Source organism: Paraburkholderia sp. J67 (assembly GCF_905220265.1).
Lineage (GTDB): Bacteria > Pseudomonadota > Gammaproteobacteria > Burkholderiales > Burkholderiaceae > Paraburkholderia.
This window is the reverse complement of sequence record NZ_CAJMZK010000018.1, coordinates 55,292-111,681: the sequence shown is the minus strand read 5'-3', so window position 1 is coordinate 111,681 and position 56,390 is coordinate 55,292. Positions and strand designations below refer to the sequence as shown.

The window sequence follows — 56,390 nt, the reverse complement described above, 5'->3', positions numbered from 1 at the left end:
ACGGCGCACCATGCAAAAAGCCCCCGATCAATACGAGGGCTTTGCGGGAATTACCAGAGCAACCGAATAAGTATATTCCTGCTCGCTTAATAAGTCCGCTCGCTGTGCGAATAAAGCAACACGCGCACCTGAAAAGGACCTTTGCGTTGGGCAGCACTAGCGCGCTTGAAGGGGCGAGTCGGATAATCACCTTACACAGGAGAAAGATCATGGATGCCAAACCGCCAAGGATTCCGACCCCGGACCAAGTTTTTAGCCCGGATCCGGAACCGGTGGCCGTCGAGTTTCTCGGCGACGAATTGCCCGCTCACGTTCGGGCGTTTCTCGACGAGCAACGCAAGTCACACGAACAGAAGTAATGGGGAAGCGCCTGGGCGCTGACGGGGCAAAGCAATCGGCAATCCGGCTCGCGGATTGCCGCGGGAATTTGCGCGCTGTCGATCGCACCATGAAGTAATGGCGCGCGAGTGTGGCTGGGCGCATGGAATTGCGCCGACCGACACTATCGCGTTCAGCGCCTGAACACACCCTGCGGCGCGCATCTGTTTGTCTCCTCCGAACATCCGCCTTATAACCGGCTATCCTTCGGTTTTCTCCTCGTGGCCAGCCGGCCTTGTTCACGCAATGACTTTTCGCTTTCGCGCGCTCGCGTCCTGTGCGGCCGCCCTGCTCTTCGCCTTGCCTGCCGTTTCCGCGCAGGCCGACGGTGACGACACCGCCCTCACCAATCTCGTCGCACTCGTCTCACAGCGCCTCGCTCTCGCCGAACCCGTCGCGCACTGGAAGTGGCTGAACCACAAGCCGATCACCGACACGCCGCGCGAGAACGCGCTGCTCGCCGACGTGCAGAAGCGCGCCACCGGAGCCGGCGTCGACCCGGCGTTCGCGCGCGCCTTCTTCCGCGATCAGATCGACGCGAGCACGCAGGTTCAACAGGCGTTGTTCGCGAGTTGGCGCAATTCGCAAGCGCCCACCGATCCTGCGCCAGATCTCGCGAACGTCACGCGCCCGCAACTCGATCGACTGACAGGACAACTAATTGGCGCGCTCGCTCGCGTGCAGCCGACGCGCACAGCCGATGATTGCCCGGCGCGCGTGGCGCGGGCAGTCGCGAACTGGAAGGAATTGACGCGCTACGATTCCGCGCGCACCGATGCGATGACGCGCGCACTCGGCCATGTCTGCGAGACGGGCGGCGTGGGCGGTACCGCCTGAGCGGCACCAACCAGAGCGCTCAGACGACGCTCGCGGCGCCTTCGGACAGGGACGACTCGAGCGGCATCACTTGCAGGCCGCGCTCGAATCGAGTTTGCAGAATGCGCCACGTGGACAGTTCGAATGGCGCATCGGCTGCAGCCGCCGATGCGGCCAGAGTCCGCGCCTGCGAGGCACTCGCAGCCGCACCGAGGTAGCACCAACGGTCGATCACATGAAAGACGGCCGAGCCACGCGCGGCGTCCTCTTCTTCGACGAGCACGGCACCGCCGAATGGCCAGGGCGCGGACACCGGATCCTGCTTCGAGACACGCTGCGCACGATTGAAGGACGGACGCAACTGCGCGAGCCAGCGCGCCTCGACCAACAGTGCGCCAAGTTCGCCGCCCGTCGCCTGCCATTCAACGCGACGAATCTGTTGCGCCATGCGTTGCTCACGCGACGAACGGCGCTCACCCGACAAATGCGAGCGCACCCGCTGACGCACGCGCACACTACGCCCTACGTAGAGTGGCGCATCGTTTTCCCCGAAGAAAGCATAGACACCGTGGCCCGACGGCGCAGTTTCGATCAGGTCATCGGTGATGTCGCCCGCGAGACGATGCCGGCGCGTGAGCCGCTCGATCTGCGCGACCAGCATCGGTTCGGGCACGAGGTTGGGCAGGCGTTGCCAGAACTGCCAGAGCAGATCGGCATCCGCGAGCGCACGGTGGCGATCGGCGGCCACGAGCGCATGGCGTTCGACGAGCGCATCGAGCCCATGTCGTTTCTCGGCGGGAAAGAGCGCACGCGAAAGACGCACGGTGCACAGCACATCGGGACTGAACGTCAGCCCCACACGCTCGAACTCCGCGCGCAGAAAGCCCCGGTCGAAACTGGCGTTGTGGGCAATGAACAGCTTGCCAGCCAGACGCTCGAATAGCGCGGGCGCAATGTCGGCGAAGGTCGGCGCGCCACGCACCATCGCGTCGCTGATGCCGGTGAGCTGCTGAATGAAGGGTGGGATCGGCTGCTGCGGGTCGACCAGCGTACTCCAGCGCGTGGCCTGCCCGTCGATCACTTCGACGAGACCGACTTCGGTGATGCGGTGCTCGCCCACCGAGCCGCCCGTCGTTTCCAGATCCACAAACACGAGTGGGGCGTCGCCGGACGACGATTCGGCGCTCAAGAGGGTGTCGGACATGGTGAAACAGCAAGACAATGAGAAGAAATCCTCTCAAGTATGCCCTGTTTGGACAAAGCGCGCAGCGTTTTCACGGCTCGGCGGTTTTCAAGGCTGCGCTTTAATGACGCTATTGACGGATTTTTTTGAATTGGGGTTTTCCCGTCATTTCGCGATTGCCTATTAAAACAAACGATATTCTTTACTCGCCTGCCATTGCCTCAAAAAACAAAAAAGCCCTGGAGGTCCAGGGCTTGCCTTTATACGGGGAGCGAATGTGCCACGCGCTCGACCCGCCCGCTAGAAGCGGCCAGGTGCAACAACAGTCAGTTACAGCGGCTGGATGTTCGCGGCTTGCTTGCCCTTCGGGCCAACCTTGACGTCGAACGAGACGCGCTGGTTTTCCTTCAGCGACTTGAAGCCTTCCGAGCGGATCTCCGAGAAGTGCGCGAACAGGTCATCGCCGCCGGCATCCGACGTGATGAAACCAAAGCCCTTAGCATCATTGAACCATTTGACAATACCGGTTTCCATGTTTCCGTTTCCCTCGAATTTAAATGACGCGGGCAATACCCTCACGCCGAATGCAAACTGAGTTGCCTTTACTGCAATGCCAACGCAATTGAAGCTCAAAGGCCAATTCAGAATTGCCGTTATACGGGGAACGTCAATCGGCAGTCAAGCGAATTTTTTATAACAGCATTCCCGTTTCCGAGATAAACCGGCATGCATCAAAAAACTCGCAAGAATATATGCATATGAAATGACGGCGCTCGCTGATCCGCATTGCTACGTCATCTTTACCCATTAAATAGACAACGCGAATTTAATCGGTAATTATTACCCAAATGTAATAGTTTGTGTCAAACGTAAGTGTTTTTACCGGTTGCCCGCCTAAACCAATCCACCCATGATGAATATAGTTAGCGTGCCATGGGAGGCAATCATGCTGACGTCACTACGACGCTGGTTTCACTGGCTTGTCGAAATAGACAGCCCGGAATCATCAAGCGAGATCGAGGCATACGGATCGTGGCACGGCGACCACTGGCATAACCTGCTGTGTTCCCCGATGGACGCCCGGCATTACGTCATGGAAGACTGGAGCCTGCAATCTGAGCCGCCCGAAAAGCCCGCCCGCTAAGCTACGACGGCACGAAATGGGTGGTGTGACAGACGCCTCAATAGGCGTGCGTGCGTGACAGGCAAAAAAAAAGCGCAGCCAAGGCCGCGCTGACAAAGGTTTGGAGATCTTTTTCGTCAACGAAAAAGTCTGCTTCGGAAAGCAGCCATTGCAGTATAGCCGCAGGGTTCTGACCCATTAACTCTGTGGCACACAATCATCTGTTACGTCGAACGCAATAATCGTGATTGAGGCGGATTACCACCGTTTTCTGCAATCGATTATTGTAGCGATCGCACAACGCCATTCGATTGACACTTCTTCCACCGATCTGCGGAAATCCGCTGAAAGCCCCAACCAGTAAGGCTTGAAGCCGGCCCAAATTTCATTTCTAAATTCGCAATACTTTATTGCGCAAATCGGAATGCCTCGATTGCAGGCGCCCTCTTCTACACTCTGCCTGTCTGGAAACTGTCAGCGACGGATTTAGCGCGCCACGCGAGCTTTGCCTCTCGCAGCGATTCGCGTGGCCGGTTTCCCAAACAGGGTTCGACGAAACCCACCTCTGTTCTCGGAGTTTACAAAGATGAAAAAGACTCTCATGGTCGCTGCCCTCGCGGGCGCTTTTGCAACGGCTGCGCACGCACAAAGCAGCGTTACCCTGTACGGCCTGATCGACGCCGGCATCACCTACTCGAGCGCCCAGAACGGCCACTCGAACTGGCAAGCTACGAGCGGCACCGTCAACGGCAGCCGTTTCGGCCTGCGTGGCGCTGAAGACCTCGGTGGCGGCCTGAAGGCTATCTTCACGTTGGAAAACGGCTTCAACATCGACAACGGCAACCTCGGTCAAAAGAGCCGTCTGTTCGGTCGTCAAGCATTCGTCGGTCTCGCAAGCGACCAGTACGGCGCTGTGACCCTGGGCCGTCAGTACGACTCCGTCGTCGACTACCTGGCACCGCTGTCGAACACGGGCACGCAATACGGCGGCACGATCGCTGCTCACCCGTTCGATAACGACAACCTGAACAACTCGATCCGTTTCAACAACACGGTCAAGTACAGCAGCGTCAACTACGCTGGCTTCAAGTTCGGCGGCACGTACTCGTTCTCGAACAGCACCTCGTTCGCGAACAACCGTGCGTACAGCTTCGGCGCGACGTACAACTACGCTGGCCTGAACGTTGCTGCTGGCTACCTGCAGACGAACAACGACGTCAACAACCTGCAACTGAGCTCGTCGTCGTTCTCGGGCGCGCAAGCTGGCGACTACACGTTCGCAGCAGGCCGTCAACGCACGTTCGGCGGCGGCGTGAACTACACGTTCGGCCCGGCAACGGCTGGCCTCGTGTACACGCAAACGAACCTGACCGACGCAGTCGGCATCTCGGGTACGCAATCGGGCACGTCGAGCGGTCTGGGCTTCCACGCAAACAGCGCACGCTTCCAGAACTTCGAAGGCAACGTCCGCTACGCTCTGACCCCGGCAATCAGCCTGGCAGGCGCGTACACGTACACCCGCTCGAACTTCGGCGGCGGCGTGAACCCGAACTTCCACACCGTGGCTCTGCAATCGGACTACGCACTGTCGAAGCGCACGGACGTCTACCTGCAAGGCGACTGGCAACACGTGTCGTCGAACGACGGCAACGTGACGGCGTTCCTGAACGGTCTGAGCTCGGCTTCGGGTCGTCAGGACCAGGTCGCTGTGACGGTTGGTATGCGTCACCGCTTCTAAGATGCACCCCGCTGGCCCTTGCGGCCAGCCGTGCAGCTAAAAAGCCGCCTTCGGGCGGCTTTTTTTTATGGCGCGCGCAAGGCAACGCCGGTTCAACGTTCACCAGCGCCGCTCAGGCGCCCGGCGCCGGATACCGCACGTCGAGCACGTCGATTGGTTCGGGGCCTGCTGGCGTATGCAGAATCACCTGATCGCCGATCTTCGCCTTGATGAGCGCGCGCGCGATGGGCGAGATCCAGCTCACGTGCCCGAGGTCCAGATCGACCTCGTCCACGCCCACGATCGTGACCGTGTGCGCTTCGCCATCCTCGGTGCCGTACTCGACGGTCGCACCGAAGAACACCTGATCCACGCTCTCCTGACGGCTGCTATCCACCACCTCGGCCAGATCGAGTCGTTTGGTCAGAAAGCGGATACGCCGGTCGATCTCGCGCAGCCTGCGCTTGCCATAGATGTAGTCGCCATTCTCCGAGCGGTCGCCATTGGAGGCGGCCCACGAAACGAGCTTGACCACCTCGGGCCGCGCTTCGTCGAGCAGATGCAGCAGTTCGCTGCGCATGCGCTCGTAGCCGGCCGGCGTGATGTAGTTCTTGGCGCCCGCCGGAATTTGGGGTTGACCAGCTTCGAGATCGTCGTCGTCGTTGTCGGTCGATTCTTTGACAAAGGCCTTGTTCATGATGGTTCGATTGACTGCGTGGCTTGCGGCTTCGGTCCTGCATCAAATCCTGCATGCGGTCCTGCGCCCGGGTTCTGCAAAGGTCACTACGCCCTCCCACGAGGTTACACGAAGCGCGCTTTCAAACAAATCATGAACAAATCGCGATAAGGGGCTTCCTTTTTCCGAAATTCTTGCTATACTCTCCTTTCTGTGTGCGGCTGTAGCTCAGTTGGATAGAGTACTTGGCTACGAACCAAGGGGTCGTGGGTTCGAATCCTGCCAGCCGCGCCACTTTTTAAGAGTTTTGCGTCAGTTTCATCAGCGCAGGTCTCCAGTAACACTGCAGTATGTAGTATCGTTTTTGCGTGCGGCTGTAGCTCAGTTGGATAGAGTACTTGGCTACGAACCAAGGGGTCGTGGGTTCGAATCCTGCCAGCCGCGCCACCTCTCGAAGGGCCTTCCTGATTCAGGAAGGCCCTTTGTCTTTGTAGCGTCCGTTTTTTGCGCCTCCCTCTTCAGCGTTCAGCGCGGCTGCGAACCGATATCGCCGATCTGCGCGTCCGGCCGCGGCAAGTCCTCCACGTCGCCGATATCGCTCGGCTCCGCCACCAAACCCGACTCCACACCCATCAGCGCCTGTGGCTGGCGCAGCATCTCCTCCACGGTATCGCCGAAGCGGCTCTTCACGAACGCACGCAATAGCGCCTCACGCGTCGTTTCCCCCTGCGCCTCGGCCGTGCGCTGACTGCCCTCGAATTCGGCCACACACACTGCCAGTTCACCTGCACGCCGTTCGCGCAGCTCGAAACGCTGTGCGCGGTCCAGCACGACGCCCGCGGCCTCCCATGACGTGGACGGCTCAAAGCGCCCGTCCCAAGGCTTGCCCCGGTCGTTACCGCGAACAGCGACGGTCTCGCCGCTATCGGTGAAATAGATCTCGCGCACGAAATCCGGCAGGCTGCGCGCCACCCAGTAGTCGAGCGCGAATCCGCTCAGGTCAGCTACGTTCATGGCTTATCCTCGCTTCCGGCAGAAAAGGTTCGAGGGGCGCGCCAGCGTTCCGGGCAGCGCCGGTTGGCCGCAGAAGGTCGGGCCAAAGAGAGGCGGCAGAAACAACACGGGCGACCTCGTCAGAGACCGCCCGTTGTGGACTGCAATCAGTAATCGGCGCGTTCGCGATCGATACGCATCCCGCCGTCATGGCGATGATGCCCTTCGTCGCTTGGGCGCTCGCGCGTAATGCGCATGACGTCCGGGTTCGTGCGTACGCGTCGCATGACGTTCGCGAGATGCACGCGATCGCTCACCTGAATCACGAAGCGCAGCATGTTCGACTCCTGCGCGAGATCGTCGTCCATCGCGATGTGCACGATGTTGGCGTCGGCGGAAGTGATGTCCGCCGCCACGCGCGCGAACACGCCCTTGGTGTTCTTCACGAGCACCTTCACGGCGACGTCGAACAGGCGGCCCGGCTGCGGCGCCCACGCCACGTCGATCCAGCGGCCCGGATCGCGGCGGTGGATGCGCTGCGCCACACGACAGTCGGTCGTATGGATCGCCATGCCGAGGCCAATGCCGATATAGCCCATGATGTCGTCGCCCGGGATCGGACGGCAGCACGCGGAGAGCTGCACCGACATGCCCTCCGTGCCCGTGATGACCACAGGCGGCGCATGCGGCACATTCGGGTCGCGCGACGGATGGTGATGCGTCTCGTCGTCAGCGTCGAGGCCGTTCAGGAGCACTTCGATGCGCTTGGCCATGACGGCCGCCACACGCCGACCAAGGCCGATGTCCGCGAAGATTTCCTGACGATCCTTGTTGCCGGTCCACTGCACCAGCTTTTCCCACACTTCCGGCGTGACGTCGGCCAACTGGTAGCCATAGCCCTTGAGCGCCTGATCGACAAGGCGCTCGCCAAGCTGCACGGATTCCGTGAGGCGCATCGTCTTCAGATAGTGACGGATCGCCGAGCGCGCCTTACCGGTGCGCACGAAGCCGAGCCACGCGGGATTCGGCTTCGAATACGGCGCGGTGATCACTTCGACGATGTCGCCGCTCTTGAGCTCCGTGCGCAGCGGCAGGAGTTCATTGTTGATCTTCACGGCGACGCACTGGTTGCCCAGGTCGCTGTGGATCGAATACGCGAAGTCGAGCGCCGTGGCGCCGCGCGGCAGCGCCATGATCTTCGACTTCGGCGTGAATACGTAGACGGCGTCCGGGAACAGGTCGATCTTGACGTGTTCGAGGAATTCGCTGGAGTCGCCCGCTTCGCTCTGAATGTCGAGCAGCGACTTGAGCCACTGATGCGCGCGCTTTTGCACGTCGTTCAGATCGGCGCCGCCATTCTTGTAGAGCCAGTGCGCGGCCACGCCGGCTTCGGCGATCTCGTGCATCTTGCGCGTGCGCACCTGAAACTCGATGGGCGCACCGAACGGGCCCACGAGCGTGGTGTGCAAGGACTGATAGCCGTTCACCTTGGGAATGGCAATGTAGTCCTTGAACTTGCCCGGCACGGGCTTGTAGAGCGCATGGAGCGCGCCGATGCACGTGTAGCATTCGAGCGCCGACTCGACCACCACGCGAAAACCATAAACGTCGAGCACCTGCGAGAACGACAGCTGCTTGTCGCGCATCTTCTTGTAGATGCTGTAGATGGTCTTCTCGCGGCCGGTGACTTCGGCGTCGAGCTTCGCGTCGGCGATCGCGCGCTGCACCGCTTCCAGAATCTTGCCCACCACTTCGCGGCGATTGCCGCGCGCCGCCTTCACCGCTTTTTCGAGCGTGGCGTAGCGATTCGGGTTGAAGTTCTGGAAGCTGAGATCCTGCAGCTCGCGATAGGTATTGTTCAGGCCCAGGCGGTGGGCGATGGGCGCGTAGATGTCGATCGTCTCGCGCGCCACGCGGCGGCGCTTTTCGGGCGGCACCGCACCGAGCGTGCGCATGTTGTGCAGCCGGTCGGCGAGCTTGACGAGAATCACGCGCACATCGCGCGCCATCGCGAGCAGCATCTTGCGGAAGTTTTCCGCCTGCGCTTCCTCGCGATTGCGAAACTCCATCTTGTCGAGTTTCGACAGGCCGTCGACCAGTTCCGCGACTTTCGCGCCGAAGCGCTCGGCGATTTCCGCCTTGGTCACGCCCTGGTCTTCGATCACGTCATGAAGCAGCGCCGCCTGGATGGCCTGGGCGTCGAGCTTCCAGCCGGCGCAGATTTCTGCGACGGCGACGGGATGCGTAATGTAGGGTTCGCCACTCTGGCGATATTGCCCGAGGTGGGCTTCGTCGCTGAAGTGAAACGCCGCCTTGATCTCCTTGATTTCCTCAGGTGTGAGGTAACCGGAGAGCGCAGCGGTCAGATTGGCGATGGAGACGACCCCGTGCTTGCGAGGCTGCTCCGGGGTGGCGGTCGGCCCGAACAGATGACGAAACGACTGTTCGAGGACCGCGTCGATGTAATTGCGCGCAGGGCTCGCAGACTCGGCTTCCTGATCCACCTCGGTGGCCGGCGAGGGCGTAGTGCTCATGTTCCTCTCCGTATCAGGTCTGGCGTTGACGGTTGGCGCGCGGCATGCGACGCCCGGCACGAATTACACGACGAGTAAAACAACTACGGTGCAACAGATACAACGGATGCAGCGGGTACAACGATGAGGCGCCGTTAGACGGGCACCTTTTTCAGCATTTCCAGACCCACTTGACCAGACGCGATCTCGCGCAGCGCGACGACGGTCGGCTTGTCGCGGCTCTCGATCTTCGGCGTGTGACCTTGTGCGAGCTGGCGTGCGCGATACGTTGCGGCGAGTGCCAGTTCGAAGCGGTTCGGAATCTGTTTCAGACAATCTTCGACGGTGATGCGGGCCATGTCGGGTTCCTTCTCATTCTCAGCAGGTTCTTATTCTACCTTATGTGCCCGATACGCCGGGCTGCGGCAGGTGGATACCGAGCTGCACGAAGAGCTCGGTGTGTCGTGCGTATTGCGAAGCGAAGCGCATGCGCGTGGCGCTCACGATATTGCGCAGCTCCTGCAAGGCCGTATCGAAGTTTTCGTTGATGACGACGTACTCCGATTCGCTTGCATGCGCCATCTCGCTACCGGCTGCGAGCAGGCGTCGCGTGATGACGTTGGGTTCGTCTTCACCGCGTTTTCTAAGGCGTTCCGCGAGCGCGTCGAGCGACGGCGGCAGGATGAAAATCTCCACCGCATTGCGGAATTGCTTCTTCACCTGTTGTGCGCCTTGCCAGTCGATTTCGAGCAGCACGTCGTGGCCCTGCTTCATCTGGTCTTCGATCCACACGCGCGAGGTGGCGTAGTAGTTGCCATGCACTTCCGCGCTCTCGAGGAACTCGCCTTCGGCGTGGCGCGCGAGGAAGTCGTCGACGGTCGTGAAGTGATAGTGCTCGCCGTCACGCTCCTTCGAACGCGGGGCACGCGTCGTGTACGAAATCGACAGAAGGATCGCGTTGTCTTCGGCGAGTAGCGCGTTCACGAGCGTGGACTTGCCCGCACCCGAAGGCGCGACCACCATGAAAAGATTGCCCGGATAAACGCCCGCGTACGGATTGCGCGGTTTCGTTTCAGCCTTATGCGCCCCGGGGACGCTGGTCTGGTCGGTCATGTTCGTTGCTTCCTGAATTACTACCTTCTACTGCGTTTGATGTGCGCATGGTGTGTGCATGCGCACACGTGCTTATTCGAGGTTCTGCACCTGCTCGCGCATCTGCTCGATGAGGAGCTTGAGCGTCATCGACGCATCGGCGAGTTCCTTCGCCGCGGCCTTCGAGCCGAGCGTGTTCGCCTCGCGGTTGAGCTCCTGCATCATGAAGTCCAGACGCTTGCCGACGCGACCGCCCTTCTCGATCACGTGACGCGTCTCGGACAGATGCGCGGTCAAACGCGAGAGCTCTTCGGCGATGTCGATACGGATGCCGTACATCGTCACTTCCTGGCGGATACGCTCGGCGATTTCCTCGCGCGAAACGTTGCCGATGTTGCCATTGGCGTTCGCGCTGTCGGGTGCCACGACGCCCAGCGCTTCCTGCAGACGCTCGACGATCTTCTGCTGATGCTTGACGATCAGGTCCGGCACGAGCGGCGTGATCTTCGCCACGATCGCTTCCATCTCCGCGACATTGGCGAGCAGCATGTTGGCGAGTTGCGCGCCCTCGCGCGAGCGGACTTCGATCAGATCGGCGATGGCCTGCTTGCCGCAGCCGAGCACCGCATCGCGCAGCACCTCGGGCGCGACGCCGCTTTCCGCCAGCACGCCCGGCCAGCGCAGGATTTCGCCCGTGCGCAGGCGGCCCGATTCGGGAAACGCTTCGAGCACGGCGCGCTCGAGCACGGCGAGTTGTTCCAGTGCATCGCGGTTCAGCGCGCCCGCGTTGGCGGACTGCTCGCTGCGCTGGATGTTGATGCGGATATCGACCTTGCCGCGCGAGAGCTTCGTCATCAGCATTTCGCGCAGCGTGGGCTCGATGACGCGAACGTCTTCGGGCATGCGGAAATTCAGGTCGAGAAAGCGCGAGTTCACGGTCCGCAATTCGACGGAGACACTGGCGCCGCCCGTGCCCGATGCCGCCACCAGTTCGCGCGTGGCGCTGGCATAGCCGGTCATGCTGTAAATCATGGTTCGTCTCGCGTTAAAGCCGTGACGGCGCGCCTCATGGACACGGGTCACGGCGAGGAAATTCGAGGCGCCCGGCGTGTACGCGTGCCGTCTGTGACGCGGGATGACGCGGGGCGGAGAAACCGTATTATCCCATTTTTGCCGGCGTGCTCACCGCAGCAACGGCCTCGCCGGGTGCGCCAACAGACGTTGAAGGTGGATCGTGCTTCGTCTTGCGCACCGCGCGCGGAAATTGGCGCAGGATCCGCGCCGTCACGTGGCCAGGATCCGCGTCCTTCGCCCGCCGCGCGAAGGCGGTAAAATTATGGTTTCCCCCTCCTTCCCGTGCCCTCGCGCACACCCGACGATGACCCAATCCATCCTGCGCCCCTCCGGCCGCGCCGCCGACCAGCTTCGCGACGTCCGCATCACCCGCCACTACACGAAATACGCTGAGGGCTCGGTGCTCGTCGAATTCGGCGATACGAAAGTGCTGTGCACCGCGAGCGTGTCCGAAAGCGTGCCGCCGTTCCTGCGCGACAAGGGTCAGGGCTGGCTCACCGCCGAATACGGCATGCTGCCGCGCGCCACGCACACACGTAGCGACCGCGAGGCCGCGCGCGGCAAGCAGACCGGCCGCACCCAGGAAATCCAGCGCCTGATCGGCCGCGCGATGCGCGCCGTGTTCGACCTCGAAGCGCTGGGCGCACGCACCATCAACCTCGACTGCGACGTGTTGCAGGCCGACGGCGGCACGCGCACGGCGAGCATCACGGGCGCGTTCGTCGCGGCCCACGATGCGGTGTCGAAACTGCTGGCAGCAGGCAAGATCGAGCGCTCGCCGATCACCGACTACGTCGCGGCGATCTCGGTAGGCGTCTACGAAGGCCTGCCGGTGCTCGACCTCGATTACGCAGAAGATTCGCAATGCGACACCGACATGAACGTCGTGATGACGGGCTCGGGCGGCATGGTCGAAGTCCAGGGCACGGCCGAAGGCGCACCGTTCTCGCGCAGCGAACTCAACGCGCTGCTGGACCTCGCGCAAGGCGGTATCGCCACGCTGATCGGCATGCAGAAAACCGCGCTGGAGATCGCGCATGGCTGATACGCCCGACACGGCAAACAAGCGCACAAACAACCGCACGAGCGAGCGCGCGAGCCCGCTCGGGCGCGTCGTGCTCGCCTCGAACAACGCGGGCAAGCTGCGCGAATTCGCAGCGCTGCTCGACGCCGCGGGGATCGAACTCGTGCCGCAAGGCGCGCTGAACGTGCCCGAAGCGGAAGAGCCGCACGCCACCTTCGTCGAGAACGCGCTGGCCAAGGCGCGCCACGCGGCGACGCTCACCGGCCTGCCCGCGCTCGCCGACGACTCGGGCCTGTGCGTGCGCGCCCTGCGCGGCGCGCCGGGCGTGTATTCGGCGCGCTATGCGCAACTCGCGGGCGGCGAAAAAAGCGATGCGGCCAACAACGCCCTGCTCGTGCAAAACCTCGCGGAACAAGCCGATCGACGCGCGTACTACTACTGCGTGCTCGCGCTCGTGCGTCACGCCGACGACCCGGAACCGCTGATCGCCGAAGGCCGCTGGCACGGCGTCGTGCTCGACGCCCCGCGCGGCGACAACGGTTTCGGCTACGACCCGTACTTCTACGTGCCGGGCCTCGAAGCGACCGCCGCCGAACTCGACCCGGCGCTCAAGAACGCGTCGAGCCATCGCGCCATCGCCCTGCGGCAACTGCTCGCACGGCTTCAGGAGGAAGCGTGAGCCAGCAGCATCAGACCGGTCTCGACGTCGTGCAGTCGTTCACGATGCCTGGCAGCATTCACTTGAGCTCGCTGCCGCCGCTCTCGCTTTACGTGCATTTCCCGTGGTGCGTGCGCAAGTGCCCGTACTGCGATTTCAACTCGCACGAGTGGAAAGGCGAGCGCTTTCCCGAGGACGATTACCTCGACGCGCTGCGCGCCGACCTGGAACAGGCGCTGCCGCTCGTGTGGGGCCGCCAGGTGCATACGATCTTCATCGGCGGGGGCACGCCTAGCCTGCTTTCCGCGAAGGGGCTCGACCGTTTGCTGTCCGACGTGCGCGCGCTATTGCCGCTCGACGCCGACGCGGAGATCACGCTCGAAGCCAATCCCGGCACCTTCGAAGCCGACAAGTTCGCGCAGTTTCGCGCGAGCGGCGTGAACCGGCTGTCGATCGGCATCCAGAGCTTCAACGAAGCGCACCTGAAGGCGCTTGGACGCATTCACGACGCCGCGCAGGCACGTCATGCGGTGGAAGTCGCGGCGAACACCTTCGACAACTTCAATCTCGACCTGATGTTCGCGCTGCCGAAGCAGACGCTCGCCGAATGCCAGGCCGATATCGAAACGGCGCTCGCGTTTGCACCGCCCCATTTGTCGCTCTATCACCTCACGCTCGAGCCGAACACGCTGTTCGCGAAGTTCCCGCCCGTGCTGCCCGACGACGACCAGTCCGCCGACATGCAGGAGTGGATTCACGCGCGCACGGCCGAAGCCGGTTATGGGCGTTATGAGGTCTCGGCATACGCACAGCCGGGCCGCCAGAGCCGTCACAACCTCAACTACTGGCGCTTTGGCGATTACCTGGGGATTGGCGCGGGCGCGCACACGAAGCTGTCGTTCCCGAACCGCATCGTGCGCCAGATGCGCTACAAGCATCCGGGCACCTTCATCGAAGAGGCGCGTGCGGGCAAGCCGATCCAGGAAGAACACGAGGTGAGCGCGAAGGATCTGCCGTTCGAGTTCATGCTCAACGCGCTGCGGCTCGTGGAAGGCTTTCCGGTTTATCGCTTCATGGAGCGTACCGGCCTGCCGATGACGACGATCGAGCCGCAATTGCAGGAAGCGGAAAAGCGCGGGCTGATCGCGCGCGACTACGAGAAAATCGTGCCGACCGAACTCGGTCAGCGCTTTCTCAACGATCTGCAGGAGCTGTTTTTGAAGGACCCGCAGTGAGGATTTGATCTGCGCCATCGGCTGGACTGCCGGTGTGCGCAGATTCCAGGTTACAATGCGCGCCTCCGGAGGTGTGGCAGAGTGGTTGAATGCACCGGTCTTGAAAACCGGCGAAGGGGTAACCCTTCCGTGAGTTCGAATCTCACCGCCTCCGCCAGTCCCAATCACGGCGTTTGTTGTTCCGCATCGTCCTTCCGTTTCTACGGCTCAGGATTGCAAGGTGTGTCGATACCCTGCGAAACAACGCCGTGTCATTCACGCTGATTTCCCTCTAATCTCTGTAGCCGCAACGGCTACAGACGCATTGATGCGCCAGCATCAAGTCTAACGACGCACGGAACGGAAAAAATCTCCCAAACGACGGTTCACCGTCCGCCGACCCTCGCACGTCGCACACAAAAATCCAGACGGCATAATCAGACGCGTTTCGAGCCCTACATCTCTAAAGTCTGACAAATACCCTGTCGTTATCCTGCATGCCGCCCCATTTTCATGACCGATGGGCGGATAAAAATAATCTGCAGGCTTGTCACCAAACGGGGTAAAAAAATGAAGCGAACGAGACTAATCATTGCCGGCATGGCGCCCGTGCTCGCACTCTCCGCATGCGGCGGGGTCAATCAATATCTGGCGGACCGCAGCGAAACAACCGAGCTGTATCACATCTTCGACATCAAGACGGCAGCCGATATCGATACGGTGTCCGGTGCCGCCGCAGACGGGCTCGCCCAGAATACCAACAGGATTCAGCAGAACCGGCCACTCATGATGTCCACGGCCATTCCTGCACAACCTGGACGATTCCAGCTGGTCGACGCGGCATCCGCACTCGCCGGAACGGGTATGGGCGCCTTCCTGCAAGCCGCATCGGCTCAGGCCGGCAATGCCACCATGCGCATCGCCAAATGTGATGGCGCTGTCTGGACCTCCAAGGCAACCCGCGCGATTCCCGGCTATAACAACCTGAACCTCTACAGCTGCCTCTACGCCTACAAGGGCGGGTACCAGCTGGACGTCTACGGCGTATTCCAGAAGAACTCCGGCGGCCTGGCTGGCCTCGAGCAAGGGCTCGCCGGCGGCCTGGTCGGCACGCCGGACCAGTGGGTGAACAAGACGATTATGGACACCGTCCGCAATATCGCGTCGGTGTCGCATGCTCAAGTCGTCCAGATCGAAGGTCAGCCGAAAATCGCTGGCGACCAGTTGCCTTGGGTCGACAAACTTAGCGCGCACTAACGCGCATCACCCACTGCTTGACCTGTACGGAAAATCTGCGGCCGCTGCACGCACGGCTGTGCAGTGGCCAGATTTTCCGCCTCGCCGCGCGAAGAATAAATAAATCGAAAACCTTTAATAATGGCGTCCCTACGATTAACCGCATTGCTCTGCGCACTGGCATTGACTTCGATGGCGACCGGATGTGCAACTGTCACCGGCGGGACGACGCAAACCGTGTCTGTAAAGACGCAGAAAGCGGCTGCGGATATGGCTGGAGCAGACTGCGTACTGACTAACTCCAAAGGCAGCTACGAATTAAAAACGCCTGGCAATATCAAGGTGCATCGTGCGAAAGACGACCTGAACGTCCGATGCGCCAAGGCCGGAGAATCGGACGCGACAACGACCGTTCAATCGTCGACCCGCAAAGGGGCATTCGTCGCGGGCAATCTGGTCATGTTCGGCGTTGTGGGCTCGCTCATCGCCACGCCAATCGACCATGCGACTGGCGCGCAGTACGCCTACCCCGATGACATCACGGTTTCCTTCGGCAATCCGCAAACGCAGCAACCCGTTGCAAAACCGGATGCAGGAACCGAATCAACGGTGTCCACGAACGCAATGCCGAAGCAATCGAATCAGCAGAACTGAATCTGGATCTGGCACAGCGGGTCTCATCGATCAGCCGTCCAATGCTGGAGCGGCCTCCCACAAAGCATCCAGCTATTTAAGGGTCGTAGTGTTTTTCAGCCCCATATCGCTCATATGCTTTGCGGTATTTGTGTAGGTGAAAACCCTAGGATTGCGGTAAAATCTCGCGCATCCAAGGGATCAGCCACCATGCCGCACCGTTACCAACTGCTTGAAAAATTTGCCTTTTCGATCGTCGTCCTGTTTGCCGTGATGTGCTCGAGCTACATCGCGTGGGAAACCTCGCCCGATCTGCGCGAGAACGTCCAGGTCGGCAAGGAGCTGTTCCTCAAGAGCGGCGAATACTCGTACGCCTGCTCGACCGTGACCGCCGATCCGTGCGCGCAATTCCCGGTCGAATAACCGTCAAGGCAGAGCACACACGCCGCGCCGTCTGATTCGACGCGGCATCGGCCAGGCGCATCCGGCGCGCCCAGCCCGACACTTTGGTGAGCGCTTCGCCTCGCACGCGGGTGACTGGGGATTGATTCCCCTCCCGTTTCGACTAAGCTCGAATCTGGTCTCGCCACCGAGCCTGCACGCCATGCTCATCCGCGTCAGTACGCGCAGCGGCTTACAAGCCGTGAGCGCCGCCTTCCGCCGCCTCGGCCCGGCTCTGCTGCTTGCACTCGCAAGCGCTTGCACGATCACGCCGCCGCCTCGACCATTGCTCGTCATTCCACCGCAGGCCATCAACAGCACGACACTCGACGACTATCGCGCGCAGATCGCGAAGCGCATCGTCGAGCGCAATCCGTCGAGCGTGCTGCACGGTACGCCGCAGGCGATGTTGCGCTCGCTCGTGGTGGTCTCGTTCACGGTCAATCGCGACGGACAGGTTGTGAAGTCCACGGTCTATCGCACGAACGGCGACGACGCCGCCGAAGCCACGGCGATCGCCACGCTGCGCCGCGCGCAACCGTTACCGGCGCCGCCGCCACGCTTGCTCAACTCAGCTGGCCAGATCGAGTTGTTCGAGGACTGGCTCTTCAACGACGATGGCAAGTTCCAGCTGCGCACGCTCGCCTCACCCCAGGCGCAAAACTTCAACTGATCGTCACGCGATGCGCGGCTGATCGGCCGTGCGTTCAAAGTGCGTCTTTCAAAAGCCGGCGGCCGGGCTTGCGGCCGCCTTGCTGCGTGCCACACGCGATCGTTATAATTTTTCGCTATCCCCTGTCGGCCTCGCGCCGACCCTGCCTGCACACAGCGCTCACCCGCGCTACGCCGCAGCGCCTGTCGACCGTGTTTCGCGCCTGCTTTGCGCCTATCGGCGCGCGGGCCTGCCGGTCCCCGCTTTCGCGCGCACAGTTGCCGCTGTGCGATGCATACTGACGAATCGTTGCCGGAGCAAGGATGCTGTGAATGCATCCGCGGCCAGCGGGGCGCTGCCTGCGCCTCATGCCGCCCCGCCGCTTCGAGCCTTGAACAAAGACGCCCGCGCCGCGCCCGCCACCGCCGACCGATCGGCTCAGACGGGCACGCCAGCGCGCGTCACAATGACTGGAGACCTTCCGATGTCCACCTCACCGCTTTCGTCGGCCAATGCCGACCAGGCCGATGCCGCCCGCCAGCAGAGCACGGCGCGCGTGATTTTCGCGAGCTTCATCGGCACCGCGATCGAGTTCTACGACTTCTATGTGTACGCAACGGCCGCCGCGCTCGTGATCGGTCCCGTGTTCTTCCCGCACGGTTCGGCCACGGCGCAGGCCTTGTCGGCCTTCGTGACCTTCGGCATCGCCTTCGTGGCACGACCGATCGGCTCGTTCCTGTTCGGCCATTTCGGCGACCGTATCGGGCGTAAATCGACGCTGGTGGCGTCGCTGCTCGTCATGGGCCTCTCGACCACGCTGATCGGCTTCGTGCCCGGCTACGACTCGATCGGCAGCCTCGCGCCGATCCTGCTGTGCGTGCTGCGCTTCGGCCAGGGCATCGGCCTCGGCGGCGAATGGGGCGGCGCGGCGCTGCTCGCAACCGAATACGCGCCGCGGGGCAAGCGCGGCTGGTTCGGCATGTTTCCGCAGCTCGGGCCGTCGGTGGGCTTTCTCGCCTCGAATGGCCTGTTCTTCGGCCTCGCTTCCACGCTCTCCGACCAGCAGTTCCGTGACTGGGGCTGGCGCGTGCCGTTCATCGTCTCGTCGGTGCTTGTGGCGCTGGGTCTCTATGTGCGTCTGAAAATCGCCGAAACACCGGCGTTCAAGGCCGCCGTCGAACGCGAGGAGCGCGTGCGCCTGCCGCTCGCGACGCTGCTGGGCAGCCATTGGCGGCCGACGCTGCTCGGCGCGCTCGCGATGGTGGTCTGCTACACGCTGTTCTACAACGCCACGGTGTTTTCGCTCTCGCATGGCGTGACGGCGCTGCATATCCCGCGTCCGACCTTCCTCGGCATGCTGTGCATCGCGGTGGTGTTCATGGGCATCGCCACGCCGATCTCGGCGGCGCTCTCCGACCGCTTTGGCCGCAAGCCCGTGCTGATCGTCGGCTGCATGCTGGCGATCCTCTCGGGCTTCACGATGCAGCCGCTGCTCGGTAGCGGCTCGCTGCCGCTCGTGCTGCTGTTCCTCGTGATCGAGCTGTTCCTGATGGGCGCCACGTTCGCGCCGATGGGCGCCCTGCTGCCCGAACTGTTCCCGACCAGCGTGCGCTACACGGGCGCGGGCGTCGCCTACAACCTGGGCGGCATTCTGGGTGCGTCGGTGGCGCCCTACATCGCGCAGGTGCTGGCGGCACACGGCGGTCTCTCGTGGGTGGGCGCGTATGTGTCGATCGCGGCCGGCGTGAGCCTCTTCGGCGTGCTCTGCATGCGCGAGACGCGCCATCAATCGCTGACCTGACACCTTCGCGTCAAAAGCAAAAAAGCGGAGTCCGCCAGGCGGACTCCGCTTTTTTTGTTCGCTATGGACGCGCGCGCGGCGTGGCTATACTCGATTGAACAAGGTCCGCGCACCTGCGCATGGGAGTCCGACGATGAGCCTGCATCTGAGCAATGCCGATGTCGTCCTGATGATCGCCCTCGCACTGGGCATCTCCCTTTTCCTCGCGCTACGACTGCGCACGACCACCTGGCGCGCCGTCGTGCTCGAAGCCCTGGTCGCCAACGCCGCGGCGGTCGCGGCGGTCGTCGCCGTCGAGATGCTGCTCGCGTGACGGTGAAGCATCGGCCGCGCCGCGTCCGGGAGAGCGTTCACCGTCAGTAGTAGCCGTGGTGGTAGCCGCCACCGCCGCCGTAGTAACCCGGCGCCGGTACCATGATGCACCCGGCCAGCGACACGGCAAGCAAGGCACCCGCAATCAGGGTAAGCGTCAATCGTTTCACTTCGTTCTCCCATCGAGTCAATGTCTGGTGTCCTGCCCTGCCGTGATTGGCGTAACGGGCTGCGGACGATTGAGATTGAACACGACGGCGACCCACCTATGCGTTGCAATTTGTAAGTAGCGGTGTGGCCCGTGTTACAGGCTGCGCGCGATTGCGCACTGGCGCGTGCGATCGGGGCCGCGAAGCGCACGCAACGGCGACACTTTTAACAACTTCGTAATCGACGATGACGAGTCGATGGCGCAGCGATGACCACGCCGTGACGCACGCGCCAATGAAAACGGCCCGCTCGTCTGCGTGAGACGACGCGGGCCGCACTGACATCGTGGGCGTTTATCAGGCCGCCGTCACGACCGGTCCTTTCGCTTCGTCGCCGCCATTGCGCGCGGGATAAACGCGATCGACAGCGTCGAGCGCCACCGCGACGTCCGGCACGTGATGGCCGTCGCCGATCGAGATCGAGCGATTGGGCGCACGCACACCGAGATGCTCGGCGTTGGTCGCGATAAAGATCATCACCGTAGGTTTGAGCAGCGCGTGGCCCAGATGCACGAAGCCCGTATCGGTGCCAACGACGAGCGCGCTGTCCTCGATGCGCTGCGCCACCTGCGTGACCGTCAGGCGCGGCAGGATGGTCGCGCCGGGCACGAGTGCGGCAATTTCCTTCGCCGTTGCATGCTCGGCGTCCGAGCCCCACGGCAATTCGATGCGCAGGCCGCGCTTGACGAGCTCATTGCACAGCTTGCCCCAGTGGGCGACCGGCCACTTCTTCTCTTCCTTCGACGTGGCGTGAAAGATCAGCGCGGTGGGCGCATCGGGCGCGGGCAACGCATTGCCGTCACGCGGAATGCGCATCTGGAAATCGGGCTGCGTATCGACGGTATAGCCGAGCGCCTCGCCCGTGCTGATGCGCATGCCGAGCCACGCATCGCACTTCGGACGCGGCCCGAAACGGCCGTTGTAGGCGAAGGCCGCACCTTGCTCGCCGAGATCCTGCGCGAGATAGCCGAAGCGCCGCTTGCCGCGCGCAATGAACGCGATGATGGCGCTCTTGTAGACACCGTGGATGTCGATGATGGCGTCGTAGCGTTCGGCGCGCAGTTCGGCGATCGAGTCCCAGATCGCCTTGAAATCGCTCCAGCGGCGCGCCTTCTTGAAGCGGCGCAGCGGCGCGCAGAGCACGCGGTCGATGCCCGCGTTCCAGTGCACGATCTCCGCGAAGGCCTCGTCCACGGCCCAATCGACCTTGACGCCGGGGAATTTGCGCTGGACGTCGGCGACGACGGGAAGGGCCTCGACGACGTCGCCGAGCGAGGTCACCTTGACTATCAAAACTCGTTTCATTGTGCTGCGGACCGTGAAGCCCGATTTCGATGATTGGCCGGCATTTTTCCCGAGATTCTAGCGGACCGGGACGCCGGCAAGCGGCGAAATCTGCGAACGTTTGCGCATTTCATCGGTCCCCGCTTCGTCGGGCGCATCAACCGGTGCGCTCGCGAGGCTTTCTGGCGCGAAAAAAAACCCGGCGGCACCTCAACATGTCGATCGCTCGAACCGTTGACGTGCGCCGGGCCTGGCGCGGCTTGCTGATCTACGCCAGCGAGCCCTGCACCAAAATCAATAAATCACGACGGGCGCGCTACGCACATACATGGGCCGCGCGGGCACAACGACGCAGCCGGCGAGCACGATGGCCAGCGCCGCCACGGCGAGCAGTTTTCTGCTCATGGTGTTTCTCCTTGCCGATGGAACCGATCGGAGGGCTTCAGAGGGTCTCAGAAGGCCTCAGCGAGCCTCAAGCGGCCCAGTGGCCCTGAACCCAACGCCAGTTCGGACCATGCGCGATCCAGTGGCCCGGCACCCAGTGATAGCCGACACGCTCGGCTTGCCAGTGGCCCGCGATCCACACGTACTGGCCGTGATCCCAGCGCCAGTGGCCCTTGTCCCAGACATAGCCGACGCGCGGCGCGGGCACGACTTCGATACGCTCGGTGGGCGGCGGTGCGCTCGGCTCGACGACGACGATTTCAGCGAAAGCCGGCGCCGCAACGGCGCACGTGCCCGCAGCGACGATCGCAGCCTTGGCGATGAGCAGGCGGATGGAGTTATTCATGTTGATCACCCTTCGAGTTGGACGCCATGAGTGGCGTTACCCGATCAATGCGCGAGCTCAGGTCTGCGCTGACAGCGGCCGTGTAACCACCGCGGGTGAAGTGAAACTGAATATTTCGGTAAGGTAAGGAATGGTGCCGCGGCGCCGTGCAAGACGCTCGCAGCAATATCGAGATGAGCGCGGCAAAAGGGTGCGCCGCGCTCGCCGCGTGGATCAGGCCTGCGGAATCTCGATCTTGACCTCGAGGACTTCGAGGTCGTCCTGACGCTCCAGGCTCACGCGAATATCTTCATCGGAGATCTTCACGTACTTCGAGATCACCGCGACGAGTTCGCGTTGCAGGGCCGGCAGGTAATCGGCGGGCGGATGACCGCCTGCGCGCTCGTGAGCGATGATGAGCTGCAGGCGTTCCTTCGCTACCGAGGCGGACTTCTTCTTTTCGCCGAGAAAAAACGAAAGAAACGACATGACGTGCGCCTCCCTTACTTGCTACCGAACAGGCGCTGCAGGAGCCCCGGCTTCTGGTAATCGGTGAAGCGAAGTGCCTTGTCTTCGCCGAGAAAGCGCGCCACGACGTCCTTGTAGGCTTCGGCGACGTCGGTGCCGTCCAGATGGACGGCGGGCAGGCCCTGGTTCGATGCGTGCAGCACCGCTTCCGATTCGGGAACCACGCCGATCAGATCGATGCGCAGGATTTCCGAGATATCCGCGAGCGAAAGCATTTCGCCTTCGTTCACGCGTTTCGGGCTATAGCGCGTGATGAGCAGGTGCTCCTTGATCGGGTCCTTGCCGTCGATGGCGCGCTTGGTCTTCGACGACAGCATGCCGAGGATGCGATCCGAGTCACGCACCGACGAGACTTCCGGATTCGTCACGATAAGCGCTTCGTCGGCGAAGTGCATCGCCAGCATCGCGCCGGATTCGATACCCGCCGGCGAGTCGCAGACGATGTATTCGAAGTCCATCTTGCGCAGATCCTCGATCACCTTCTCGACGCCTTCCTTCGTGAGCGCGTCTTTGTCGCGCGTCTGCGAGGCCGGCAGGATGAAGAGGTTCTCGCACTTCTTGTCCTTGATCAGCGCCTGGTTGAGGTTTGCCTCGCCCTGGATCACGTTGATCAGGTCGTACACGACGCGGCGCTCGCAACCCATGATGAGGTCGAGATTGCGCAGGCCGACGTCGAAGTCGATGACCGCGGTCTTGTGGCCACGCAACGCGAGGCCCGATGCGAAACTCGCGCTCGTGGTCGTTTTGCCGACGCCACCCTTGCCCGAAGTCACCACAATGATTTTTGCCATTCCCTTACCTTGCGTTCGTCAGTTTCCCAGTTTGGTCTCATCGCGTGCCGCTCGCACGAGCGCGTGTCGCCACGCGCAGGCGGCGACTCAGGTGAGCCTCAACGGTTCGATCAGCAGCTTTTCTTCGTCGAGCCGGATCTGCGCCGGCTTGCCGCGCACGTCCTCGGCCAGAGGAACTTCAGTGGTACGGTAGATGCCCGCAATCGAAATCAGTTCCGCTTCGAGACTCGTGCAGAAGATCCGTGCGTCGTGGTTGCCGTGCACGCCCGCGAGCGCGCGGCCGCGCAGCGGCGCGTAAATATGGATGTTGCCTTCGGCGATCACTTCCGCGCCATTCGACACCATGCCGAGCACCACCAGGTCACCCTTCGCGTAGACGCGCTGGCCGGAGCGCAGCGGACGATCGACGACGAGCGTCGCCGCGCGCGGCGCGCTGCGGGCATCGAGTGCGTCAGCGTCGCCGTTGGCGTCCGCGCTGGCATCGACGACCACGTCCTGCGTGGCATCCTGGGGGAAGAGTTCGGGTTGTGCGGCGGTGGACGCGTCGGCTTTAGCGGCGTGTGCGACAGCCTCTTCGGCTTCGGCACGGCCGCCGCTCACGCGCTTGTCGCGCGCTTCGAGGAACGGCAGGCCCGCTTGCGCGGCCCAGCCATGCTGAGCGGCCTGCGCGACCACGCCCACGGGGCGCATGCGCACGCTCTCCAGCAGGCGCGCGATGTCGCCCAGCGCGACTTGCTCACCGTCGGCGAGACGGCGCAGGTCGATGGCCACCGTGTCGTTGGCGAAGAATTCCGGCGTCGCCTCGAAGCGCCGCGTGAGTTCGGCGCGCATCGCATCGAGTTCAGTCGTCTTGACCACGAATAGCAGCGTATCGACTGAACCGCTCTTCAGTTCAAAATATGGCGATTTCTTGGGCGACATGGCGATCGGCGAAAAATTTTGCGTATTTTACAGGCGTCGACGCGCACGGCCATTATTTTTAATGGCTCTAGATGCTGCAGCGAAGGCAATGATGACAGAACGACGCGGGAACCGCTAAGGGAAGCCGCCGCATGACGCGCGGCGCGCGCGTCAGGGCGGAAAAAACCGGCGACCAGCCATGCAAGCGCTGCGCGCTTACTGTGCGGACGCACGCTGCGCCGCGCCGACCACCTCACGCATGAGCAGCGTTTCCCATTGTTCGGGCGTCTGCGTGCTGCGCGCGTGGTCGCCCGTGGCGACGAAACCGAGACGCTCGTAGAAACGCATCGCGGTGGTATTGCTATCGGTCACCCACGCATAGACGTGAGTGGCCCCTTCGCTCGCGAGCCAGTCGATGGCCGCATTGACGAGCAGCTCGCCGCCGCGCAGATGCCGCACCGCCGGCGCCACCCACAACGCGAACACGAACGCCCGACGCGCGGGCGCGCTCTCGAAGTTCGCACCGATCAGGCCGGCCGGATGGCCTTCCGTGTAGAGGATGAACGAAGTGGCGCTATGCGAATCAGCATGACGGGCGGCCGCGGCGTCGAAGACGGCTGCATCGGCAGACAAGGCGTCTTCGAGCGAGTCGCCGAACGCGTAAGGTGCGTCGCGCAGCGAAGCGGTTCGAAGCTCGCGGAGCACGGCACCCTGATCGGCATCGATACGGCGAACGGTCAGTGACGGACTCATGCAGTCGTAAACCCCAATAAAGCACTAACGCGTAGCTTTAACCGAACTGGCCAGAGAGTCAAATCCTTATTTGACAAAAAAGTTCCGTGCACGCCGCGCGCGCAGGACTTGACAGACTGGCCGATGCCCCGCACAAGGCGCTGTGCCGGGGCGCTCAGAGCCCTCACGGAGCTTCGTACGCGCCCGTGCCGTCCGGCCAGGGCGTAAGCAATTCATAACCGTCTTCGGTGACGGCCACCATGTGTTCCCACTGCGCAGAGAGCGAACGGTCCTTCGTGACGACGGTCCAGCCGTCGCGTTGCACCGCCGTGCCCGCACGGCCCGCGTTCACCATCGGCTCGATCGTGAAGACCATGCCCGGCTTCAGACGCACGCCCTGCCCCGGCTGACCGTAGTGCAGCACCTGCGGCTCCTCGTGATAGACCTTGCCGATGCCATGCCCGCAGTACTCGCGCACGATCGAGAAACCCTCGGCCTGGGCGCGCTTCTGGATCGCATGCCCCACGTCGCCGAGCGTCGCGCCCGGCTTCACCTCACGAATGCCCGCGAGCATCGCCTCGTAGGTCGTGTCGATCAACTGGCGACCGACCGGGCTCGGCGTGCCCACGGTGTACATGCGGCTCGTGTCCCCGAAATAGCCGTCCTTGATCACGGCCACGTCGATGTTGATGATGTCGCCGTCCTTGAGCACCTCGTTGCGGCTCGGAATGCCGTGGCAGACCACCGAATTGACCGACGTGCAGATCGTCTTCGGGAAGCCGAGATAGCCGACATTGGCGGGCACCGCTTTCAGCGTATTGACGATGTAGTCGTTGCAGATTGCGTCGAGATCGTCGGTGGAGACGCCGGGCTTGACATGTTCGCCGATCATGGCGAGCACGTCGGCGGCAAGCCGCCCGGAAATGCGCAGACGCGCGATGTCGTCGGCGGATTTGTAGGTGATAGCCATCTGAGAACCAAAGTGGGCGCGACGGCGCACGAAGCGCCTCGCCGCGAATTCATGGGAGCGCCGCTCGAAGGCGCCATTGTACCGGGACGCTCGCGCCGGCCGGACCGCCATTATTCGGATACGTCCGATTGTCCAGGCGCAAGCCTCCAACAAGAATGGGAAATATCTTACAACGACGTGCGCAGAACGCCAGATCATGACCCAATCGCCCCTCTCCCCCAGCGCCTCAGCCGATAACGATGCCCGCGCGAACACGCCGCTGAACGTCCTCATCGCGCTGCCCACCTACGACAACTCGGTGCACTTCGACTTCGCGATGGCGCTGGCCAACCTGATGACGACCTTCAAGGAACGCGGCATCGGCTTCGAGTACATCCATACGGCGTCGTCGCACATCATCCGCGCCCGCAACTTCTTTGCGAACTATTTCCTGAGCCATCCGCAGTTCACCCATCTGCTATTTCTCGATACGGATATGGACTTCTCGCGCGAAGCCATTCCGCGCTTGCTGGCCGGCAACCGGCCGGTCGCGGGCATCGCCTGCCCGTACCGCTTCTTCGACACGGAAAAGAAAATCACGAGCGAGGACGCGGGCCTCACGCTGCGCGAGTGGCAGGAAAAGACGGTGGACTACAACACGGCAATCCGCGCCGATGCGAACGGCAACAGCAGCGTCGCCGATGGCTGGGTCGAGGTGAACCACATCGGCACCGGCATCTTCCTCGTGCGTCGCGACGCCATGGAGGCGATGGCGCCGCTCACGCAGCTGTATCGACCACCCGCTCAGTACGCGTCGTATCTGCCCGATGGGCGCTTCTACGCGTTCTTCGATACGGTCGGCGAAAAAGGCGTGTATCTCTCGGAGGATCTGTCGTTCTGCCAGCGCGCGCGCGCAGCCGGTATGCCGGTGTGGGCGCTGATCGACGAGAAGATCGTTCATCACGGCGCTTCGGCGATTTCGGGGACGTTCATGCGCTCGCTGGAGCGGCGTGGGCATGTGCCGGGCGGTAGCGGACGCTGAGCGGCACATCGCGCGAACCGGAGCGTCTCCGGTTCTGCCTCGCTGGCGCATGAGCAATTGCAGAAACCCACGCCGCAAAGCAAAAACCCCGCAAGCCTTTCGACTTACGGGGTTTTCTAAATTTGGCGGAGAGGGTGGGATTCGAACCCACGGTACGGGGTTACCGTACGCCTGATTTCGAGTCAGGTACATTCGACCACTCTGCCACCTCTCCGGGGTACTGCTTTTTTACTGCTTCTCAGGTCTTGGTCGGCGACCAGAGAAGCGAAGATTATAGAACATATTTTGAGTCTTGCAAGCCCTTTTTCGAAAAATTTTTCGAGGGCCTGCAAAAAACTCGCTTAGCCGCCCACCGACAGTCGCGCGACGCCATTCATATACGGGCGCAGCGCCTCGGGCACCGTCACCGAGCCGTCCGCTTCCTGATAGTTCTCCAGCACGGCAACCAGCGTGCGGCCCACGGCCAGACCCGAGCCGTTGAGCGTGTGCACGAGTTCCGGCTTGCCCTGCGCATTGCGGAAGCGAGCCTGCATGCGGCGCGCCTGGAACGCTTCCGTGTTCGAGCAGCTGGAAATTTCGCGATAGGTGTTCTGCGCCGGCAGCCAGACTTCAAGGTCGTAAGTCTTGGTGGCCGAGAAACCCATATCGCCCGTGCACAGCGACACCACGCGGTACGGCAGGCCGAGCTTCTGCAGGATGGTCTCGGCATGCACGACCATCTCTTCGAGCGCGTTATACGACGTGTCCGGCGCGACGATCTGCACCATCTCGACCTTGTCGAACTGGTGCTGACGGATCATGCCGCGCGTGTCGCGGCCATACGAGCCCGCTTCCGAGCGGAAGCACGGCGAATGCGCCGTGAGCTTGATCGGCAGCGCATTGCCTTCGACGATGCTCTCGCGCACCGTGTTCGTCAGCGAAATTTCCGAAGTCGAAATCAGGTACTGCGTGATCGTGTTCTCGCCGCCGCCCTTCTCCACGCGGAACATGTCCTCGGCGAACTTGGGCAACTGGCCCGTGCCGTAGAGGATTTCCGGGTTCACGATGTACGGCGTGTAGGTTTCCGTGTAGCCGTGATGCAGCGTGTGCGTGTCGATCATGAACTGCGCGAGCGCGCGGTGCAGGCGCGCGATCTGGCCGCGCAGCATCGTGAAGCGCGCGCCCGAGAGCTTCGCGCCCGTTTCGAAGTCCAGACCCAGCGGCGTGCCGACATCGACGTGATCCTTCACCTCGAATTCGAACGCGCGCGGCGCGCCCCAGCGGCGCACTTCCACGTTGCCGCTTTCGTCGCGGCCCTGCGGCACGCTTTCGTGCGGCAGGTTCGGCACGCCGAGCAGCAGATCCGAGAGCTTCGTCTGGATCTCGTCGAGCTTGGCGGCCGACGCCTTCATTTCGTCGCCGATGCCGCCAACTTCGGCCATGACCGCCGAGGTGTCCTCGCCGCGGCCCTTCATCGCGCCGATCTGCTTCGACAGGCTGTTGCGGCGTGCCTGGAGTTCTTCGGTGCGGGTCTGGATGTCACGGCGTTCCGCTTCGAGCGCGGAGAAAGCCGCGACGTCGAGGGTGTAGCCGCGGTCGGCGAGGCGCTTGGCGACGCCGTCGAGGTCTTTGCGCAGCAGCTGGATGTCGAGCATGGGATTGTGAGACGCAGTTTCGTTGTATGAAGTGTCGATTTTAGCGCACCGGCGCGGGCGATCCGCGCGCCGTGAGCGACAGCAAGCCTGGGCGTTCGTCAGCCCTTGCGCTTGCGTTCGCGAATTTCGTCACGATGGTCTTCGCGCCATTGCGCGTCGAGCTCGCCCAGACGCGCGAGCTTCTCGCCGATCTTGCCTTCGAGCCCGCGCGGCGTGGGGCGATACCAGTTCGGCTCGCGCATGCCATCGGGAATATAGGTCTCGCCGGCCGCATAGGCGTCGGGCTCGTCATGCGCATAGCGGTACTCGTGGCCGTAGCCCAGCTCTTTCATGAGCTTGGTGGGCGCGTTGCGCAGATGGATAGGCACCGCGCGCGACTGGTCCTTGCTCACGAAGCGGCGCGCTTCGTTGTAGGCGTTATAGCCGGCGTTCGACTTGGGCGCCACGGCGAGGTAGATCACGGCCTGCGCGAGCGCGAGTTCGCCTTCGGGCGAGCCCAGCCGCTCATAGGTTTCCGAGGCGTCGAGCGTAATGCGCGCCGCGCGCGGATCGGCGAGCCCGATGTCCTCCCACGCCATGCGCACGATGCGCCGCGCGAGATAACGCGGGTCAGCGCCGCCGTCGAGCATGCGGCAGAACCAGTAAAGCGCGCCATCCGGGTTGCTGCCGCGCACCGATTTATGCAGTGCGCTGATCTGGTCGTAGAACGCGTCGCCGCCCTTGTCGAAACGGCGCAGGTTCTCGGCGAGCGCGCTGCCGAGCAGTTCGCCGTCGATCTCGCTCTTCTTCTGCTGGGCCGCAGCGCGCGCGACGATCTCCAGATTGTTGAGCAGCTTGCGGCCGTCGCCGTCGGCGGAACCGATCAGCGCGTGCTTCGCTTCATCCGTGAACGTGAGGCCGCCGAGTTCCGCCGCCGCGCGCGCGAGCAGTTCGCCCTGCTCCTCTTCATCGAGACTGCGCAGCACGTAGACCGCCGCGCGCGAGAGCAACGCGCTGTTCACCTCGAACGACGGATTCTCCGTGGTCGCGCCGATGAACACGAACAGGCCCGACTCCACGTGCGGCAGGAAGGCGTCCTGCTGGCTCTTGTTGAAGCGATGGACCTCGTCGACGAACACGAGCGTCTGCTTGCCGTGCGCGCGATGCACCTGGGCCTGTTCGACGGCCTCGCGGATGTCCTTCACGCCCGAGAGCACCGCCGAGAGCGCGATGAACTCGGCGTGAAACGCATCGGCCATCAGGCGCGCGAGCGTGGTCTTGCCGACGCCTGGCGGCCCCCAGAGGATCATCGAATGCGCTTCGCCTGACTCGAAGGCCACGCGCAGCGGCTTGTTGGGCCCGAGCAGATGCTTCTGGCCGATGACTTCGTCGATGGTGCGCGGTCGCAGCCGTTCCGCGAGCGGAACGTTGGCACGGGTTTCTTCAAACATGTCGTTTTCGCGATAATGTCGGCTTTTCCGGCGGGCGCGGTTCGGTGAGTGCGCGAATACTGTTCGCGCCCCTGAAAACGGCCAGCCGCGCCGAGGGCAGTCGTGCATTATGACAGTCCGCGCACTTGCACGAGGCGCGCTGCCCGCGCGAATCTTGCACGATTCCTGCGCAAACCCTACGCACACCATACAAATTCAATACAGACGCTACAGAGGAACGCTCTTTTCATGACTCAAAACACGCAAGCCGACTCGAACGCCGGCTCGGCCTACGCTCCCAATGTGCCGGTGCCCGACGCGCGCCGCCAGTTCCGCACCGGCGACGCCTTCGCGCTCTGGTTCTCACTCGGCATCGGCCTGCTGGTCGCCCAGGCGGGCGCCCTGCTCGTGCCGGGCCTGTCGCTGCCGCACGCGCTGCTCGCCATCGCCATCGGCAGCGTGATCGGCGTCGTGCTGCTCTCGCTCGCGGGCGTGATCGGCACCGACACCGGCCTCGCCGCGATGTCCTCGCTGCGCCCGACGCTCGGCATCCGCGGCGCGTCGGTGCCGGCCGTCATCAACATGGTGCAACTCGTGGGCTGGGGCTCGTTCGAGATCATCGTGATGCGCGATTCCGCCGATGCGCTCGCCAAGCAGGCCTTCGGATGGTCGATGCCGCTCGTCTGGACCGTGATCTTCGGCTTCCTGGCGACGCTGCTGGCCGTGAGCGGCCCGCTCTCGTTCGTGCGCCGCTTCCTGCGCACGTGGGGCATCTGGCTGCTGCTTGCGGGCGCGGCGTGGCTCACGTGGAGCCTGCTGGCCCAGCACGATATCGGCGCGCTGATGAAGCGCCCCGGCACCGGCGACATGCCCTTCGGCAGCGCCATCGACCTCGTGGTGGCGATGCCGCTCTCGTGGCTGCCGCTGATCGCCGACTACACGCGCTTCGGCCGCAAGGCGGGCGAAACCTTCCGTGGCACGCTGTTCGGCTATGGCATCGCGAACCTGTGGTTCTACGCGCTCGGCGCGATCTACGGTCTGGCGGCGGGTGGCGGCGACGCCCTCCTCACCACGGCGCTCGCCCAGGCGGGCGGCGGCTTCGCGCTGCTGCTGGTGCTGATCGACGAAATCGACAATGCCTTCGCCGATATCCACTCGGCCGCGGTGTCCACCGGCACGGTCTGGACGCGCGCGGGCGTGCCGTTCCTCTCGGCCGCGTTCGGCGCGATCTGCACGCTGATCGGCCTCGTGGTGCCGATGGCGAAGTACGAGAACTTCCTGCTCTTCATCGGCTCGGTGTTCGCGCCGCTGTTTGGCGTGGTGCTTGCGGATCACTTCATCGTGCGCCGCCGCCGTATCGACACCCAGGCGCTCGCCGATCTGAACGGCGCCTATGGATATTCGGGCGGCTGGCACGTGAGCGCGTTCGTCGCGTGGGCGGTCGGCTTCGGCGCGTATCAGGCGCTCAACCAGTGGCTGCCGAATCTCGGCGCGACGCTGCCGTCGCTCGTGATCGGCGCGCTGTGCTATCTCGCGCTCGCGGGACGTCGTCGCGCGGCTTACGCGTAACGCGTAGCTCTTGCGTGCAGTCGTTGCGCACGCAATAAAAAACGCCACGCTTCACAGCGTGGCGTTTTTACTTTCAGCCCTGCAAAAACAGCTTATTCGCAGTGGCCGCAGCCGCCGTGCGAATGATCGTGAGCATGCGCATGGCCGTGATCGTCGGCCGGCAGATGCTGCGCAGCCTGTGCGCTGATGCCCAGACGTTGCAGCAGCTTGCGGTCGGCTTCAGCTTGCGGGTTGCTCGTCGTCAGCAGTTGATCGCCGTAGAAAATCGAGTTCGCACCGGCCATGAAGCACAGCGCCTGGAGCGCGTCGTCCATCTGCTCGCGGCCTGCCGACAGACGCACCATCGCCTTGGGCATCGTGATGCGCGCAACCGCGATCGTGCGCACGAATTCGAACGGATCGATCGGTTCAGTGCCTTCGAGCGGCGTGCCCGTGACCTGCACCAGATTGTTGATGGGCACCGACTCCGGATACGGCTCCATGTTCGCAAGCTGAGCGATCAGGCCCGCGCGTTCGCGGCGCGACTCGCCCATGCCGACGATGCCGCCGCAGCACACGTTGATGCCCGCGTCGCGCACGCGGTCGAGCGTCTCCAGACGGTCCTCGTAAGTGCGCGTCGTGATGATCTTGCCGTAGTACTCCGGCGACGTATCGAGATTGTGGTTGTAGTAGTCGAGACCCGCATCGGCGAGTTCCTTCGCCTGGTGATCCTCGAGCATGCCGAGCGTCACGCAGGTTTCCAGACCCATCGCCTTCACGCCGCGAATCATGTCCTTGATCGGCTCGAGGTGACGATCCTTCGGATTGCGCCACGCGGCGCCCATGCAAAAGCGCGTCGCGCCGTTGGACTTGGCGGCGCGTGCTGCATCAAGCACGGCGTCGACAGCCATCAGCTTGCCGGCTTCGAGTTCGGTTTCGTAGTGCGACGACTGCGGGCAGTACGCGCAATCTTCCTCGCAGCCGCCGGTCTTGATCGACAGCAGCGTGGAAAGCTGCACGGCGTTGGCGTCGAAATGCTCGCGGTGCACCTGCTGGGCGCGGAACATCAGGTCGTTGAACGGCAGCTCGTAGAGCGCGGCGACGTCGGCGACTTTCCAGCGTGCTGCCGCTTCGGCGGCGGCCTGGGCGCTCGGCGCGGTGGCCTTCAGCGAGGTGAGGTCGATGTGGGTTTGCGTCATGGTGTCGAAGTCCTTCGTGACGTTTGACTGTGTAATTGTGCTTTAGCGCGCCGCCACTGCAATCAGGCGTGCGAGCAACGTATCGATATTCAGATGCTGGGCCGCATCGTCGGCGCTCGCGCCGCGCATATGCGGCACGACGCCGAGCAGCGGCGCGTCGAATTGCGCGGCAAGATGCGTGCGCAAGGTGTCGATGTTTTCTTCGGGGAACGTCATGTTCGGGTCGATGCGGTTCGCGACCCAGCCCGCGATCTTGAGACCCCGTGCGGCAATCGCTTCGGCGGTCAGCAGCGCATGGCTGATGCAGCCAAGGCGCATGCCGACCACGAGCACGACCGGCAAGCCGAGCGCAACGGCCAGATCGGCCGTGTCCTCGCTCGGCGTGAGCGGCACGCGAAACCCGCCTACGCCTTCCACGACCACCGCGTCGGCGCGCTCGCAGGCGGCGCGATGGCAATCGACGATGCGCGCCATGTCGAGCGTCACGCCTTCCAGCGCAGCGGCGATGTGCGGCGCGGCCGGCTCCTTGAGCAGAAAGGGCGTGCGCATCTCGGGCGGCAACAGCACGCTCGCGGCGGCGTCGAGCTGATCGGCGTCTTCGTTGTGCCACACGCCGTCGCGCTCATACGCGCCTGCGGCGATGGGTTTAAGCGCCGCCGCGCGCAGACCTGCGTGCGTGAGGCCGCGCAGCAGCGCCGCGCTCACGAAGGTCTTGCCGATCTCCGTGTCGGTGCCGGTGACGAAGAAAGAAACTTGAGCCTGGCTCATCGCGCGCCCTCCTGGGTGGCCTGGCTCGCGCGTTGCAGCGAGGCGTTCAAACGGTCGAGATCGGCGTCCGAGTGCGCCGCCGAGAGCGAAATGCGCAGCCGCGACGTGCCTGCGGGCACGGTCGGCGGCCGGATCGCGGGCACCCACAAGCCGTCGTGTTCGAGCGTGGCCTGCAAGGCGAGCGTCGCATCGTTCGAGCCGATCACGAGCGGCTGCACCGCCGTGGCCGAATCGACCGGCATCCAGCAGGTTTCCTTGAGCATCGAACGCGTGCGGCCGATCAGGTGATTCAGATGTGCGCGCCGCGCGTCGCCCTCTTCGCCCGCGATCAGGCGCAGGCTCGCAGACACCGCATGCGCGACCGCCGGCGACGAAGCCGTCGTGAAGATATACGGGCGCGCGCGCTGCACGAGCCATTCGATCACGGTAGCGTGGCCGCAAACGAACGCGCCCGAGACACCCGCAGCCTTGCCGAGCGTGCCGACCATCACGAGATACGGCGAACGCAGCGCGGCTTCGGCAATCGCGCCCCGCCCTTGCGGGCCGAGCACGCCCAGACCATGTGCATCGTCCACGACGAGCCACGCGCCGTGCTGCTCGGCGAGTTCGACGAGGCGCGCGAGCGGCGCGACATCGCCGTCCATGCTGAACACGGTGTCGCTCACGATCAGCTTCGCGCCGGCCTCGGAAGCGTCGAGCATCGCGCTCAACGCGTCCATATCGGCATGCGGATAGATCTGGATGTCGGCGCGCGAAAGACGCGCGCCATCGATCAGCGAAGCGTGATTGAGCGAATCGGAGAAGATCGTCGTGTCGCGGCCCGCGAGCGCGGTGAGCACGGCGAGATTCGCCATATAGCCGGTGCTGAAATACAGGGCGCGCGGCGCGTCGACGAAACCACCCGCGAATGCGGCAAGATCGTCTTCGAGTTGCGCGTGCGCGCGCGAATGGCCGCCCAGCAGATGCGAACCGCCGCTGCCCGCGCCATAGCGCTGTGCGCCTTCGGCCAGTGCCGCGACGAGTTGCGGATGGGCCGCAAGCCCAAGGTAATCATTGCTCGCGAAGCCAATCGTCTCGCGACCGTCCACAGTCATGTGCGCATCGCATGGCGTATCGATGGTGCGACGGCGGCGGCGCAGGCCGTGGGCGTCGAGTTCGCGCAGGCTCTGTTCGAGCGTGTCCAGCAATTGCATCAGAGGTTCTCCGCGACGGTGGCGTCGAATGTCTCGCGCGTGCGCGTCGCGAGGAGCGCCTGCGTTTCGGTGTCCAGAATATATGGCGGCATCACGTAGACCGTGGTGCCGATCGGGCGCAGCAGCAGTTCGCGCTGCAACGCGTTCTCGAAGAAACGGCGCGAGAACGTGCGGGCGCGTTCGGCATCGTCGAGGGCCACGTCGAACGCGAGGATCGTGCCGCACTGGCGCAGGTTGCGCACGAGCGGATGCGCTTCGAGCGGCGTGAAGGCCTCGCGCAGTTGCGCGGACTTGCGCGCGTTCGACGCCAGCACGCCGTCGCGCGCGAACAGGTCGAGCGTCGCGAGCGCCGCGCGGCACGCGAGCGGGTTGCCCGTGTACGAGTGCGAGTGCAGGAAGCCGCGCGTGGTGTCGTCGTCGTAGAACGCCGCGTAGATCTCGTCGCGCGAGAGCACGATCGAGAGCGGCAGATAGCCGCCACTGATGCCCTTCGAGAGCGTGAGCAGATCGGGCCAGATGCCCGCTTGCTCGCAGGCGAAGAAGGTGCCGGTACGACCGCAACCCACGGCGATTTCATCGGCGATCAGGTGCACCCGGTACTGGTCGCACAGCGCGCGCAGCCCGCGCAGATAGGACGGGTCGTGCATCGCCATGCCGGCGGCGCACTGCACCAGCGGCTCGACGATCAGCGCGGCGATACGACCTTCGCGCTCCGCGAAGACTCGTTCCACGTCGGCAAGCGCGCGGCGCGCCACGTCGGCGGCGCTCTCGCCTTCGCGTGCCGTGCGCGCGTCGGGCGAGCTCACCACGTGCGCGTGCGTGAGCAGCGGGTCGTAAGCATCCCTGAAGAGCTTCACATCTGTCACGCCGAGCGCGCCGATCGTCTCGCCGTGATAGCTGTTGGCCAGACACACGAATTCGCGCTTATCGCTCGCGCCCTGATTGCGCCACGCGTGGAAGCTCATCTTCAGCGCGATCTCGACCGCCGATGCGCCGTCCGAAGCGAAGAACGCATGGCCGAGCACATTGTCCGTGAGCGCGGCGAGGTGTTCGGCCAGCTCGACGGCGGGCTCGTGCGTGCAGCCCGCGAGCATCACGTGCTCGAGCGTGTCGAGCTGCGCCTTGAGCGCCGCGTTGATGGCCGGATTGGCGTGGCCGAACAGATTCACCCACCACGAGCTGATGGCGTCGAGATAGCGCCGGCCTTCGTGGTCGTAGAGCCACGGGCCTTCGCCACGCGAGACGGCGACGAGCGGCAGGCGCTCGTGGTGTTTCATCTGGGTGCAAGGGTGCCAGACGGCGCGCAGGCTGCGCGCGATCCAGGCATCGTTGCCAAGGTTGGTTTGCGAGTTCTTCTTTTGCGAGTCCACTTACGGCTCCCGATACGACAGCGCAGGCGAGATTAGCGCGTTCGATCGCGCAATGCACTACCCCCCAAAGGGCCTTCCGAAGCCCGCCGCTGCGGGGTTCGGCGCGGTTCGGCCCAGCTACGCACACTTCGTTTGCAAAGCCCAGAAATGACCGTAGATGACGACGACAAAGTGACACGCGCTTGTGCAAAAAAATATGCGCGTGCAGAGGCGAATGGCGCGTTCGCAGGACGCGAGGCGCGCGTTATTTGGGGATACATCGCGAAGCAACCGGAGAAGCGGGCAAATCACAGACGAAACAAAAAGGCGCCGAGCGGAGAACCGCATGGCGCCTTCGGGTCTGGCGTAAAAGATTTTGCGGCGCGAAGACGCGCCGGATGTGTGACTTAGCGGCTGGCGAGCGCGTGGGACGTATCGGCGGCGTTGGCTGCGTTGCTGTCCGCCACGGCGTGACCTTCGTCGGCGTGATCGTTCTGCGCGGTCGTGGCGTTCTCGTTCGCCCACACGACGTTGCTGTTCACCGCGTAGAGGCGGCACGGGTCCGAGCTGTGCTGCTGGCAATTCGCGATGGCAACGGCCATCGGATTGTCGCCGCCTTCGGCCCACGACCAGGCGCCCGAATCGGACACCGCGAATGCGCGGCTCGGATACTGCTTGAGGAAGTTGCGATAGCCGTCGCGGCCTGCCTGATCGAGGAACGGCACAGCGCCCACCGAGTCGATCGAGGCATAACCGCTCGAGTGCGGAGCCGGCGGCGTTTCCACGCGATACTGCACCGACGTGGGCATGCCCTGGTTGGCGAGGAAGGCTTCGACCGTCGGCCACCAGATCTGCACGCCGTCGCGGTCGCCCACCAGACGGTGCGCGTCGTTCTTGTAGGCGCCGAAATCGACGAGCTTCGCAAGCGCGCCGCTCTGCGCTTCACCTGCCTGGGCAGTGCGGAAGGCCGCGAACATCTTCGTGACGAGATCGGGCGTCCACACCGAATCGTTGTCGCCGTAGAGCCAGAGCGAGGCCACATGAGCCTTGCCGCCGTAGTCGCCGAACGCCTGGGTCAGGTTGTCCTGCCAGCCCGTGCAGGCGTCCTGACGCAGACCGCCCGAGAAGTTGATGAGCGCGCGCACGCCGTGCGCCGCTTCTGTGCCGTAGGCCATCGTCGCAAGGCCACCGTGCGAGGTGCCGGCGACGGCGATATGGTTCGCATCCACGTAGGACTGCTTCGACATGTAGTCGACCGTCGTGGCCACATCTGCGGCCTGGCCCATGCCGTTGCTCGCCACGTCGCAGCCGTCCTGCTCGTAGGTGCCGCCCGAGCCCGCGAAGCCGCGGCGGTTCGGCGCGACCACCACGTAGCCGCGGCGCACGAATTCGCGCGCGAACGACATCGGGTCGCTGCGCGGTTGCATGCGCGGGTCGCCGGGAATCTTGCCGTGGTTGAACACCACCATCGGGAACGGGCCTGGGCCGTCGGGGCGGTACACCGTGGTTTCGAGCGTGACGTCGGACTCGCCCGGCACGGGAATCTGGATGATCTGGGCATTCATCCCGGCATGCACGACGGGCAGATAGGCGTCGTCGAGCGAAATGCGCGGCACGTGCGCGCTGCCGAGGGGGCCGGATGCATTGGAGACGGTCGATGCGAGCGACGTCGTATTCGCGTGCGCAGCCGTCACCAGATTCGAAACCTGGTTCGTGACTTGAGCGCCCGGCACGGTTGCCGGATCAGAGAGGGAGGCTGCGTGAGCAACCGACAGCACACATGCCGTGCCGGCTACCGTCAATCCCGTAAGAAGCTTCCTGAACGCCATGCGCTACACCCGCCTGCGAAAATCCTGCTGTGAATCTGACTACCGAGCAACAACCCCTACCCGCTACGGGCACAACAGGACACTGGCGCGCCTGGCTCGAGAGCCCGGCGTGGCGTTGACCCGTTGCAGGGAAGTAAAACCGATCGGAACACCTGAGCGGCGCCTTTCTGTCATCGATCAGACTCGCCGCCAGCACCCGCTTCGAAGTCGCCACGAAAATGTTTTTCAACATGTGCTTACGTGGCGAAACGGGCACCGTGATTACATCCTCGCACGACAAATAATTGTTGTGCAATTAAGGGGTAACCCGGCATAACGCGTGCCAACGGCGCGCAGGCCTTGAAGCACGGCGCATTGGCGGATTTCGAGGTAATGGGGAGTAACGAAACAGGAAAATAATTGCGGATGCGCGGTGTCGCGCGACGCCCACGTCCCCATTTTTTGCACGTAAACACGTGTTTGCAAGAGCGCGTTTTTGCGTGTTTTAACGGGGACGCAGGCGTGAATTTGATGTCGACGCGCGCGCCTCAGCCTTCGAGCATGTCGCCGTCGACGTAGCGCCAGCGGCCATCGTCGCCACGCGTAAAGCGGCTCAGTTCGTGCAGCCGATGAGCGCGCCCGCCGCTCTTGTATCGTGCGACGAATTCGACGCGCGCATGCGTCTCGTCGAGCGGTTCGTGACGCTTCACCGCGAGCCCCAGCCAGCGCGGCGCGCCCGGCTCATTGGGGTCGACGTCAAGATCGGCGGGACAGGTCTCAGCCGCCCACGTGGCGCGCAGATACGCGACGTCGCCGAGCACATAAGCCGTGTAGCGCGAGCGCATGAGTTCGAGCGCCGTGGCGGGCAGCGCGGCGCCGTCGATAAAGCGGCCGCAGCAGTCGGCGTAACGCGGGGGCTTCGCCGTCGATTTCAGATTGGGCGCAGCGCCGCCGCAGGGGCATTCGACGGGGCGCGTGGATTCGGCGGTCATGGAAAAAGCGATTCCTTCGACAAAACAAATAAACAGGGCCGCCTGCGCGAGCGTGGCGGCCCTGGGCGATGAATGCGGCGCTTACCAGTCGAGCTCGGTGCCGTCGTACTGGAAGAAACGGCCGTTGAAAACGTCGCGTGCGGCAGCCGCCTCGGCCAGCACTTCGCGCATGCCGGCCACGCTCGCGGCCGCGTCGATGGCCGCGTGCGCGCCGCCCATGTCGGTGCGCACCCAGCCCGGATGCAGCGCGACGCAGGTTGCGCGACGCGTCTGCAACGAGGTGATCTTGAGCACGTCGTTCACGGCTGCCTTGCTCGCGCGATAGAGCCAGCCGGTCGTACCCGTGGTCTGCGTGATGCTGCCCATGCGACTTGACAGTACGCCGAGCACGCCATGCGCGGCATCGACGAGCGGCAGCAGGATCGGGATGAGTTGCATCGGGCCGCGCACATTGGTGTTCATCACGTATTCGAAGTCTTCGGCCGTGATGGCTTCGACGCCCTCGGTGCGCGGGCCATACACGCCCGAGACGATGAGCGCCACGTCGAGCCGCTCGCCGTCGAGCTTCGCGCCGAGCGTGGCGATCTCCTCTGGCCGCGCAATATCGAGCGGATAAGTCTGTGCGCCGAGCGCACGCAGCTCCGCAAGCGAGGCTTCCGAACGGGCCGTGGCCAGCACGCGCCAGCCGGCCTTCACATACTGGCGCGCGAACTCCATACCGAGGCCGCGCGACGCACCCACGATCAACGCTGTCTTCATGTTGCACCTTTCTCGTCTGCCGCGGCCTTCACTTTGCGCCGCGTACGGGGTCTTGCCGGACGCCGCCTCCCTGCGGCGCCCGTCATGCAAGAGCCTACAGGAGTTCGACGCCCATTGCCGTCGCCTCGCCCCCGCCGATACACAGGCTCGCCACGCCACGCTTGCCGCCGCGTGCGCGCAGCGCGCCGATCAGCGTGACGAGAATGCGTGCCCCCGATGCGCCGATCGGATGCCCCAGCGCGCACGCGCCGCCGTTCACGTTGACCTTCTCGTGCGGCAGGTCGTGCGCCTTCATGGCCGCCATCGTCACGACGGCGAAGGCTTCGTTGATCTCGTAGAGATCGACGTCTTCCGCCTTCCAGCCGGTCTTTTCGAACAGCTTGGCGATCGCGCCCACCGGCGCTGTCGTGAACTTCGCGGGCTCCTGCGCGAAGGTCGTATGGCCCGTTACGCGCGCGATCGGCTGGATGCCCAGGCGCTTCGCCGTCGATTCGCGCATCATCACGAGCGCCGCCGCGCCGTCCGAGATCGACGACGAGTTCGCCGCCGTCACCGTGCCAGTTTTGCTGAACGCAGGCTTGAGCGTGGGGATCTTGTCGAGGTTGGCCTTGAAGGGCTGCTCGTCGCGCTCGATGGTGGTTTCGCCGGCACGCGAGGCCACCTTCACGGGGGCGATCTCCCAGGCGAACGAGCCGTCTTCGTTGGCGCGCTTCGCGCGTTTGAGCGACTCGATGGCAAAGGCGTCCTGGCGCTCGCGCGAGAAGTCATATTCGCCCGCGCATTCCTCGGCGAAAGTGCCCATGAGCCGCCCCTTTTCGTAGGCGTCTTCCAGGCCGTCGAGGAACATATGGTCGAGCACCTGGCTGTGCCCCATGCGCAGACCGGCGCGCGCCTTCGGCAGCAGGTAAGGCGCGTTCGACATGCTCTCCATGCCGCCTGCAACGATCACGTCGGCGGAACCCGCCAGCAGCATGTCGTGCGCGAACATCGCCGCGCGCATGCCCGAGCCGCACATCTTGTTCACCGTGGTCGCGCCCGCCGCGAGCGGCAAGCCCGCACCCAGCGCCGCCTGGCGCGCAGGCGCCTGGCCCTGCCCGGCGGGCAACACGCAACCCATCACCACTTCGTCGACCTGCTCGGGCTTGAGGCCCGCGCGCTCCACGGCGGCGGCGATCGCCGTCGCGCCCAGTTGCGGCGCAGTCAGCGTGGCGAACTCGCCCTGGAAACCGGCCATCGGCGTGCGTGCCGCCGCGACGATCACGATCGGGTCTTTCTGTGTCTCACTCATGTCCATCCTCCTTGTTCATAGGTTCGATGATTCGGTACTGCCGCATGGCGTCGCATCTCTCACCCGGGCAAAGCGCTGCGGGTAGCGCGCGCGAAAGCGCTCTGACTCGTCGTACGGCAGGCAATCGGGCACTTCGCCCGCCAGCAGGCGCGTCTTGCTTTCCTGCCAGAGCGAGGGCTCGAAGAAGTCGGCGTGATGCTCCAGGAAGTAACGCCGCACGCGCGGGTCGCCAAGCAAAAACGTGCGATACGTCTCGGGAAAAATATCGCGCGGGCCGACCGAATACCACGGCTCGGCAGATAGTTCGTCTTCCTCATTACGTGGCGCGGGCACGGCGCGCACGTTGCAATCGGTGAGGTATTCGATTTCGTCGTAGTCGTAGAACACCACGCGACCGTGACGCGTGACGCCGAAATTCTTGTACAGCATGTCGCCCGGAAAGATATTCGCGCGTATCAGGTCTTTCACCGCGTTGCCGTATTCGCGGATGCCGTGCTCGACGTCCTCATCGCTGCCGTTTTGCAGCCAGAGGTTGAGCGGCACCATGCGGCGCTCGATGTACAGATGGCGAATCACGAGATTCTCGCCTTCGTATTCGATCATCGAAGGCGCGAGCGTTTCCAGCTCTTTCACCAGCGCTTCATCGAGCCGCGCGACGGGCAGCGCGACGCTCGAGTATTCGAGCGTATCGGCAAGACGCCCCAGACGGTCGTGGCGCTTCACCAGTTGATACTTCGCCTGCACCTGCTCGCGCGTGGTTTCCTTCGGCGCGGGAAAGCTGTCCTTGATGACCTTGAACACATAGGGAAACGACGGCAGCGTGAACACGATCATCACCATGCCGCGAATGCCGGGCGCAGCGACGAACGCATCGCTCGAATGCGAGAGGTGGTGCCGCAGATCGCGATAGAACAGATTCTTGCCCTGCTTCTGCAGCCCGAGCGACGTGTAGATTTCGCCCTTTGCCTTGCGCGGCATGATGGTGCGCAGAAATTCGACGTACGCCGACGGCACGTCCATCTCCACCAGAAAGTACGAGTGCGCAAAGCTGAACATGATGAGCACGGGGTCGCTGCGCAGCAGCACTGTGTCGAGCGCGAGCTTGCCCTCCTCGACATGGCGGATCGGCACCACGAACGGCACGACCAGATCGCCGTTGATGATGCGCCCGACGATATACGCCGACCGGTTGCGAAAGAACAGCGCCGCCAGCGTGTGAATCTGAAAGTTCGGCTTGAGATCGACCGTGCCGAACGTATCGAGCATGCTCTGCATCACGCAGGCGACATCGCGCTCCAGATCCTCGAACGGCGTGTCGAGCTGGAAGTTCGTGACGATACGCGCGAGCGTGGCCGCGAGGCCATCCTTGGCCGGGTAGTACGCACGATACGTGGGCCGCGCCGCGGGCTGGTCGTTCTCGATGTATTCGGTCGAGATCGCGGGCCGCACGAACAGGAAATCGTTGTTGAAGTACGAGCGATGCAGGATCTTGCAGCACACCGAGTTGAAGAAAGTCTCGGCGCATTCGGGCTGCCGGTGAGTCGTCAGGAGACCGATGTAATGCAGCTTGATCTGCTCCCAGACCTCATCGTCGATGTTTTCGGCGTCGTACTCGTCTTCGAGCGCGATCACGCATTCGCGCACGCGCTGGTCGTAGGACGCGATGCGCTCGCGCGCGAGTTGCTGGAGGCCGGGCCAGTCAGCCGACTCGAAGCACGCCCTCGCACGCGCCGCCGCCTCGCAGAAGCTGCGGTAATGGCGATCGAAGCCTTCGAGGAGGGTTTGCGCGACGTCGAAGCCGATCTGCGACGAGAGCAGTTTCGGAAAATGTCTCATGGCGCGAGTGCAGCCCGGCTTAGTGCACGTTACTTCGACTCGGGCGCGACAACCGGCGCGGCCTGCCGCACATCGCCGGCCGCGTTCTTTTCGAGCAGCACGCGCGCCTGCGCCTCGTACTGCGCGAGGTCTTCGAGCGTGGCGTCAAGGTCGTCGCGCTGGCGCTCCAGAATCTCGCGGTGGCGCACGACCGTGTCGAGAAAGGCCTGCAATTGCGGCAGCGTGTCCGTGGGCGAATCGTACAGATCGAGCAGCGTGCGGATCTCGTTGAGCGTGAAGCCGAGGCGCTTGCCGCGCAGCGTGAGCCTCAGGCGGGTGCGGTCGCGGCCCGAGAACACGCGCTTGAGGCCGCTGGCGCCTTCGCGGCTCGGCGCGAGCAGGCCCTGATCTTCGTAGAAACGGATCGCACGGGGCGTCACGTCGAATTCACGGGCGAGTTCGGTAATCGTGTACTGGGTGGTCATGTCTGGAGGCGCGCCTCGCGCAGCCTGGCCATCGGCCAGGCTGCGCGGCTATCGTTGGAATCGACGTTTACGTTATCGTCAAGTCTGGGCTAGCGCAACCGCAAAGCGTGCGAAGGGTCCACCCCGGCGTCCCGCGTTTGTTCCGCAGAACGGAACAGTCTCCCGGTGCGCCAGCAGAAATGCCGCAATGCGGCGACAATGGTGTCAGGCTATGCCCTACGCTCGCTCCGGCCCACCATAACGACATGAGACGACACCCACGATGAATGCCCTCGAACACCAGCTCGACTATCCCTTTGGCGACACCCTGCCCGAGTCCGGCATCGCTTTCGATGTCGCGCCCGGCGTGAAATGGCTGCGCATGCCGCTGCCCTTCGTGCTCGACCACATCAACCTCTGGCTCCTGCGCGACGAAATCGACGGTCAGCAAGGCTGGACCGTGGTGGACTGCGGCATCACCGACGACACGATCAAGGCGCACTGGGAGCGCGTGTTCGACAGCCAGCTGGAAGGCCTGCCGGTGCTGCGCGTGCTGGTCACGCACTGCCATCCGGACCATATCGGCCTTGCGCACTGGATCTGCGCGGGCGGCGACAAAAAGCGCTGGGACGTGCGTCTGTGGACGACGCTCGGCGAATACATGAGTGCGTGCGTGCTGTCGTCGGGCAACGGCTCGAACGCGGGCGGCGAAGGCGCGGCGCGCCATTTCGCGCGCCACGGCGTGACTGACGAAGCCTCGCTCGACCAGTTGCGCAATCGTCGCAACTACTACGCGAACCTCGTGCCCGCGCTGCCCCCGCAATACCGCCGTCTGCGCGAAGCCGACACGGTCAGCATAGGCGGGCGCGACTGGCGCGTCGTCACGGGTTTCGGCCATTCGCCCGAACATTGCGCGCTGTTGTGCGAGGAAACAGGCGTGCTGATCTCCGGCGACATGGTGCTGCCGCGCATCTCGACCAACGTGTCGGTGTTCGACATGGAGCCGGAAGGCAATCCGCTCGGCCTTTACCTCGAGTCGCTGGGCCGCTACGAGACGATGGCCGACAACACCCTCGTGCTGCCCTCGCACGGCAAGCCGTTCCGCGGCCTGCGCACGCGCATCGCGCAATTGCGCGAGCATCACGACGCGCGCCTGGCCGAAGTGATGGAAGCCTGCGCGAGCGCGCCGCAGTGCGCCGCCGACATCGTGCCGCTGATGTTCAAGCGCAAGCTCGACATGCACCAGCTGACCTTCGCGATGGGCGAGGCGCTCGCGCACCTGCATCTGCTCTGGCTCGAAGGCAAGCTCACGCGCAAGCAAGGCGAGGACGGCGTGTTCCGCTTTAGCGCCTGAAATCGCAGCGAAAGCGCGCCCAGAACGCAAAAGGGGCGGCTCACATCGAGCCGCCCCTTTTTTTACTTCCCGTCAGACTGCGCGAATCAGTTCGCGCCGCCCGTGATCAGATCGGCGCCCTTGGGGCGTACGAACTTGAACGTCGAAGCCGGCAGCGACGGGTTCTTCTCGATATTGGAGAAGGTCAGCAGCGTCACGTTGCCGAACACGTCGTGCAATTCCATCGCTTCGAGATTGCCGTCGCGAAAGCCGATACCCACGCTCTTGAACTGCGTGTCCTTCGACTTCGGAATCAGTTCGAGCCAGTCGATGCCATTCTTCACGCCCGCGTCCGAGAGCGTGAAGTTCTTGTCCAGATCGTTGCTGCCGAACAGGATGGCCGCCGGACTCGCGCCAAGCGCGCCGCCGAGCTTGCGCTCGGTCACCTGGTTCAGATCCTTGTCGTAGACGTAGAGGTTGTCGCCGTCCGACTGCAGCAGTTGCTGGTACGGCTTTTCATACGACCAGACGAACTTGCCGGGGCGCGAGAACACGAAGGTGCCGCTCGACGTCTTGGCGTTGAGCGTGGCCGTGGCGATGGCGTCGCTGGCGTTCTTCGCGCTTGATGGCGGCTTGAGTTCGCGCTGCACGAAGCTGCCGCGCGCGGCATGCACCTGGGAGACGAACTGCTTGAGTTGATCGGTGCCGCTCGCCCAGGCGTGCCCCGCCATGACGAGCGAGGCGCCGAGTGCGACGGCGAGCGTGCGGCCCGCGCGGGCGAGCGTCGAGCCGTTCAAACGAGCCGGATGTCCTGCGAAAAACTGCATCTATCGTTCTCCAAAAGCAAAATTGTGCGCGCGGGGCGGGCGCGCGGCCTTAGTCGGCGTCGCGCGTGGGCGCGAGGATTTCGCGGTTGCCGCTCGACGACATCGCCGAAACCAGCCCCGACTGCTCCATCTGTTCGAGCAGCCGCGCAGCACGGTTATACCCGATGCGCAGATGCCGCTGCACAAGCGAGATCGACGCGCGCTTGTTCTTGATGACCACCTCGACGGCCTGATCGTAGAGCGGATCGGACTCGTCGCCGGTACCGGAAGCACTTGCCGTGCCCTCGTCGCCCTCGCCCGTCACGCCGCCTTCGAGAATGCCCTCGATATAGTTCGGCTCGCCCTGCTCCTTGAGCTTGTCCACCACGCGATGCACTTCGTCGTCGCTGACGAACGCGCCGTGCACGCGCACCGGCATGCCGGTGCCCGGCGGCAGATAAAGCATGTCGCCCATGCCGAGCAGCGACTCCGCGCCCATCTGGTCGAGAATCGTGCGCGAGTCGATCTTCGACGACACCTGGAAGGCCATGCGCGTGGGCACATTGGCCTTGATCAGGCCGGTAATCACGTCCACCGACGGCCGCTGGGTCGCGAGAATCAGGTGAATGCCCGAAGCCCGCGCCTTCTGCGCGATCCGCGCGATCAGCTCTTCGACCTTCTTGCCGACTACCATCATCAGGTCGGCAAGTTCGTCGATCACGACGACGATGTTCGGCAGCTTCGCGAGCGGTTCCGGATCGTCGGGCGTGAGGCTGAACGGATTCGGAATCTTCTCCTCGCGCTTGTTCGCTTCCTCGATCTTGTTGTTGTAGCCCGCGAGATTGCGCACGCCCATCTTGCTCATGAGCTTGTAGCGGCGCTCCATCTCGGCGACGGTCCAGTTCAGCGCGTTGCCCGCCTGGCGCATGTCGGTCACGACCGGGCAAAGCAAATGCGGAATGCCCTCGTAGACGCTCATTTCCAGCATCTTCGGGTCGATCAGGATCATGCGCACCTGCTCGGCGCTCGCCTTGTAGAGCAGCGAGAGGATCATCGCGTTGATCCCCACCGACTTGCCCGAGCCGGTCGTGCCCGCCACCAGCAAGTGAGGCATCTTGGCGAGATCGGCGCACACCGGCTTGCCGCCGATGTCCTTGCCAAGGCCCATCGTGAGCGCCGAAGGCGCGTCGGCATAGACCGCCGAGCCGAGAATTTCCGACAGGCGCACGGTCTGGCGGCGCTGGTTCGGCAGCTCGAGCGCCATGCAGTTCTTGCCCGGAATCGTCTCCACCACGCGGATCGAGACGAGCGAGAGCGAGCGCGCCAGATCCTTCGCAAGGTTCACGATCTGGCTGCCCTTCACGCCGGTCGCGGGCTCGATTTCGTAGCGCGTGACGACCGGGCCCGGATAGGCGGCAGCCACGGCCACATCGACGCCGAAGTCCTTGAGCTTCTTCTCGATCAGACGCGAAGTAAATTCGAGCGTGTCGTCCGAGATGGTTTCCTGGGCGGCGGGCGCCGGATCGAGCAGCGAGATCGGCGGCAGCGTGGAGTCGCCCGGCAGGTCGGTGAAGAGCGGCACCTGGCGCTCCTTCTCCACGCGTTCCGAGCGCTGCGGCGTGACCACTGGCGGCACGATCGTGACCGGCTCGTGCTCTTCGATCTTCACGCGGCCGCGCTCGACCTTGCCTTCGCGCTTGACCGCGGCGGCCTCGCCGAGCTTGCGGTCGCTGCGCTCCTCGCGGCGCAGGCGCGCCATCGTCACGCCGTTGATGATCGACTCGCCGACCTTCTCGGACACCGAGAGCCACGAAAAGCGGAAATACAGCGACAAGCCGATGGCGAGCGCGAGCAACAGCGCGAGCGTGCCGCCCGTGAAGCCGAGCGCGTGCGAGACGCCATGCGCGACGGCCTCCCCTACTACGCCTCCCGGCGCGCGCGGCAACTGCACCTTGAGCGACCACATGCGCAGCGCCTCGATGCCGTCGCAGGCGAGCAGCACCAGCACGAAGGCGAAGCCTTCGGCGACCCAGCTATGGTCGCGCGGCTTGTCCTCGTCGTCGTCATCGGCGAGCGACTCGTGGCGGGTGATGCGTTTGTAGTTCTTCGAGATGTGGCGGGCGAGCAGCACCACCCACCAGTAGGCCGAGAGGCCGAACAGCAGCAAAAGGATGTCCGACGTCCAGGCGCCTACGCGCCCGGCCCAGTTCGAAATATGGTCGACCTGGGCGGCGTGGGTCCAGCTCGGGTCGCGGCGGCTGTAGCTGATGAGCGCCATCAGCAGGAACACGCCCAGCGCGACTTGCAGGATCCAGCGGATTTCGGTGAAAAGACGCGACATGCGGTGAGGCAATGCCTGCGCCTGCGCGGAAAAGGGAGCTTTGGCCATTGAATCCCGGTGATTCTTGATGCTTGCGCGGCGCGGGCGCGCTGCCGGACGCCCCGGCAGACGGGCGCGGCGGCCGTCCGATCCGGCCTATTGTAAACGCGTTGTTTCGGCCCCGGCTGCACCAGGACGTAAATGACGGTAACTGACAACGGCGCGCGGACGCGTGTGCGGGGGCGTTTTGACCCCTCGTCAGTGCGAGAGGCTATCGAGCCGATGAGAAACCTGCATGACGCATCGGCCGCCCCCGGCCTTTATAATTGCGGGCTGATACCCAATTATCTGCGTGAGCCCCGCCGCACCGTCGGGCGGCCCATGCGAACCCCGGCAGCCGCGCCGGCCATCCGCCCGCGCAGCGCCTTCTACGGAATTCGACCATGTCCGCAACCAAACACGCCAAAGTCCTGATTCTCGGTTCCGGCCCCGCCGGCTACACGGCAGCCGTCTATGCCGCGCGCGCCAACCTGTCGCCGCTGCTCGTCACGGGTCTCGCCCAGGGCGGTCAGCTGATGACGACGACCGACGTGGAAAACTGGCCCGCCGACCCCAACGGCGTGCAAGGCCCGGAACTGATGCAGCGTTTCCTCGAGCACGCGGAACGCTTCAACACGGAAATCGTGTTCGATCACATCCACACGGCCAAGCTCGATGAGAAGCCGATCCGCCTGATCGGCGATTCGGCCGAGTACACCTGCGATTCGCTGATCATCGCCACGGGCGCATCGGCGCAATACCTCGGCCTGCCCAGCGAAGAGCTGTTCATGGGCCGCGGCGTGTCGGCCTGCGCGACCTGCGACGGTTTCTTCTACCGCAACCAGCACGTCGCCGTGATCGGCGGCGGCAATACGGCGGTAGAAGAAGCGCTGTACCTGGCGGGCATCGCGAAGAAGGTCACGGTGATCCACCGTCGCGACAAGTTCCGCGCCGAGCCGATCCTGATCGACCGCCTGCTGGCGAAGGAAAAGGAAGGCGTGGTCGAGATCAAGTGGGATCACGTCCTCGACGAAGTGAAGGGTAACGAAGGCGGCGTGAACGGCCTGCGCATCAAGAACACCAAGACCGGCGAAACCACCGACCTCGACCTGCAAGGCGTGTTCGTGGCAATCGGCCACAAGCCGAACACCGACATCTTCGAAGGCCAGCTGGAGATGAAGAACGGCTACATCATCACGAACGGCGGCCTGAACGGCAACGCTACTGGCACGAGCGTGGCGGGCGTGTTCGCGGCAGGCGACGTGCAGGATCACGTCTATCGCCAGGCGATCACCAGCGCCGGCACGGGCTGCATGGCCGCGCTCGACGCGCAGCGCTACCTGGAAACCGTGGACGAACTGGGCCAGGCGCATGTCATGAGCGCCGAAGCCGACCGCTGAGCCGGACTACCGGGCAGCCGGTAAAATAGTGCGCTGATCTCTGGTTAAAGCCAGGCGGCGCATGGCAAGAGGGCCGCGGCCAGTCAGCCGGCGGCCCTTTTTGTTTTCCGTTTGCGATGCGCGCGTGCGTGTCACCCTCGACGCATTACCTCGACTCTTCAGCGCCTTTCGTCATGCCCAAGAACGTGCCCCATCCGGGCGAACCCAAGCGCCCCGCCACCGCGCGTCCCGCCGCCGCTCCCGTCACGCCCGCTCCCGCGCCGGAGCCCGGCAAGGCGTCCAGCGGCTTCGCCGGCCTCGACAGCCTGCGCGACGCGCTCAAGATCCAGACGCGTCAGCGCGAGCGCGAACGCGCGGCCGTTCAGGCCAAGCGCGTGGAAGCCGCCGCCGACAGCGATCTGTTCCGCCGCGAGATCGGCTCGGTCGCGCCACTCAATGCGCCGCCGCGCGCCCAGCCGCGCCGCTCGGCGCCCGTGCCCCTGCCGCTGCAGACCCAGCTCGACGAGCAGGCGGTGCTGCACGAAGCGATCTCCGACGAATTCGATCCCGAAGCGCTGCTCGACACCGACGACTCGCTCTACTACCACCGCCCCGGCATCAGCGAGGAAGTCGTCAAGAAGCTGCGGCGCGGCACGTGGATCGTGCAGGCGCAACTCGATCTGCACGGCATGCGCCGCGAGGAAGCACGCGAAGCCTTGCAGACCTTTGTCCGCGAAGCGGGCAAACGCGGGCTGCGCTGTGTGCGCGTGATTCACGGCAAGGGACTGGGCTCCGTGGGCAAGGAGCCCGTGCTCAAGGGCAAGGTGCGCGCGTGGCTCGTGCAGAAGGAAGAAGTGATCGCCTTCTGCCAGGCGCGGCCGCACGACGGCGGCGCGGGCGCGGTGCTGGTGCTGCTTCAGCCGCATCATGGGCATGGGCACGGCCAGCACGGCCATCCCTGACGCCTGATCCGCAGCGCATCGCGCGATCAATAAAAAACCCGTTCCTGCTTGCGCAACGAACGGGTTTTTCTTTTCAGCCACGGCAACCGTGGCCTTGAAACATCGACATCAAGCGATGCTTCAAGCGATGCGCTCTTCCGTCTTCGGGTCGAACAGCACGGCCTTCGACACGTCGAACAACAGTTCCATGTTGTTCAGCGGCTGCGGGTTCGCGCCCGGGTGCACGCGGCTCACCACGCGCTTGCCGTTGACCTGCGCGAACACGAGCGTGTCCGGGCCGGTCGGCTCGATCACGTCGACCTTGACCGTATGGCGTTGCAGTTCGTGGCCGTGACCGTCGTGCGAGCTGCGCGCGTCGGTGATGCGCTCCGGGCGCAGGCCCAGCACCACTTCCTGACCGATATGGCTCTTCAGCTTGTTCGCGTCGAACGGCAGGTTCAGCACGTTGCGCGCGACGCCGGTGTCGAGTTCGAGGCCCACACCCGAGCCTTGCGCCACCAGCTTGCCGTTGATGAAGTTCATCGGCGGCGCGCCGATGAAGCCCGCCACGAACAGGTTCGACGGCGAATCGTAGATGTCCTGCGGCGCGCCGAACTGCTGGACGATGCCGTCCTTCATCACCGCGATGCGGTCGCCGAGCGTCATCGCTTCGATCTGGTCGTGCGTCACGTAGACAATGGTCTTGCCCACGCGCTGATGCAGCAGCTTGATTTCCGAGCGCATCTCGATACGCAGCTTCGCGTCGAGGTTCGAGAGCGGCTCGTCGAACAGGAACATGATCGGATCGCGCGCCAGTGCGCGGCCCATCGCCACACGCTGACGCTGGCCGCCCGAGAGCTGGCCTGGCTTGCGATCGAGCAGATGCTGGATTTGCAGCATGCTCGACACACGATCGACGATCTGCGTCTGCTCGGCCTTGGGCACCTTGCGGATATTCAGGCCGAACGAGATGTTCTCGCGCACCGTCATCGACGGGTAGAGCGCGTACGACTGGAACACCATCGCAATGTCGCGGTCCTTGGGCGAGAGATTGTTGACGACCTTGCCGTCCATGCAGATCTCGCCCTTGGTCACGGTTTCGAGACCCGCGATCATGTTGAGCAGCGTCGACTTACCGCAACCCGAGCCGCCGACCAGAATCAGGAACTGGCCGTCTTCGATGTCGATGTTCACGCCCTTGAGGACGGGCACCCCGTTCGGGTAGGTCTTGTAGACGTCGCGAATGGAAAGGCTTGCCATGCTATGAATCCTTTTAATCGATTGAGCTCAATTAGCCCTTCACCGCGCCCGCCGTGAGACCGCGCACGAAGTAGCGGCCGGCGATGACGTAGACGAGCAGCGTGGGCAGCGCGGCGATGATCGCGCCGGCCATGTCGACGTTGTATTCCTTCACGCCCGTGGACGTGTTCACGAGATTGTTCAGCGCCACCGTGATCGGCATCGAATCGACGCCCGAGAACACGATACCGAACAGGAAGTCATTCCAGATCTGCGTGAATTGCCAGATCAGGCACACCATGAAAATCGGCAGCGAGATCGGCATCATGATGCGCGTGAAGATCATGAAGAAACCGGCGCCGTCGATGCGCGCGGCCTTCACGAGTTCGGCGGGCACGCTCACGTAGAAGTTGCGGAAGAACATCGTGGTGAACGCGATACCGTAGACGACGTGCACGAGCACCAGACCGCCGATCGTGTTCGACAGGCCAAAGAAGCCTTCGAGACGCGCCATCGGCAGAAGAATCGCCTGGAACGGGATGAAGCAGCCCACCAGCAGCATCGTGAAGAGCGCGTCCGCGCCGCGGAAACGCCAGTGCGTGAGCACATAGCCGTTGAACGCGCCGATGATCGACGAGATCAGCACGGCCGGAATCACCATCTTCACCGAGTTCATGAAGAACGGCTGCATGCCGTCGCAACGCACGCCCGTGCAGGCCTCGCTCCACGCCTTCACCCACGGCGCGAAGCTCGGGTGCGAAGGCAGCGTGAGCATGTTGCCCGTGTGCAGTTCGTCGAGCGTCTTGAGCGACGTCGAGACCATCACGTAGAGCGGGAACAGGAAGTACAACGCGAACAGGATCAGCGCCGCGTACACGAACACGCGGCTCACCGTCATCTTAGGCTGCATTGCGCGTGCTCCTCGATTCCAGATACATGAGCGGCACAAGCACGGCCACCACCGTTGCGAGCATCATCATCGACGATGCCGCGCCGACGCCGAGCTGCCCGCGATTGAACGAAAACGTGTACATGAAGATGGCCGGCAGGGACGACGAGGTACCCGGGCCGCCAGCGGTCAGCGCCACCACGAGGTCGAAGGTCTTGATCGTGATGTGGCACAGGATCAGCAGCACCGAGAAAAACACCGGACGCATGCTCGGAATCACGATCTTGCGATAGATCGTCGGCAGCGTCGCGCCGTCCACCTGGGCGGCCTTGAAGATTTCGCTGTCGACGCCGCGCAGGCCCGCGAGGAACAGCGCCATGCAAAAGCCCGTGGATTGCCAGACGGCGGCCACGACGATACAGAAGATGGCCTTGTCCGGGTCATTGAGCCAGCCGAGCTGGAAGCTCGTCCAGCCCCAGTCGTGCAGCACCTGCTGGATGCCGAGATCCGGGTTGAAGATCCACTGCCACGCCGTGCCCGTCACGATGTACGAGAGCGCCATCGGATAGAGGAACACTGCGCGCAGCGCGCCTTCCTGGCGGATCTGCTGGTCGAGCAGGATCGCGAGAAAGAGGCCGAGAAACACGCAGATGGCAATAAAGGGAATGCCGAACCAGCCGAGGTTCTGGGCCGACGTCCACCACACGTCGTTCGAGAACAACTCGCTGTAGCGGTCGAGGCCCGCAAAATCGTAGCGCGGCATCAGCCGCGAATTGGATAGCGAAATATAGCCGGTGACGACGATGAAGCCGTAGACGAACACGAGGCTGATCAGGATGCTGGGCGAAAGCACCAGCTTCGGGATCCAGCGGTCTGCAAGCGCCGCCATGGGCGACGTGCGGCGCGTCGAGGCAGGCGCGGACGCCTTGCCATTGCCGCTAAGAGAAGCAGTCACTGCGCAACTCCTGGTACGGTGCGCAAGGTCGGATTGACTTTGCGCACGATGATGGGGTTCGGGTTGAACCGTCATGCCCGGGGAGCGCCGCGTGCGGCGCTCCCCGTCTTACTTCACAAACCGACAGCCATTACTTGGTCTTCGCAGCCTTCGCGAGCGCTTCAACCGCGCTCTTCGAATCCTGGTTCGAGTTCATGAACTTCGTGACGACGTCGGTGATCGCACCCGCCGTGGCATCGGCCTGAGCCATGCCGTGAGCGAGCGACGGAACATAGCCGCCGGCCTTGATGGCCGTCTGCTCATCCGCGTACGACTGCTTGCCGCAATCGTCGAACTTGCTCATGTCCACGCCCAGACGCACCGGGATCGAACCCTTGTAGAGGCTGAACTGTTCCTGGAAGGCCGGGCTCATGATGGTCTTCGCGAGCGCGAGCTGGCCCGGCGTTGCCGCCTTCTGGCCCTTCTGCTGGAAGAACACGAACGAGTCCACGTTGAACGTGTAGCCCTTCGAGGTGCCCGGCACCGGTGCGCAGATGTAGTCCGCACCCGGCTTCTTGTTCGCGTTGGCGAACTCGCCCTTGGCCCAGTCGCCCATGAACTGCATGCCGGCCTTGCCGTTGATGACCATGGCCGTGGCGAGGTTCCAGTCGCGGCCCGTGCGGCCGTTATCCATGTACGACTCGATCTTGCGGACCGTGTCGAACACGCCGACCATCTGCGCCGACGTCAGCGTCTTCTGGTCGAGGTCGACGATCGCCTTCTTGTAGAAGTCCGCGCCCTGCGAGAGGACCACGTCTTCCCACAGCGTCAGATCCTGCCAGGGCTGGCCACCGGCTGCGACCGGCTGGATGCCGGCTGCCTTGAGCTTGTCGGCCAGGGCGAAGAATTCCGGCCAGGTGGTCGGCGGCTTCGCACCAACCTTGTCGAGGGCTGCCTTGTTGATCCAGACCCAGTTCACGCGGTGCACCGAGAACGGCGCGGCGACGTAATGGCCGTCCGCGTGCATGATCTTGTCGATCTGCGGCGGCAGATTGGCCTTCCAGTCGCCCGTGACGGAGTCGATCGGCGCCAGCACGCCCTGCTCTGCCCATTCCTGAATCAGCGGACCCTTGATCTGGGCGGCCGAAGGCGCGTTACCCGAGATCACCTGGGTCTTCAGTGCGGTCATGGCAGCCGCCCCTGCGCCGCCGGCAACCGCGAAGTCCTTCCAGGTGTAGCCCTGCTTCTGCATGTCGTCCTTGAGCACGCCGACGGCCTTCGATTCGCCGCCCGACGTCCACCAGTGCAGCACTTCGATCGACTCGGCAGCTTGCGCCGTGGCGACGCCGCCCATCAGACCTGCTGCGCACAGGGCGCCCATGATCGCTCGGAATTTCATTGCTTATCTCCTCCAGACACCTGAACAAAAAAAACGGTTGGCCCCTGATTTCGCCAGGGTGCGGTGTAGTTCAAACAGGCAAAACACTGGACGGACGGGCGCCGGAGTACCGCGCGCGCGTGTTGTCTTTGGATGCGCGCGGGCCGCGGGCCGGTGTCCGGCCGCTGGACGCTCAAGAGATGAGTGGTTCGGGATGCAACTGACTGTCTCCTCTTTTGATTTTCTCCGGCCGCGTGCGCCAGGATGAGCGCGGCCAGTCGAGGTCACGTTTCCCGCATGCTGCCGGCCTGGCGTATTCGCCGGGACCGCAGATGGACGAATCCATTGTCCGTTAACATGGGGGACGTTCCGTCCACCTCGCGAAATTCGCCTGAAGACCGCCGCAAACCCTCACCGGGCCGCGCTTCCCCACGCTTTTTTCATCGATTGAACGTTACCTCTTGATTTGGATTGTAGTTAAACTACAATTCAGTGTCAAAAAAAATTTTATCGGACTACGGCCGCCTGACGGACGCCTGCCAGCGCACTACTGGCGCAGCTTCCGCGGCCGGCTTCCGGCCCATCTGGACAGTGACGGAGACTATGCAATTCCCTACCGATTCAGGCTTCACGTTCGTGCTGTTCGGCGCCACCGGCGACCTGGCGATGCGCAAGATTCTTCCGGCACTGTTCGAGGCGCATCGCTCGGGCATGCTCGCCGAGTCCGGCAAGATCGTGGGCGTCGCGCGCCATGAGAACGATCGTGACCACTATCTGCAGTGGGTCGAAGAACACGTCAAACCGCACGTCTCGAAGAACGGCCTCGACGAAGCCGCCTGGGCCAGCTTCATCGAGCGCATCGTCTATGTGAAGCTCGATCTGTCGCGCGCCGAGGACTTCGGCACGCTGCGCGACGGCATCGCAGGGCTGCCCGGCATCCGCGTGTTTTATCTGGCCACGGGCCCGTCTCTCTTCGTGCCGATCTGCCGTGCGCTCGCCGCGGTCGGCCTGAACGAGAATTCGCGCATCGTGCTGGAAAAGCCGCTTGGCTACGACCTGAAGTCGTCGAACGCGATCAACGACGCGGTGGGCGAAATCTTCGCCGAAGAGCAGATCTATCGGATCGACCACTACCTCGGCAAAGAACCGGTGCAGAACCTGCTGGCGCTGCGTTTCGGCAATGCGCTGTTCGAGCCGCTGTGGCGTCGCGAATGGGTCGAAAGCATCCAGATCACCATCGCCGAAGAACTGGGCGTGGAAGCGCGCGGCGACTTCTACGACAACACCGGCGCGCTGCGCGACATGGTGCAGAACCATTTGCTGCAACTGCTCTCGATCGTTGCGATGGAGCCGCCGCACTCGATGGATTCGGATTCGGTGCGCGACGAAAAGCTGCGCGTGCTGCGCGCGCTCAAGCCCATCGATCCCAACGAGATCAGCAAAGTCGCCGTGCGTGGCCAGTATCACGCGGGCGTGATCCGCGGCACCCCGGTGCCGGCCTACGCCACCGAACACGGCGTGAAGCCCGACAGCAGCACGGAAACCTTCGTCGCGCTCAAGGTCGAGATCGAGAACTGGCGCTGGGCGGGCGTGCCCTTCTTCCTGCGCACGGGCAAGCGTCTGGCCGACCGCGTCGCGGAGATCGTCGTGAACTTCCGCCCGGTGCCGCATTCGGCGCTCGGCCCCACGGCGCTGCGTCCGGGCTCGAATCGCCTCGTGATCCGCCTTCAGCCGAACGAAACGATTCGCCTCTACTGCCTCGCCAAGCAACCCGGCGAAGGCATGAATCTCGCGAGCGTGCACCTGGACCTCGCCTTCGACCGCTTCTTCCGCGAAGGCCAGATGGAGGCGTATCAACGTCTGTTGCTCGACGTCATCAACGGGCGCCTCGCGCTGTTCGTGCGCCGCGACGAGCAGGAAGCCGCATGGAAATGGGTCGAGCCCATTCTCAACGAATGGGCCGCCGCACCGCGCCCGCCCAAGCCGTACGCGGCGGGCACGTGGGGGCCGGCCGCGGCGAGCGCGATGCTCGCGCAGCACGGCACCTGCTGGCTCGAAGAAGAGAATTGACTGGATTGAGTGCGCGCGCGGCAGGTTTTCGTAGGCGTTTGCCGCGCCATGAAGCCATGCCATGCAAGGCCACCGCGCACGCCGTAACGGACAGAT

General features: G+C 63.8%; 53 protein-coding genes and 4 tRNA genes. 22 read left to right on the top strand and 35 right to left on the bottom strand.

Annotated features, from left to right (window positions below; genetic code table 11):
- Positions 1-209 precede the first annotated feature (209 nt).
- Positions 210-359 carry a hypothetical protein gene (locus U5782_RS27390; RefSeq protein WP_176929199.1) on the top strand — a complete coding sequence of 50 codons (150 nt, stop codon included), beginning with the start codon at positions 210-212 and terminating at the stop codon, positions 357-359.
- A gap of 265 nt (positions 360-624) precedes the next feature.
- On the top strand, positions 625-1,215 hold the full coding sequence (locus tag U5782_RS27385) for a chorismate mutase (RefSeq protein WP_322047024.1): 591 nt from the start codon (positions 625-627) through the stop codon (positions 1,213-1,215).
- 19 nt (positions 1,216-1,234) lie between these two features.
- Here the strand turns inward: U5782_RS27385 and U5782_RS27380 are convergent, their stop codons facing one another.
- A complete protein-coding gene (locus U5782_RS27380) occupies positions 1,235-2,398 on the bottom strand; it encodes an exonuclease domain-containing protein (protein ID WP_322047023.1) in 1,164 nt (387 codons plus the stop codon).
- 309 nt (positions 2,399-2,707) lie between these two features.
- Positions 2,708-2,911, bottom strand: coding sequence for a cold-shock protein (locus U5782_RS27375; RefSeq protein ID WP_027817418.1), 204 nt, complete (start codon positions 2,909-2,911; stop codon positions 2,708-2,710).
- Positions 2,912-3,323: 412 nt separating this feature from the next.
- Here U5782_RS27375 and U5782_RS27370 point away from each other — a divergent pair, with 412 nt between their 5' ends.
- Together U5782_RS27370 and U5782_RS27365 are read left to right on the top strand one after the other, a co-directional pair.
- A complete protein-coding gene (locus U5782_RS27370; protein WP_322047022.1) occupies positions 3,324-3,521 on the top strand; it encodes a hypothetical protein in 198 nt (65 codons plus the stop codon).
- Between the two features lie 565 nt (positions 3,522-4,086).
- Complete coding sequence (locus U5782_RS27365; RefSeq protein WP_322047021.1) at positions 4,087-5,238, top strand: porin; 1,152 nt, start codon at positions 4,087-4,089, stop codon at positions 5,236-5,238.
- Between the two features lie 112 nt (positions 5,239-5,350).
- Here the strand turns inward: U5782_RS27365 and greB are convergent, their stop codons facing one another.
- Complete coding sequence (gene greB, locus U5782_RS27360; RefSeq protein WP_322047020.1) at positions 5,351-5,914, bottom strand: transcription elongation factor GreB; 564 nt, start codon at positions 5,912-5,914, stop codon at positions 5,351-5,353.
- Between the two features lie 196 nt (positions 5,915-6,110).
- Here greB and U5782_RS27355 point away from each other — a divergent pair.
- Both U5782_RS27355 and U5782_RS27350 read left to right on the top strand, forming a co-directional pair.
- A tRNA-Arg gene (locus U5782_RS27355) sits at positions 6,111-6,187 on the top strand.
- 76 nt (positions 6,188-6,263) lie between these two features.
- Positions 6,264-6,340, top strand: a tRNA-Arg gene (locus U5782_RS27350).
- Positions 6,341-6,418: 78 nt separating this feature from the next.
- Here U5782_RS27350 and U5782_RS27345 read toward each other — a convergent pair.
- The 5 genes from U5782_RS27345 to U5782_RS27325 form a co-directional block, all read right to left on the bottom strand.
- Positions 6,419-6,907 carry a phage protein NinX family protein gene (locus U5782_RS27345; RefSeq protein ID WP_322047019.1) on the bottom strand — a complete coding sequence of 163 codons (489 nt, stop codon included), beginning with the start codon at positions 6,905-6,907 and terminating at the stop codon, positions 6,419-6,421.
- Positions 6,908-7,053: 146 nt separating this feature from the next.
- Complete coding sequence (locus tag U5782_RS27340; RefSeq protein ID WP_322047018.1) at positions 7,054-9,420, bottom strand: bifunctional (p)ppGpp synthetase/guanosine-3',5'-bis(diphosphate) 3'-pyrophosphohydrolase; 2,367 nt, start codon at positions 9,418-9,420, stop codon at positions 7,054-7,056.
- 134 nt (positions 9,421-9,554) lie between these two features.
- Positions 9,555-9,758 (bottom strand): DNA-directed RNA polymerase subunit omega, encoded by a 204-nt coding sequence (rpoZ, locus tag U5782_RS27335; RefSeq protein ID WP_027817423.1) that lies wholly within the window; start codon positions 9,756-9,758, stop codon positions 9,555-9,557.
- Between the two features lie 40 nt (positions 9,759-9,798).
- The gene (gmk, locus tag U5782_RS27330; protein WP_322047017.1) at positions 9,799-10,512 is read right to left on the bottom strand and encodes a guanylate kinase; all 714 of its coding nucleotides are present in this window, start codon (positions 10,510-10,512) and stop codon (positions 9,799-9,801) included.
- Positions 10,513-10,584: 72 nt separating this feature from the next.
- Entirely contained in the window at positions 10,585-11,523 is a 939-nt protein-coding gene (locus tag U5782_RS27325; RefSeq protein ID WP_322047016.1) for a YicC/YloC family endoribonuclease, read from the bottom strand.
- Between the two features lie 346 nt (positions 11,524-11,869).
- Here U5782_RS27325 and rph point away from each other — a divergent pair, with 346 nt between their 5' ends.
- From rph to U5782_RS27275, 10 genes are all read left to right on the top strand, one after another.
- Complete coding sequence (gene rph, locus U5782_RS27320) at positions 11,870-12,610, top strand: ribonuclease PH (RefSeq protein WP_322047015.1); 741 nt, start codon at positions 11,870-11,872, stop codon at positions 12,608-12,610.
- Positions 12,603-13,268, top strand: a complete 666-nt coding sequence (gene rdgB / locus U5782_RS27315; protein WP_322047014.1) for an RdgB/HAM1 family non-canonical purine NTP pyrophosphatase — start codon at positions 12,603-12,605, stop codon at positions 13,266-13,268. Before rph ends, rdgB begins: the two co-directional genes overlap by 8 nt.
- A gap of 44 nt (positions 13,269-13,312) precedes the next feature.
- Positions 13,313-14,482 (top strand): radical SAM family heme chaperone HemW, encoded by a 1,170-nt coding sequence (hemW, locus tag U5782_RS27310; protein ID WP_415914417.1) that lies wholly within the window; start codon positions 13,313-13,315, stop codon positions 14,480-14,482.
- A 67-nt stretch (positions 14,483-14,549) separates the two neighbouring features.
- Positions 14,550-14,639, top strand: a tRNA-Ser gene (locus U5782_RS27305).
- A gap of 392 nt (positions 14,640-15,031) precedes the next feature.
- Positions 15,032-15,718 (top strand): hypothetical protein, encoded by a 687-nt coding sequence (locus U5782_RS27300; protein ID WP_322047012.1) that lies wholly within the window; start codon positions 15,032-15,034, stop codon positions 15,716-15,718.
- Positions 15,719-15,838: 120 nt separating this feature from the next.
- Positions 15,839-16,351, top strand: coding sequence for a hypothetical protein (locus U5782_RS27295; protein WP_322047011.1), 513 nt, complete (start codon positions 15,839-15,841; stop codon positions 16,349-16,351).
- A 189-nt stretch (positions 16,352-16,540) separates the two neighbouring features.
- Positions 16,541-16,753 (top strand): hypothetical protein, encoded by a 213-nt coding sequence (locus tag U5782_RS27290; protein WP_322047010.1) that lies wholly within the window; start codon positions 16,541-16,543, stop codon positions 16,751-16,753.
- 181 nt (positions 16,754-16,934) lie between these two features.
- Positions 16,935-17,444, top strand: a complete 510-nt coding sequence (locus tag U5782_RS27285) for a TonB family protein (RefSeq protein ID WP_322047009.1) — start codon at positions 16,935-16,937, stop codon at positions 17,442-17,444.
- 463 nt (positions 17,445-17,907) lie between these two features.
- Positions 17,908-19,224, top strand: coding sequence for an MFS transporter (locus tag U5782_RS27280; RefSeq protein WP_322047008.1), 1,317 nt, complete (start codon positions 17,908-17,910; stop codon positions 19,222-19,224).
- 133 nt (positions 19,225-19,357) lie between these two features.
- A complete protein-coding gene (locus tag U5782_RS27275) occupies positions 19,358-19,537 on the top strand; it encodes a hypothetical protein (RefSeq protein ID WP_322047007.1) in 180 nt (59 codons plus the stop codon).
- A 43-nt stretch (positions 19,538-19,580) separates the two neighbouring features.
- Here U5782_RS27275 and U5782_RS27270 read toward each other — a convergent pair whose 3' ends face one another.
- The 8 genes from U5782_RS27270 to map all read right to left on the bottom strand — a co-directional run bounded on the left by U5782_RS27270 (position 19,581) and on the right by map (position 25,719).
- On the bottom strand, positions 19,581-19,706 hold the full coding sequence (locus U5782_RS27270; RefSeq protein WP_322047006.1) for a hypothetical protein: 126 nt from the start codon (positions 19,704-19,706) through the stop codon (positions 19,581-19,583).
- 336 nt (positions 19,707-20,042) lie between these two features.
- Positions 20,043-21,050: a lipopolysaccharide heptosyltransferase I gene (gene waaC / locus U5782_RS27265; RefSeq protein ID WP_322047005.1), complete on the bottom strand. Its 1,008-nt coding sequence runs from the start codon at positions 21,048-21,050 to the stop codon at positions 20,043-20,045.
- Positions 21,051-21,501: 451 nt separating this feature from the next.
- Positions 21,502-21,819, bottom strand: a complete 318-nt coding sequence (locus U5782_RS27260) for a YXWGXW repeat-containing protein (RefSeq protein ID WP_322047004.1) — start codon at positions 21,817-21,819, stop codon at positions 21,502-21,504.
- A gap of 213 nt (positions 21,820-22,032) precedes the next feature.
- The gene (minE, locus tag U5782_RS27255) at positions 22,033-22,287 is read right to left on the bottom strand and encodes a cell division topological specificity factor MinE (protein WP_027795398.1); all 255 of its coding nucleotides are present in this window, start codon (positions 22,285-22,287) and stop codon (positions 22,033-22,035) included.
- A gap of 14 nt (positions 22,288-22,301) precedes the next feature.
- Positions 22,302-23,117, bottom strand: coding sequence for a septum site-determining protein MinD (minD, locus tag U5782_RS27250; RefSeq protein ID WP_322047003.1), 816 nt, complete (start codon positions 23,115-23,117; stop codon positions 22,302-22,304).
- An 87-nt stretch (positions 23,118-23,204) separates the two neighbouring features.
- On the bottom strand, positions 23,205-24,038 hold the full coding sequence (gene minC, locus U5782_RS27245) for a septum site-determining protein MinC (protein ID WP_322047002.1): 834 nt from the start codon (positions 24,036-24,038) through the stop codon (positions 23,205-23,207).
- 195 nt (positions 24,039-24,233) lie between these two features.
- Entirely contained in the window at positions 24,234-24,770 is a 537-nt protein-coding gene (locus U5782_RS27240) for a GNAT family N-acetyltransferase (protein WP_322047001.1), read from the bottom strand.
- A 163-nt stretch (positions 24,771-24,933) separates the two neighbouring features.
- A complete protein-coding gene (map, locus tag U5782_RS27235) occupies positions 24,934-25,719 on the bottom strand; it encodes a type I methionyl aminopeptidase (RefSeq protein WP_322047000.1) in 786 nt (261 codons plus the stop codon).
- Positions 25,720-25,915: 196 nt separating this feature from the next.
- On the opposite strand from map, the gene U5782_RS27230 reads away from it, so the two are divergent.
- Positions 25,916-26,740 carry a hypothetical protein gene (locus U5782_RS27230; protein ID WP_322046999.1) on the top strand — a complete coding sequence of 275 codons (825 nt, stop codon included), beginning with the start codon at positions 25,916-25,918 and terminating at the stop codon, positions 26,738-26,740.
- 123 nt (positions 26,741-26,863) lie between these two features.
- Here U5782_RS27230 and U5782_RS27225 read toward each other — a convergent pair.
- The 3 genes from U5782_RS27225 to U5782_RS27215 all read right to left on the bottom strand — a co-directional run bounded on the left by U5782_RS27225 (position 26,864) and on the right by U5782_RS27215 (position 29,804).
- Positions 26,864-26,954: transfer RNA gene (locus U5782_RS27225), tRNA-Ser, on the bottom strand.
- 127 nt (positions 26,955-27,081) lie between these two features.
- Complete coding sequence (serS, locus tag U5782_RS27220) at positions 27,082-28,374, bottom strand: serine--tRNA ligase (protein ID WP_322046998.1); 1,293 nt, start codon at positions 28,372-28,374, stop codon at positions 27,082-27,084.
- A 98-nt stretch (positions 28,375-28,472) separates the two neighbouring features.
- The gene (locus tag U5782_RS27215; protein WP_322046997.1) at positions 28,473-29,804 is read right to left on the bottom strand and encodes a replication-associated recombination protein A; all 1,332 of its coding nucleotides are present in this window, start codon (positions 29,802-29,804) and stop codon (positions 28,473-28,475) included.
- Positions 29,805-30,032: 228 nt separating this feature from the next.
- On the opposite strand from U5782_RS27215, the gene cytX reads away from it, so the two are divergent.
- Positions 30,033-31,352: a putative hydroxymethylpyrimidine transporter CytX gene (cytX, locus tag U5782_RS27210; RefSeq protein WP_322046996.1), complete on the top strand. Its 1,320-nt coding sequence runs from the start codon at positions 30,033-30,035 to the stop codon at positions 31,350-31,352.
- A 92-nt stretch (positions 31,353-31,444) separates the two neighbouring features.
- Here the strand turns inward: cytX and bioB are convergent, their stop codons facing one another.
- From bioB to U5782_RS27160, 10 genes are all read right to left on the bottom strand, one after another.
- On the bottom strand, positions 31,445-32,530 hold the full coding sequence (gene bioB, locus U5782_RS27205) for a biotin synthase BioB (protein WP_322046995.1): 1,086 nt from the start codon (positions 32,528-32,530) through the stop codon (positions 31,445-31,447).
- A 42-nt stretch (positions 32,531-32,572) separates the two neighbouring features.
- Entirely contained in the window at positions 32,573-33,298 is a 726-nt protein-coding gene (bioD, locus tag U5782_RS27200; protein WP_322046994.1) for a dethiobiotin synthase, read from the bottom strand.
- The gene (gene bioF / locus U5782_RS27195) at positions 33,295-34,491 is read right to left on the bottom strand and encodes an 8-amino-7-oxononanoate synthase (RefSeq protein WP_322046993.1); all 1,197 of its coding nucleotides are present in this window, start codon (positions 34,489-34,491) and stop codon (positions 33,295-33,297) included. The genes bioD and bioF overlap by 4 nt, the downstream gene beginning before the upstream one ends.
- Positions 34,491-35,861 (bottom strand): adenosylmethionine--8-amino-7-oxononanoate transaminase, encoded by a 1,371-nt coding sequence (gene bioA / locus U5782_RS27190; protein ID WP_322046992.1) that lies wholly within the window; start codon positions 35,859-35,861, stop codon positions 34,491-34,493. Before bioA ends, bioF begins: the two co-directional genes overlap by 1 nt.
- A gap of 386 nt (positions 35,862-36,247) precedes the next feature.
- Positions 36,248-37,669, bottom strand: coding sequence for a dienelactone hydrolase family protein (locus U5782_RS27185; RefSeq protein ID WP_322046991.1), 1,422 nt, complete (start codon positions 37,667-37,669; stop codon positions 36,248-36,250).
- A 527-nt stretch (positions 37,670-38,196) separates the two neighbouring features.
- Positions 38,197-38,640, bottom strand: a complete 444-nt coding sequence (locus tag U5782_RS27180; RefSeq protein ID WP_322046990.1) for a YchJ family protein — start codon at positions 38,638-38,640, stop codon at positions 38,197-38,199.
- 81 nt (positions 38,641-38,721) lie between these two features.
- Positions 38,722-39,399, bottom strand: coding sequence for an SDR family oxidoreductase (locus tag U5782_RS27175; RefSeq protein ID WP_322046989.1), 678 nt, complete (start codon positions 39,397-39,399; stop codon positions 38,722-38,724).
- 94 nt (positions 39,400-39,493) lie between these two features.
- Positions 39,494-40,687, bottom strand: coding sequence for an acetyl-CoA C-acetyltransferase (locus U5782_RS27170; RefSeq protein WP_322046988.1), 1,194 nt, complete (start codon positions 40,685-40,687; stop codon positions 39,494-39,496).
- Between the two features lie 15 nt (positions 40,688-40,702).
- A complete protein-coding gene (gene aceK / locus U5782_RS27165; protein WP_322046987.1) occupies positions 40,703-42,523 on the bottom strand; it encodes a bifunctional isocitrate dehydrogenase kinase/phosphatase in 1,821 nt (606 codons plus the stop codon).
- 29 nt (positions 42,524-42,552) lie between these two features.
- Complete coding sequence (locus U5782_RS27160; protein WP_322046986.1) at positions 42,553-42,987, bottom strand: MerR family DNA-binding transcriptional regulator; 435 nt, start codon at positions 42,985-42,987, stop codon at positions 42,553-42,555.
- 262 nt (positions 42,988-43,249) lie between these two features.
- Here U5782_RS27160 and U5782_RS27155 point away from each other — a divergent pair, with 262 nt between their 5' ends.
- Positions 43,250-44,320: an MBL fold metallo-hydrolase gene (locus tag U5782_RS27155; RefSeq protein ID WP_322046985.1), complete on the top strand. Its 1,071-nt coding sequence runs from the start codon at positions 43,250-43,252 to the stop codon at positions 44,318-44,320.
- Between the two features lie 86 nt (positions 44,321-44,406).
- Here the strand turns inward: U5782_RS27155 and lolA are convergent, their stop codons facing one another.
- Positions 44,407-45,126 (bottom strand): outer membrane lipoprotein chaperone LolA, encoded by a 720-nt coding sequence (gene lolA, locus U5782_RS27150; protein WP_322046984.1) that lies wholly within the window; start codon positions 45,124-45,126, stop codon positions 44,407-44,409.
- A gap of 49 nt (positions 45,127-45,175) precedes the next feature.
- The gene (locus U5782_RS27145; protein ID WP_322046983.1) at positions 45,176-47,494 is read right to left on the bottom strand and encodes a DNA translocase FtsK; all 2,319 of its coding nucleotides are present in this window, start codon (positions 47,492-47,494) and stop codon (positions 45,176-45,178) included.
- A 374-nt stretch (positions 47,495-47,868) separates the two neighbouring features.
- Here U5782_RS27145 and trxB point away from each other — a divergent pair, with 374 nt between their 5' ends.
- Together trxB and U5782_RS27135 are read left to right on the top strand one after the other, a co-directional pair.
- Positions 47,869-48,864, top strand: coding sequence for a thioredoxin-disulfide reductase (gene trxB, locus U5782_RS27140; RefSeq protein WP_322046982.1), 996 nt, complete (start codon positions 47,869-47,871; stop codon positions 48,862-48,864).
- Positions 48,865-49,037: 173 nt separating this feature from the next.
- Positions 49,038-49,805, top strand: a complete 768-nt coding sequence (locus U5782_RS27135; protein ID WP_322046981.1) for a Smr/MutS family protein — start codon at positions 49,038-49,040, stop codon at positions 49,803-49,805.
- Between the two features lie 120 nt (positions 49,806-49,925).
- Here U5782_RS27135 and U5782_RS27130 read toward each other — a convergent pair whose 3' ends face one another.
- From U5782_RS27130 to U5782_RS27115, 4 genes are all read right to left on the bottom strand, one after another.
- On the bottom strand, positions 49,926-51,044 hold the full coding sequence (locus U5782_RS27130; protein ID WP_322046980.1) for a sn-glycerol-3-phosphate ABC transporter ATP-binding protein UgpC: 1,119 nt from the start codon (positions 51,042-51,044) through the stop codon (positions 49,926-49,928).
- A gap of 31 nt (positions 51,045-51,075) precedes the next feature.
- On the bottom strand, positions 51,076-51,933 hold the full coding sequence (locus U5782_RS27125) for a carbohydrate ABC transporter permease (RefSeq protein WP_322046979.1): 858 nt from the start codon (positions 51,931-51,933) through the stop codon (positions 51,076-51,078).
- A complete protein-coding gene (locus U5782_RS27120) occupies positions 51,923-52,867 on the bottom strand; it encodes a sugar ABC transporter permease (protein WP_322046978.1) in 945 nt (314 codons plus the stop codon). The genes U5782_RS27125 and U5782_RS27120 overlap by 11 nt, the downstream gene beginning before the upstream one ends.
- Positions 52,868-52,997: 130 nt before the next feature.
- Positions 52,998-54,245: an ABC transporter substrate-binding protein gene (locus U5782_RS27115; RefSeq protein ID WP_322046977.1), complete on the bottom strand. Its 1,248-nt coding sequence runs from the start codon at positions 54,243-54,245 to the stop codon at positions 52,998-53,000.
- Between the two features lie 582 nt (positions 54,246-54,827).
- Between U5782_RS27115 and zwf the strand changes: the two genes are divergently transcribed.
- A complete protein-coding gene (gene zwf, locus U5782_RS27110; RefSeq protein ID WP_322046976.1) occupies positions 54,828-56,294 on the top strand; it encodes a glucose-6-phosphate dehydrogenase in 1,467 nt (488 codons plus the stop codon).
- Positions 56,295-56,390: the final 96 nt, after the last annotated feature.

Excerpts from the sequence above, each read along its gene's own strand:
- U5782_RS27175 (WP_322046989.1), bottom strand. The coding sequence starts at position 39,399 with ATGAAGACAGCGTTGATCGTGGGTGCGTCGCGCGGCCTCGGTATGGAG.
- U5782_RS27280 (WP_322047008.1), top strand. The coding sequence starts at position 17,908 with ATGTCCACCTCACCGCTTTCGTCGGCCAATGCCGACCAGGCCGATGCC.
- U5782_RS27145 (WP_322046983.1), bottom strand. The coding sequence starts at position 47,494 with ATGGCCAAAGCTCCCTTTTCCGCGCAGGCGCAGGCATTGCCTCACCGC.
- U5782_RS27275 (WP_322047007.1), top strand. The coding sequence starts at position 19,358 with ATGAGCCTGCATCTGAGCAATGCCGATGTCGTCCTGATGATCGCCCTC.
- hemW (WP_415914417.1), top strand. The coding sequence starts at position 13,313 with ATGCCTGGCAGCATTCACTTGAGCTCGCTGCCGCCGCTCTCGCTTTAC.
- minE (WP_027795398.1), bottom strand. The coding sequence starts at position 22,287 with ATGTCGTTTCTTTCGTTTTTTCTCGGCGAAAAGAAGAAGTCCGCCTCG.
- cytX (WP_322046996.1), top strand. The coding sequence starts at position 30,033 with ATGACTCAAAACACGCAAGCCGACTCGAACGCCGGCTCGGCCTACGCT.
- lolA (WP_322046984.1), bottom strand. The coding sequence starts at position 45,126 with ATGCAGTTTTTCGCAGGACATCCGGCTCGTTTGAACGGCTCGACGCTC.
- U5782_RS27135 (WP_322046981.1), top strand. The coding sequence starts at position 49,038 with ATGCCCAAGAACGTGCCCCATCCGGGCGAACCCAAGCGCCCCGCCACC.
- U5782_RS27285 (WP_322047009.1), top strand. The coding sequence starts at position 16,935 with ATGCTCATCCGCGTCAGTACGCGCAGCGGCTTACAAGCCGTGAGCGCC.
- U5782_RS27180 (WP_322046990.1), bottom strand. The coding sequence starts at position 38,640 with ATGACCGCCGAATCCACGCGCCCCGTCGAATGCCCCTGCGGCGGCGCT.
- U5782_RS27230 (WP_322046999.1), top strand. The coding sequence starts at position 25,916 with ATGACCCAATCGCCCCTCTCCCCCAGCGCCTCAGCCGATAACGATGCC.
- U5782_RS27185 (WP_322046991.1), bottom strand. The coding sequence starts at position 37,669 with ATGGCGTTCAGGAAGCTTCTTACGGGATTGACGGTAGCCGGCACGGCA.
- U5782_RS27260 (WP_322047004.1), bottom strand. The coding sequence starts at position 21,819 with ATGAATAACTCCATCCGCCTGCTCATCGCCAAGGCTGCGATCGTCGCT.
- serS (WP_322046998.1), bottom strand. The coding sequence starts at position 28,374 with ATGCTCGACATCCAGCTGCTGCGCAAAGACCTCGACGGCGTCGCCAAG.
- rph (WP_322047015.1), top strand. The coding sequence starts at position 11,870 with ATGACCCAATCCATCCTGCGCCCCTCCGGCCGCGCCGCCGACCAGCTT.
- waaC (WP_322047005.1), bottom strand. The coding sequence starts at position 21,050 with ATGAAACGAGTTTTGATAGTCAAGGTGACCTCGCTCGGCGACGTCGTC.
- greB (WP_322047020.1), bottom strand. The coding sequence starts at position 5,914 with ATGAACAAGGCCTTTGTCAAAGAATCGACCGACAACGACGACGACGAT.
- U5782_RS27370 (WP_322047022.1), top strand. The coding sequence starts at position 3,324 with ATGCTGACGTCACTACGACGCTGGTTTCACTGGCTTGTCGAAATAGAC.
- trxB (WP_322046982.1), top strand. The coding sequence starts at position 47,869 with ATGTCCGCAACCAAACACGCCAAAGTCCTGATTCTCGGTTCCGGCCCC.
- zwf (WP_322046976.1), top strand. The coding sequence starts at position 54,828 with ATGCAATTCCCTACCGATTCAGGCTTCACGTTCGTGCTGTTCGGCGCC.
- U5782_RS27325 (WP_322047016.1), bottom strand. The coding sequence starts at position 11,523 with ATGATTTACAGCATGACCGGCTATGCCAGCGCCACGCGCGAACTGGTG.
- U5782_RS27365 (WP_322047021.1), top strand. The coding sequence starts at position 4,087 with ATGAAAAAGACTCTCATGGTCGCTGCCCTCGCGGGCGCTTTTGCAACG.
- U5782_RS27390 (WP_176929199.1), top strand. The coding sequence starts at position 210 with ATGGATGCCAAACCGCCAAGGATTCCGACCCCGGACCAAGTTTTTAGC.
- U5782_RS27300 (WP_322047012.1), top strand. The coding sequence starts at position 15,032 with ATGAAGCGAACGAGACTAATCATTGCCGGCATGGCGCCCGTGCTCGCA.
- U5782_RS27115 (WP_322046977.1), bottom strand. The coding sequence starts at position 54,245 with ATGAAATTCCGAGCGATCATGGGCGCCCTGTGCGCAGCAGGTCTGATG.
- U5782_RS27380 (WP_322047023.1), bottom strand. The coding sequence starts at position 2,398 with ATGTCCGACACCCTCTTGAGCGCCGAATCGTCGTCCGGCGACGCCCCA.
- gmk (WP_322047017.1), bottom strand. The coding sequence starts at position 10,512 with ATGACCGACCAGACCAGCGTCCCCGGGGCGCATAAGGCTGAAACGAAA.
- U5782_RS27295 (WP_322047011.1), top strand. The coding sequence starts at position 15,839 with ATGGCGTCCCTACGATTAACCGCATTGCTCTGCGCACTGGCATTGACT.
- map (WP_322047000.1), bottom strand. The coding sequence starts at position 25,719 with ATGGCTATCACCTACAAATCCGCCGACGACATCGCGCGTCTGCGCATT.
- U5782_RS27240 (WP_322047001.1), bottom strand. The coding sequence starts at position 24,770 with ATGAGTCCGTCACTGACCGTTCGCCGTATCGATGCCGATCAGGGTGCC.
- U5782_RS27215 (WP_322046997.1), bottom strand. The coding sequence starts at position 29,804 with ATGTTTGAAGAAACCCGTGCCAACGTTCCGCTCGCGGAACGGCTGCGA.
- aceK (WP_322046987.1), bottom strand. The coding sequence starts at position 42,523 with ATGAGACATTTTCCGAAACTGCTCTCGTCGCAGATCGGCTTCGACGTC.
- bioF (WP_322046993.1), bottom strand. The coding sequence starts at position 34,491 with ATGCAATTGCTGGACACGCTCGAACAGAGCCTGCGCGAACTCGACGCC.
- rpoZ (WP_027817423.1), bottom strand. The coding sequence starts at position 9,758 with ATGGCCCGCATCACCGTCGAAGATTGTCTGAAACAGATTCCGAACCGC.
- U5782_RS27340 (WP_322047018.1), bottom strand. The coding sequence starts at position 9,420 with ATGAGCACTACGCCCTCGCCGGCCACCGAGGTGGATCAGGAAGCCGAG.
- U5782_RS27345 (WP_322047019.1), bottom strand. The coding sequence starts at position 6,907 with ATGAACGTAGCTGACCTGAGCGGATTCGCGCTCGACTACTGGGTGGCG.
- U5782_RS27290 (WP_322047010.1), top strand. The coding sequence starts at position 16,541 with ATGCCGCACCGTTACCAACTGCTTGAAAAATTTGCCTTTTCGATCGTC.
- U5782_RS27160 (WP_322046986.1), bottom strand. The coding sequence starts at position 42,987 with ATGACCACCCAGTACACGATTACCGAACTCGCCCGTGAATTCGACGTG.
- rdgB (WP_322047014.1), top strand. The coding sequence starts at position 12,603 with ATGGCTGATACGCCCGACACGGCAAACAAGCGCACAAACAACCGCACG.
- U5782_RS27130 (WP_322046980.1), bottom strand. The coding sequence starts at position 51,044 with ATGGCAAGCCTTTCCATTCGCGACGTCTACAAGACCTACCCGAACGGG.
- U5782_RS27385 (WP_322047024.1), top strand. The coding sequence starts at position 625 with ATGACTTTTCGCTTTCGCGCGCTCGCGTCCTGTGCGGCCGCCCTGCTC.
- bioB (WP_322046995.1), bottom strand. The coding sequence starts at position 32,530 with ATGACGCAAACCCACATCGACCTCACCTCGCTGAAGGCCACCGCGCCG.
- minC (WP_322047002.1), bottom strand. The coding sequence starts at position 24,038 with ATGTCGCCCAAGAAATCGCCATATTTTGAACTGAAGAGCGGTTCAGTC.
- U5782_RS27125 (WP_322046979.1), bottom strand. The coding sequence starts at position 51,933 with ATGCAGCCTAAGATGACGGTGAGCCGCGTGTTCGTGTACGCGGCGCTG.
- bioD (WP_322046994.1), bottom strand. The coding sequence starts at position 33,298 with ATGAGCCAGGCTCAAGTTTCTTTCTTCGTCACCGGCACCGACACGGAG.
- minD (WP_322047003.1), bottom strand. The coding sequence starts at position 23,117 with ATGGCAAAAATCATTGTGGTGACTTCGGGCAAGGGTGGCGTCGGCAAA.
- U5782_RS27375 (WP_027817418.1), bottom strand. The coding sequence starts at position 2,911 with ATGGAAACCGGTATTGTCAAATGGTTCAATGATGCTAAGGGCTTTGGT.
- U5782_RS27155 (WP_322046985.1), top strand. The coding sequence starts at position 43,250 with ATGAATGCCCTCGAACACCAGCTCGACTATCCCTTTGGCGACACCCTG.
- U5782_RS27170 (WP_322046988.1), bottom strand. The coding sequence starts at position 40,687 with ATGAGTGAGACACAGAAAGACCCGATCGTGATCGTCGCGGCGGCACGC.